The sequence below is a fragment of the Sphingobium sp. LMC3-1-1.1 genome, from assembly GCF_040676285.1.
Lineage (GTDB): Bacteria > Pseudomonadota > Alphaproteobacteria > Sphingomonadales > Sphingomonadaceae > Sphingobium.
In genome coordinates, this window is the sequence record NZ_JBEGHQ010000056.1 from 167338 (window position 1) to 220857 (window position 53520).

The window sequence follows — 53520 nt, forward strand, 5'->3', positions numbered from 1 at the left end:
GCGGCATCGGGGGCGGCGATGTTGCTCTTGACCAGCATCGACTTGCCGATCCAGCTTGCTGCGTCGCCCAGGCGCGATCCGGTGAGCTGAGAGGCGAGGCCCTTCAGCGTCTGGTTCATTTCCGCAATGCCGCTGCTGTTGGTGATGGTCGCCATCTGGGCCACCATCTGCGCATTGTCGACGGGTTCGAACGGGTCCTGCGTCTGCATCTGCGCGGTCAGCAGGCGCAGGAAATCCGCCTGCCCCATTTCCGACTTTCCCGTCCCGACATTGGCATAGGGATTGTAGATCGAAAGACCCGCGCTATCCGTTGCGGTGGTGGTCGTCATTTGCCGATCCTTATGGTTTCGAGCATCAGGGACTTGGCGGTGTTCAGCACCTGCACATTGTTCTGGTACATGCGGGCGGTCTCGATCATGTCGACCAGTTCCGCACTGCTATCCACGGCGGCCTCCCAGACATCGCCATTCTTGTCCGCCAGGGGATGGTTGGGATCGTGGCGCTTGGTGGGCTGGGCATTGGTGGTGACGACATTCTGCACCTTGACGGTGGAGACGCCGGGGCTGTCGGTGACCGACTGGAACACCGGCTTGATCGCGCGATAGGCCTCCGCCGCGCTGCCGGTGACGTTGCCGGCATTGGCCATGTTGGAGGCCGTGGCGTTCAACCGCACGAGCTGCGCGCTCATGGCGCGGCCGGCGATGTCGAAGACGTTGAGGGGACCTGAACCGCTCATGCTCATTCTCCCTTGAGCGCACGGGTGATGGTGTTGATGCGGCCCTCTAGGAAGGAGAGGGTCGTGCGATATTTGACGGCGTTTTCCGCGAACAGCGTCTGTTCGGTGCTGAGTTCGACCGTATTGCCGTCAAGGCTGGGTTGCAGCGGAACGCGATAGCCCATGGTGTCGTCGACCGCGCGCGACACGTCGGCGGCCGACTTGCCCTGTTGCGTGGTGGCTTCCTTGAGGGCGGATTCGAAGTCGATGTCGCGCGCCTTGTATCCCGGCGTCGAAGCATTCGCGATATTGGACGCGAGCAGGGACAGGCGCTGCGAGCGAAGCGCCAGCGCCTTTCCATGGATCCCGAACAAACCGTCTTCCAGCGACATTTTCGTCTTTCCGTTTTTTCGCCCCTCCGGGCCTAAAACATTCGTCTCCCCCGTCGTTCTGAGGCCTGATGGCGTGAACCACGGGTGATCCAGCCTGATATTCGCAAGAGCCGTGCCAATTTGCGTGGGTGACGCATCGGCATGACGGCCAATGGCGGAAATCCGGGGGATTGGGTGGTGATGGCGGCAAGGGCGGCAAAATTTTGCCGACGGGTGGCAGCGCTTTGCCGCCGGTCGGCTGGGCGTGAGCGGGGACGGAAAATGATCGGGATCATGGCGCATTTGTTCGACCCTTTGACCATGCTGGCCATGGTTGCGGGTGTCGGGCTGCTGGCGCTGTTCCAGAATGGCGTGCACGGGCTGGGGCGGGCCTTTGCCGCACTTGTTCCGCTGTTGCGCGCCGATCCGGCACGGGACCGGGATAGCGCGCGGGCGGCCATGCTGAAGATCGATCAGGTCGCGCAACTGCGCGGCCTTGCCTGCACCGACCGGGTGAAGACCGCCAATCCCTATCTGACCGAAGCCGCGCGCCGGCTCGCCAATTGCGAGAAGACCGAGCAATTCGAAATCTGGGCCGCGCAGTCGCTGGCCGACCGGGCGCAGCGCCACGGCGCCGCCTGCAAGGTCTGGCTTTCCATCGCCGATGCCGCGCCCGCGCTGGGCATGGCGGGAACGATCATCGGCCTGGTCGGCATGTTCGCCGCAATGGACGATCCTGCCGCGCTGGGGCCTTCCATGGCGCTGGCGCTCCTCACCACCTTCTATGGCGTGGTCATTGCGAATGTCGTCGCGGCGCCGATCGCGATGCGGCTTGCCGACCTGTCGGAGCGGGAACTCGCCTGGCAAAAGGAGGTCACTGACCGCATGGCCGCCATCGCGCGGCGCGAAAATGTGCCGACGCGCCGCGCTTCGATCCGCGAGGTGGCATGAATATCTCCGCCCTTGCCGGGGCACGGCGCGGCCGGTGGGCGATCAGCTTTGCCGACCTGCTGCTGTTGCTGCTCGGCTTCTTCGTCATGCTTCAGGCGAGCGGCCAGCGGCGCGACGCCATGCTGGCGCAGGTGCGGCAGCAATTTGGCGGCGAGGCGAGCAGCCCCATGGAAATCCACGCGGCCGAACTGTTCCTGCCCGGTGAGGCCTTGCTGACGGAACAGGGGCGGGCGCGGCTGAAGATCGTGGCGGATCGCTATGCCCGTGGCCGTGAGCGGCTGGAGGTGAGCAGCCATGGCACGGATGCGGCGCGTCAGCGGTTCGATGGCTGGGATCTGTCGGCGGCGCGGCTGGGTGCGGTGGCGCGGGCGCTGAAGGCGGCGGGAATAGCGGGCGACCGGCTGGTGCTGCGCGGGCTTGACCAGCTGGATGGCGCGGACGGCAAGGGGCAGATGATCCTTATCGCGCCCGATGTCCGGCACGACCGCTGAGGCCTGCCCCGGGGGCATCGGCGGCCGCCATGTTCCAACATGGCACGAATATTGCGTAGTTCACGGTCAATCCTGTCCGCTTTTCGGAGAGACATCGTGACGAATTTGCCCAAGATCCTCCTTCTGGCGCTGTCGGTTTCAGCGTCCGATCCGGCGCTGGCGCAGCAGAAGTTCGAGAATCTGGATCGTATCGACAGCCTGGTGGCGATGACCGTGGGTGCCAATATGGGCGAACCGGGCGGCCCCATGGCGCCGGTCGACCGGCGCCTGCGGCTGGCCGCTTGCCCCACCACGCCCAGCGTGGACGGGCCGCTGTTCGGCGCGGCGATCGTCAAGTGCGACGCGCTGGGTTGGCGGATTCGCGTACCGCTGGTGGCGGGCGGCGCCGCGGCGGCGTCCGGGCCGGTGGCGCGCTATGCTCCGGCGATGCGGGCCATGCCGAAGGACGCCGTGGTCCGGAAGGGCGATCCGGTGCAATTGATGGCCGGCAATGCCGCGTTCAGCGTATCGCGCATGATGCTGGCGGATGAAGACGGCGCCGTGGGCGAAACGATTCGCGTGCGGGAAGACCGCAAGTCTCCCCCGATTCTGGCCCAGGTAGTGGAAATGGGAATTGTTCGTGTTCCGGGATTTAACAATTTTTGAACCCGGCCGTATATAGACTGTGCGGGACGAGTGAAGGATTGAAACGATGATCAAGTCTGTCGGCCAGAATATCAGCGCCGCCATAGAGGCAGCCCGCCTGAAGGAAGGCGGCAAGACCACGCGCGCTTCGTCGGTCGGCTCGGCCGCGACGTCCGCCTCTTCGGCCGGCTCGGCCAGCCCGGCTGCCCGCATGGCAGCGGAGGGGGCCCCGATCGACATGGATCGCGTCGCCGCGATCAAGGCTGCCATCGCTTCGGGCAATTATCCCGTCGACCCAGCGGCGATCGCGGATCGCATGCTGGCGCTTGACCTGCCGACGGCTGGCTGACCCATGCCGCTCGGCCTTGCAGCGCTGGATGAGTTGAACGCGGCGTTCGAAGAACTGCGCGGGGCGCTCGACGGGGTGGAGCCGGCGGTCATCGAATCGGCAGGCCAGCGAATCGCCAAGGCCGCCGCCGCCGTGCGCGCCATCGGCGTATGGCGGTCTGACGAGGCCGTGAAGGACCGGCTGAAGGCGCTTGTGCCGCTGATGGAATCCGCCCGGATCCGCACAAACCTGCTGGCTGATCATGCCAGCCAACGACTCGCGATCCTCGCGGCGCGGGGCGCGGAGGCGGCACCGCTGGTATATGGGCGCTAAATAGGCGTCATTGCTGTTGTTTGACGAGGCGCCCGCGAGGCGCCTTTTTTCATTTCTGGTCGGCAGCGCGCCCCGACATGACCAGAGCGGCAATCAAATTATGAGCGCGCGTTAACCAAATCTTGGCACGTCACTTGCTCTAATGACCCCCGGTACCAACGGGGATTGATCAAACCAGTGTCGGTTTTTGCAGACATCGCAGGAACAGGGGCGGCTACAACGGGCAATCGCGTCACGAACGCGATCGCCATGGCCAGCCGGCGCACCGGCGTGGACTTCGCCTATCTGCTCGGTCAGGCGAAGATCGAAAGCAGCCTCAATCCCACCGCCCGTGCGACCACCTCTTCCGCGACCGGGCTTTACCAGTTCGTCGATCAGAGCTGGCTGGCGGTCATCGACCAGCATGGCAGCGAATATGGCCTGGGCTGGGCCGCCGACGCGATCAGCCGGGGCAGCAACGGCCGCTATTATGTGGCCGATCCAGACCTTCGCCAGCAGATACTCGACCTGCGCAAGCATCCCGAAACCGCCTCTGTCATGGCCGCCGAACATGCCGCCGACAACAAGGCGACGCTGGAACAGCGCCTGGGCCGCGAGGCGGAGCCGGTCGATCTTTACATGGCCCATTTCCTGGGCGTCGGCGGGGCCAGCAGGTTCCTGTCGATGAACGATCGCGCGCCCAATGCGGCTGCGGCGGCCATGTTCCCGGCGGCCGCCCGCGCGAACCGCTCCATATTCTATGACAAGCAGGGCAATGCCCGCAGCTTCGCGGAAATCCGCGACCGCTTCGCCGCCAAGCTCCAGAAGGGCTTCGATTCGGTGGGCGGTGGCGCGATCCAATATGCCGACGCCTCGCTGCCCGCTGGCGCGAAGGCGGTGCAGCCCGCCGACTATGTGCGGATCGAAACCCAGCGCCTTGCAAGCGCGGCCGATGTGACAGGCATCCGCCCGCAGCCGCAGACGGCGCGCCTCGCCTATCTCATGCTCGCCACCCTCGGAAGGTAACGGCCCTTTATGACTCCCGCCCAAGTCAAAGCGAAGATCTGGATGAGCGCCGCCAAGGGGGCCGTGCTGCCTATCGCGACGCTGATGGTCGTGCTGTTCATGATGGTGCCGGTGCCCGCGATCATGCTGGACATCGGCTTCATCACCAACATCATGATCTCGCTGGCGGTGCTGATGGTTGCGCTGAACGCGGCGAAACCGCTGGATTTCTCCAGCTTCCCCACGGTGCTGCTGTTCGCGACGCTGCTGCGGCTGGCGCTCAATGTTGCGTCGACCCGCGTGGTGCTGGTGAACGGGCATGAAGGCACGGATTCGGCGGGCCATGTCATCGAGGCTTTTGGCCATTTCCTGATCGGCGGCGACTATGTCGTCGGCATCTTCGTCTTCGCGATCCTGATGATCATCAACCTGGTCGTCATCACCAAGGGCGCGGGCCGCGTGTCGGAAGTCAGCGCCCGCTTCACCCTGGATGCCCTGCCGGGCAAGCAGATGGCGATCGACGCCGACCTCAACGCCGGCCTGCTGACCCCGGAAGAGGCCAAGGTCCGCCGCCGCGAAGTGGCGACCGAGGCCGATTTCTACGGTTCGATGGACGGTGCCTCGAAATTCGTGAAGGGCGATGCGGTCGCGGGCATATTGATCCTCGCCATCAACATTGTCGGCGGCATCATCCTGGGCGTGGTCAGCCACAAGCTCAGCATCGGCGAGGCCGCGCAGACCTATATCATCCTGGCCATCGGCGACGCGCTGGTGGCGCAGATTCCGGCGCTGCTGCTGTCCATCGCCGCTGCCGCCATCGTTACCCGCGTCGGCAGCGAGGACGATCTGTCGAACCAGATCACCAGCCAGTTCGGTTCGGGCAAGGCGTGGATGCCGGTCGCGGCGATCCTGACTTTCTTGGGGCTGCTGCCCGGCATGCCGCACATGGTCATCCTGCCCGCCGCTGCGGTCGCCGGATATATTGCCTGGCACCTGCGCAAGCAGGCGAAGGACAAGGCGGCCGAACCGGCGCCGATGCCCGAACCCGCCAATCCGGCGCTCATCGAATGGAACGACGTGTCGGACGGCGCGGTGCTGGGGCTGGAGATCGGCTATGGGCTGATCAGCCTGGTGGACGAGCGCAAGGGCGCGCCGCTGATGGCCCGGATCACCGGCATCCGGCGCCAGCTTTCGAAGGAACTGGGCTTTGTCGTGCCGATGGTCCGCGTGAAGGACAATCTGGCGCTGGAGCCCAATCAATATCGCATCACGATCGCCGGGGTGGTCGTGGGCGAGGACGAGATTTTCCCCGACGATCTGCTCGCGCTCGACAGCGGCGCGCTGGAGGGCACGGTGTCCGGCCGCGAGGCGAAGGACCCGACCTTTGGCCTGGACGCTGTCTGGATTTCGCCCGCCAAGCGCAGCGAAGCGGTGGTCGCCGGCTATACCGTGGTCGACCCGCCGACGGTTGTCGCCACCCATCTCAACCAGCTCATCGCCATGAACGCCAGCGAGATGTTCGGCCTGGACGAAGCGCGCAAGCTGCTCGACAATCTGAAGGACGCCGCGCCGCAACTGGTCGACGGCCTGACGCCTGGCCTGCTGAACCTCACCCAGATCAGCGCGCTTTGCCGCGCCCTGCTGGCGGAGGGCATCCCGCTCAAGGACTTCCGTCGCATCTGCGAGGCGATGGTCGATGCCGCGCGGCCGGACATGACCCTCGACCAGTTGGTCGAAGCAGTGCGCCAGCGGATCGGTTCGCTGATCATCCAGGGGCTGGTGCCCGTGAAGATGCCGCTGCCGGTGATCACGCTGGACGGCGATCTGGAAGCGCTGCTGGCGCAGGCGATGCGGGTCGCGGGCGATGCCCGGCACCCGATCGAGCCCGCGCTGGCCAACCGCATCATAGAGGCGGTGATCGCCGCCGCCCGGCCGCTGCTGGGGCAGGCGCGTACCTTCGCCATCGTCACCTCGCCGGTCGCGCGCCGGGCGCTGGCCCGCCTGTTCAAGCCGCATCTGCCGGAAACGCCGGTGCTGTCCTTCCTGGAAATTCCCGACGGCAAGGGCGTGGAAGTCGTCGCCGTGGTCGGCGGCGAACAGCGGCCCGCGCCGCGCCATGATCCGCTGCCTGCTCGCGAACGCGTTGCATAGGCCGGGGAGATGATGAACGGCCCATGTCTTTATTCTGCCGCGATTTCCGGGCCGGGAAATGTTTCATTTCCCTCGAAATTGTTCCGAGGAGCCTGACCAATGTTCATGAATAGGGTCGTCGCCGGTTCCGATGCCAACACCTATGGCCGGTCCGCCCATGCCAATTCGCCCGAAAGGTTGGCGCGCCAATATATGCCGCTGGTGCGCAAGATCGCCTGGCATGTCCATGGCCGGGTATCCAGCGCCATCGAGATCGAGGACCTGCTCCAGATCGGCATGGTCGCGCTGGTCGAGGCTGCGAACGGCTTCGAGGATCGGGGCCTGGGCTTTGCCTCCTATGCGCAGATGCGCGTGCGTGGGGCGATGATCGACCATCTGCGCCGTCAGGCGACGATGACGCGTTCCGCCATGGCCCAGCGCAAGCAGCTGACAGCCATCCGCAACCGGCTGGAGCAGAAGCTGGGCCGGGCACCGCTGGAGGCGGAAATGTCGGCCGAGATGGGGCTGGACGCCTCCGCTTACCGCGAAGTGGCCGATAGCTGCGAGATGGTGCAGCATAGCAGCATGGACGAGGTCTATTCCGACCAGTCCATGTGGTTTGCCGATGTCGAGGACCGCGCCGACGATGTGATGGAGCGCGAGTCGCTTAAAGGCGCGCTGGCGAAATATATCGGCGAACTGCCGCAGCGGGAGGCTCTGGTGCTTCAGCTTTATTTCGTCGAGGAACTGAACCTGGACGAGATCGGCGCGACGCTGGACATCGGCGCCGCGCGCGTCTGTCAGATCAAGAAGGCCGCGCTCGACAAGCTGCGCGATAAATTGCGGGATTGGGACTGAGGCCTGTCCGACGCCTCCATGCCTGCCTTCGCAGGAACAAGGTGTTCTGACCGCTAGCTGTCGTTGGCCACGTTGGACAATCCGTCGAAGGGCGGCCTTGCATTGTCCAACTGCAACTGCCGGTAGCGCGTCTTCTGGTAATTCTGCGTGCGCCACCACGGTTCGGCCACCTGGAACAGCCCGCTTTTCGCGACATGCGTGCCCAGATCCTTGCGCGCGGTGAAGGCCGCGAAGAAGGGCGCCAGCACAAGGCCCGCCACCACGGGCATGATCCAGCCGAGCGAGGTGTCGGACTTCACCGCCAGCAGCGTCAGTCCCGCGCCCAGCAGCATATGCCATTTGAACAGCCAGATCGCGGGCAGCATCCGCATGCCGTCCCGGTCGCGGGTCTGGCCGTTCCAACTGCTCTTGCGGCCCATCAATATGCCGAACAGGTTGATGGTCTGCGTCAGCATACTGATCGGCGCCATCAGGATCGACAGCGCAATGTCCGCTATAACGCCGCGCATCATGCGCACTCCGCCGCCAAAGCCGATGCGCCGCGCCGGATCGGCCAGCGCCCAGAGCAAAGCCAGCAGCTTTGGCCCGAACAGCAGGACCGCTGTCAGCGCGAGCAGTCCGCCCGAAGGCAATATCGCGCTGGGTGGCCACACGCCCGCCGCCGCGCCGCCCAGCACCACCAGCATCAGGGCCAGCCACAGCGGCGACGTGCAATAGGCCGACGCTCCGACGAAAAGCTGGAATTTGCTGACAGGGTGCATGCCCCGGATCTTCGAAAGCAGCGGCACATGCTGGATATTGCCCTGGCACCAGCGGCGGTCACGGGTGGCGAGGTCGGGCAGGGACGGGGGAAATTCCTCGAAGCTGTCGTCGGCCATGACGATATGCACGTCCCAGCCGCGGCGGCGCAGCAGCGCGGCCTCGACCATGTCGTGGCTCATGATATGCCCGCCAAAGGGCGCGCGTCCGGGCAGTTCGGGCAGGCCGCAGCTCTGCGCGAAGGCCCTGGTCCGCAGGATCGCATTATGGCCCCAGAACATGCCTTCCGATCCCGCCCACCAGATCATGCCGGCGGCGGAAATCGGGCCGAACAGGCGGCTGGCGAATTGCTGCCACCGGGCGAACAGCGTCGATGCGCCAACGATCGACGGCACGGTCTGGATCAGGCCGACATGGGGATGCCGTTCCATGTCGGCGGCAAGGCGCGCCATGGTCTGGCCGCTCATCACGCTGTCCGCGTCCAGCACGATCATATGGTCATAGGCGCCGCCGAAGCGTTCGACCCATTCGGCGATGTTACCTGGCTTTCGTCCTATGTTGAGCGCCCGCCGCCGATAATGAACCGGCCGGGAAAAGCCCCGGCGCATCTTGAGATAGGCGACGCGCTCCTTCTCTCCATTTTCCGGGTTCGAATCGGACAGGATGAAAAATTCGAACCGCTCACCGCCCATCACCTGCGCGAGCGAGCGCTCCATGATCGAGAGGCGGGCGAGCACATCCTGAAAATCCTCGTTGCAGACCGGCAGCAGCACGGCGGTCCGGCCACGCAATGGCACCGTGGAGCGGGCGCGATAGGGTCGCACGCCCTGGCCGCGCCCCACGGTCAGCAGCAGGAAACCAATGAGGCTGGTGGCGAAGCCAAAGGCAATCCACGCAAAAAGCGGGATGAACAGGGCCAGATACACGCCTTCCCATGGCGCAATGCCGTCAAGGCCGATGGAGCGCCGCATCTCATGCGCCGCCATGGAGGCGGGCAGCAGCGCCAGCAACACGACCAGCGTGCGACGCGCCCACAGGTCGATGTTGAACGGACGATGCGGCAGGTCGCGCGGCGCCGCCGCGAAATCCTGCGCGGGCATGGCCAATGGCCGCTCCGGAGGGAGATGTTCGAAGGCCCTTGCAGGCGTCGATCCGCTGGCCCTGTTGCTGTGCACGCCGCCCGTTGCCTTCATACCGACCCGTTTCGCCAAAGGTTCCGGGCCGAAACCCGCCATTCAGAACCAACCTGGCTTTGGCTGGTTCCCTGGAGCATTTTCAGGTTGACCGTTTGTGGTTGACGGCTCGGAAAATGCTGTATCAAAAGACCAGAGCGTTTCCGCTCATAGTGAAAACGCTCTAGCATGCCCGTCATTCAGGCGCCCAGCGGGTAATGCACATATTCGCTGAACGGGCGATTGCCGGTTCTGAGCAGGGCGCGGATATCGGTCGCCTTGCCGCGATCGCGACGGATATCCAGGACCATCCGGAACATGTCCTTCTGGTGCAGGACCGGATAGCCGGCCTTCTTGACCAGGGTTCCACCGGCCAGATCGACCCAGATGTCGGGCTGCGTTCCTGCCGGCACCCCGGCGAAATCGACGAGAAAGCGGTCGACTCCTGCCTCGCCCGATTGGCCGGTCCAGATATTTTCGACCGTGGCAAGGCCTGCGGAGGCCGGGGCGCGCGCCGCCGACCAGTCAAGCCGGTAGCTCGCCTCTATCCGGCTGCCGGCGCGGGTGGGCGCGGCGGGGGTCCAGTAGGCCGCGACATTGTCGGTATATTCGCTGTCGGTCGGGAAGGCGTATAGCCGCACCTCTCCGGCGCCCAGCGGTTTGCGGCTGGTCGTCCACAGGGAAGGGCGCCGTTCGTAGAAGACCCCGTCATCCTGATAATGATCGAAATTCCGGTCGCGCTGGAGCAGGCCGAAGCCCTTGGGATTGCGTTCCGCAAAGACATCGACCCGAGGGGCGGAGGGGTTGACCAGCGGGCGGCAATGGACGGTGCCGTCGGCGCTGGCGATGGACAACATGTCTGAATCATGGATTTCCGGCCGCCAGTCGGTGCGGGTGCGCCGATCGGCCTGATCGTACCAGAACATGCTGGTCATCGGCATCAGTCCCAGTTCCGCGACCGCCTTGCGCGTGAACAGCACGGCATCGACATCCTGCCGCACGCCCTGCGGCGTGAGCGTACTGGCGAAGCGGAAGGCGCCGGTCAGCGAGGCGCTGTCCATCAGCGCATAGACAGTGACGCTGCTGCGCCCCGTGCGCTCCAGCCAGAAATGCGTGAAACGGGGAAATTCCTCCTTGCCCGCGATGCTGGTGTTGATCGCGACGGCGCGGGCGGACAGGCCGAACTGCCTTTCGGCGGGCGCCCGGAAATAGGTGGCGCCCAGAAAGGACAGCCAGTCGCCGTCCTGTGCCGCGTTCATGATGCGAAAGCCGGCAAAGCCCGCATCGGGGCCGAGATTGCGCACCGCATTGCCGGCTGGCGCTTCGAACATGTCGGGGTCGTAGCGCAGCGGCGTGGCGCGGCCCTGTTCCACCAATGCGATCTCGACCGGCTGCTGCACCGTGCTGCTGAGGGGGAACAGGCGGATGCCGGTGTCGTCGCCCCGGTCGTTCCAGATCGTCCGTTCGTCCCGGAATCGCGCCTGGTTGAAGGCGTCGTAGCCGATCTTGTCGGCTCCGGGGAAAAAGGGCGTCACCTTGAACGCAGTTCGGGCCAGGCGTTGCGCCCGGGCGACCAGCATGTTCCAGGAAAAGGCCTCTGCCCCGTCCCGCGCCAGCAGGGAGCCGGGAAACAGCAGCGCTGCACCGGAGGCAGCGATCATCGCGCGCCGCCCGATAGCTGTCGAAATATTCTTGTTCATCGCCCTCATCATGGGTGCGACAACCACCAATGCAAGTGTTTCGATCCCGCATCGATTGGAAAATGGTCGAACCGCAAATGCGATGAAGCCTCCGCCCGGGGGGACGGAGGCTTCGTTTGAGCTGGTCGTTTCATCGAAGTTTCTACCCCCGGCACGGTGGGGACTGTTGATGTGCCGGGGGTGGCATGAACGGCCGGGGTGACCAAAACCCCGGCCGGTCAATCTCAGTATCGCAGCTTAGCTGATCAGCTTCAGCACGCCCTGCTGGCTCTGGTTCGCCTGGGCCAGCATCGCGGTCGAGGCCTGGCTCAGGATCTGCTGCTTGGCGAGGGCAGTCGTTTCGGCCGAGAAGTCGGCGTCCTCGATGCGGCTGCGGGCGTCGGTCAGGTTGGTGACGTTGGCCGTCAGCGTGTTGACCGTCGATTCCAGGCGGCTCTGCGTCGCACCCAGCGTGGCGCGGGCGGTCGAGACCGACTGCAGCGCCGTGTCATAGAGCGCCAGGGTCGCGGTGGTCGCTGCCGAGCCGCTGACGGTGGCGGCGCTGGCGCCGACGACCGCCGAGAGGTCGATGCCGCCGACGGAGAGCGAAACCGAGTCGGCTGCGGTCGAACCGGCCTGGATGGTGATCGTCGCCGCCGTGGTAGGGAACAGCGAGATGCCGTTGAACTTGCTGTTGGTCATCACGCTGTTGATCTGGGTCGACAGCTGGTCGAGTTCCGAGGTGATGTTCGCCTTCGAATTGGTGTCGTTGGTGCCGTTCAGCGCCTGGACCGTCAATTCACGCATACGCTGCAGCATGTTGTTGACTTCGCCCAGCGAACCTTCCGCCGTCTGGGCGAGGGAGATGCCGTCATTGGCGTTGCGGATGCCCTGGGTCATGCCGCGGATCTGCGAGGTCATGGTCGAGGCGATGGCGAGGCCGGCGGCGTCGTCCTTGGCCGAGTTGATGCGCTTGCCGGTCGACAGGCGTTCCATCGCGGTGCTGAGGGCCTTGCTGGCCATGGCCGAGGCATTAGATGCACGCAGCGCCGAGGAGTTGGTTCCGATAACAGTCATTTTGATACCCTTTCGTTCGTTCAGGTCGCTGCCATCAGGCTGCTTGCGGCCTCGAAAGGGGATAACGGCGCCGCGAAAAGAGGTTTTAGGCGGATCGCGATTTTTTTGATATTTGATTGAAAATAAAGGGTAATATGTCGATCTGGTGGCTGGGGAGTCGCCCATGCATATGCAAAAGCCGAAGAAAAGTTCCGGCCGCGCGGAAAAAAATTGCCGTTATGCGGCAAGGGCTTTGCCGCATTAACCATATGATAACCACAGTCGGGCAGTTTCAACCCATCGAAGAGGTTCGGGGCGTGCGGGGGCACAAGCCAGCCACAACATGGGGACAAGTTCATGTCATCGTTGGACGTGAGCCAAGGAGTCTGCGCGCTCGTTCCGGGCCTGCAGCACTGGCTGGAGAATGCGTTCTTTACCGTACGGATCGTGGATGCGCAGAGCCCGCGCGAGCGGGAAGACCGGCGCGTGTTGCTGGCGACGGAAATCGGCCATGCGACCCATCGCGACATATTGATCAATCTGGTCGACGGCGCGCCGTCGCTGGTGCCCGCCGCAAACGGCCTGCCCGCGCGTGTCGCCTTCGGCCTGGAGGACATGGGTTTTGCCTTCGCCCTGATCGCGGAGCTGGCGCGGCCCGCCGCCGTTCCCGCCGTGGGCGACGCCGGCAGCGCCCGCCTCATGACGCTGGCCGGGCGGGTCGCCCGCAGCGATGCCACCGTGCTGATCCAGGGCGATACCGGCACTGGCAAGGAAGGCATGGCCCGCTTCCTCCACGTCCAGTCCGGTCGCGTGACCCGCGACTTCATCGCCGTCAACTGCGCGGCGTTGCCCGAAACCATGATGGAAGCCATGCTCTTCGGCCACAAGAAGGGCAGCTTCACCGGCGCGGCCCAGGCTTCGGAAGGCCTGTTCCTGGCGGCCGACGGCGGCACGCTGTTCCTTGACGAGATCGCCGAACTGCCGCTCAGCCTTCAGGCCAAGCTGTTGCGCGCGCTGCAGGAAGGCGAAGTCCTTCCGGTCGGCGCCACGCATTCGGTGCCAGTCAATGTCCGAATCATCGCGGCCTGCAACCGCAACCTTGCCGCCGAGGTCGCCGCCGGCCGCTTCCGCGAGGATCTCTACTGGCGCCTCAATGTCATGCCGCTGGAACTGCGCCCGCTGGCCGAGCGTCCGGGCGACGTCACCGCCATCGCCGCCGCCATGCTGCTGCGCCAGCAGGACAGCGCCAAGGATGCCTTTGTCTGGCCGACCGCCGCGGCACTGGAAAAGCTGGCCGCCCATGTCTGGCCCGGCAATGCCCGCGAACTGGGCAATGTGCTTCAGCGTGCCCTGGTGCTGCGCGACGGGGACAGGATCGAGCCCGTCGACCTGCACATCAGCGGCGCGCCGCAACTGCGCATAGTGGAGCAGGTCCTGGCGCCCGCCGAGCCGATCCGGCTGCGCGATGTCGCCCACAACAGCAAGCTGGAGGCTGTCCGCGCCGCATTGCGCGAAACCGATGGGCACCGTGCCGCCGCCGCGCGCAAGCTGGGCATTTCCGAACGCACCTTGCGCTACCGGCTCGCCGAAATGCGCGATCTGGCCGCGGCCTGAGGAGGAATAGGGCATGACCGGAATTTCTCCGACCGACAGCGTGATGGCGATCCGCAACGCCATCCTCCAGAAGAACGCCGCGCTGCGCGATGTTGCCCAGACCGGCAATGTCGGCACGGGCGCGGCAGTCGGCACCAACGGCGCCACGGCGCCGGGCGGCTTCACCGACGCGCTGAAATCGGCGCTGGAGCAGGTCAATGGCCTGCAGAACCAGGCGGGTGAAGCGGCCGCCTCGTTCGAACGGGGGGAAACCACCGATATCGCCGGGGTCATGCTGGCCAAGCAGCAGGCGTCGGTCAGCTTCGAAGCCACCCTTCAGGTCCGCAACAAATTGCTGTCCGCCTACAAGGACATCATGAGCATGCCGGTGTAATATGAGCGAGAACGCACTCACCCCCTCCGTTGGCGGCGCTGCCGCTCTTCCCGCCGCCAGCCCCGCTTCCTTTGGCGGCGCCAAGGGCGTCGACGCGCTGAAGGCGCGCTTCACCGGCTTCATGAAGCAGCCGGCGGTGGCGAAAAGCCTGCCGCTGCTGGGCCTGCTGGGCGTCGTCGCCACGGCGGGCGCGGCCTGGCTGGCGTTGCGCGAGCCGCCGCAGCGCGACCTGTTCCGTGCCTTGCCCGATGCCGACAAGTCGGCCGTGGCGCAGGTGCTGGACCAGAACGGCATTCGCTATGACTTCGACAATTCGGGCAGCATGACCGTTGGCGAGGACGATTATTTCAAGGCGAAGATGATGCTCGCCGCGCAGGGCCTGCCCAAGAGCGCGCCCGACGGCAACAGCATGATCGACAGCCTGCCCATGGGCGCCAGCCGCGCCGTGGAAGGCGAAAAGCTGCGTTCCGCCAGGGAAATGGACCTGGCCCGCACCATCGAGGCGATCGACAGCGTCGAGAGCGCCAAGGTCCACCTTGCGGTGGAGCCGCCCAGCGTGTTCCTGCGCGAACGGTCCAAGCCGTCCGCCTCGGTCATGCTGCGTCTGGCCTCCGGCCGCCAACTGACCGATGCCCAGGTCAGCGCTATCGTGCATCTGGTCGCTTCATCCATCCCGGAACTCAATCCGGAGGACATCTCGGTCGTCGACCAGAATGGCCGGCTGCTCAGCAACAATGACAGCAACGCCGCCGACGATCGCCAACTGGCCGTCCAGACCAGGATGGAGGACCGCTATCGCCAGTCGGTGATCGCGCTGCTGACGCCGATCCTGGGCGCGGGCAAATTCTCTACCGAGGTTCATACCGAACTGAACTTCGCGGAGCGTCAGGCGACCCGCGAAACCTATCCGCAGGACGAGGCGCGCCTGCGCACGGAGCAGGGCACCTGGGCCTCCGACCCGCGCGGACAAGGCGCCGGCAGCGAAGCAAGCGGCATCCCCGGCGCGCTCAGCAATCAGGCGCCGGTCAACCCGACCGTGACCCAGACCAACCCCAACGGTCAGGCCGTGGCCCAGGGTACCGCCAGCGCGCAGACCGCCGCCCAGCCCGGCACGCCGCCCAATCCGCTGATGAAGACCGAAGAAACCTTCAACCGCAGCTTCGAACTGGGTCGCGAAGTCTCCGTGACCAAGGACGCCATCGGCACGGTCAAGCGCCTGTCGGTCGCCGTCGCGCTCGACAACGGCCCCGACGGCAAGCCGCGTAGCGCGCAGGAAATCGCCGCGCTGGAGGCCCTGGTGAAGGGCGCGGTCGGCTTCGACCAGGCGCGGGGCGACGTGGTGGCCCTGTCCTCGCGCAGCTTCGCCAAGGAAGAAGTGGTCCAGGCGCCCTGGTATGAGGCCGGATGGGTATCGCCGCTGGTGCGCAACGTCTCGGCCCTGCTGGTCGCCTTGCTGGTGATCTTCGGCATCGGCCGCCCGCTGCTGAAGCGCCGGGCCGCCGCTCAGGCCGCCGCCGCCGAGCAGGTCGCCGCGGAGGGCCAGAAGATCGGCCGCGAAATCTCGACCGAACTCAGCCGTCAGGCGACGGTCAATCCCGACGGGTCGATGCCGGTCACGCTCGACATGATCTCCTCCACCTATGACTACGCCCAGCGCGCCGACCTGATCCGCAATTTCGTGAAGCAGGATCCGGATCGCGCCGCCCTGGTCGTCCGCGACCTTCTGAAGGAAGGGAAGAAGGAAAATGCCTGAGGTCGCAACCGCTGCCGCGCTGAAGGGCAGCGCCGCCGCCGCCGTCCTGCTCATGCTGTTCGACGAGGATGAGGCCGCGCAGATCCTTTCGCGCCTGGAGCCGGACGAAGTGCGCCAGCTTGGCTATGCCATGTATGACGTGGCTGACGTGCAAGTCGAGGAAGTCAACGAGGCGCTCGATCATTTCGTCACCAAGGCGAAGAAGCGCACCACCATCGGCTATGGCGCGACCCGCCATATCCGCGGTGCGATGACCAAGGCGCTGGGCGAGGAGCGGGCCGAAAACATGCTCGCCCGCATCACCCCGCCGACCCGTTCCACCCAGCTTGAAATGCTGAAATGGATGGATGCGAAGGAAATCGCCGTGCTGATCGAGGCGGAGCATCCGCAGATCATGGCGATCGTGCTTGCCCATCTGGAGGCGCCGATCGCGGCCGACGTGCTGCAATTGCTGCCGACCGAACATCAGGAAGAAATCGTCTATCGCATCGCGACGCTGGGCCCCGTTTCCAACGAGGCGCTCGACGACCTGGAACAGCTTCTGCTGCGCGGCAACATGGCCAAGAAGCAGGGCGGCGCTTCCCAGCGCGGCGGCACGATCGAGGCGGCGGCGATCATGAACAATGTCCGCAAGGACAATGAGCAGCGCATCATCAAGGCGCTGGCCAAGCGGGACAAGATGGTCGCCCAGACGATCGAGGAGGAGATGTTCGTCTTCGACAACCTGATCGACATGGACGACAAGAATATGGGCACGCTGATGCGCACCGTCGACAGTTCGATCCTGGTGGTCGCGCTGAAGGGCGCGAACGAGATGCTGAAGGCCAAGATATTCGGTTCAATGTCGGCCCGCGCCGCGCAGGCCATTGCCGACGAGATCGAGGAACGCGGGCCGATCCGCCTTGCCGAGGTCATCGACGCGCAGAAGCTGATCATCGCCACCGCCCGCCGCATGGCGGATGCGGGCACCATCATGCTGGGCGGCAAGGGGAATGATTTTGTCTAAGCTCTGGGGCAGCGCAGAGGTCGCGAGCATTCCGCTTGGCGGCATGGGAAAGGTGACGACCGGGGGCTTTCGCAGCCTGTTCACCGAGGCTGCAAGGACGCCCGGTCGCGCCGTCAATGACGTGGTGCCGCAGAGCGAGGAGGATGTCCTGGAACAGGCCCGCGCCGAGGCCTTTGCCATGGGCTTCGACGAGGGTTGCCGGATCGCCGCCGAAGCGAGCGGTGCCGAGGCGGAGGCGCGCGAGCGGCTGACCCAGGCGCTCGAACTGCTGGCTCCCGCACCGAGCGGCATGCTTTCCACCATGTTGTCCGCGACCGTCGTGCGGCTGGTCGAACAGATTGTGGGCGAGGTCGAGATCGACATTGAGCGGCTGGTCGAGCGCTGCGACAGCGTCGCCGCCTTCATCGAAGGTCATGACGACAGGGGTGCGTTGCACATGCATCCCGATGACGTCTCGCTGCTCGAGGGCGAGGTGCTGGGCGTCAAGCTGGTCGCCGATCAGGACATGCATCGCGGCTGCGTGCGGCTGGAAACCGCCGACGGTTGGGTCGAGGACGGGCCGGATGTTCGCCTGTCGCGCCTGCGCGCGCTGCTCGACGATATGGAGGGCAAGGCCTGATGATTCGCGCCGCGCTGGCTCAGGCTGAAACGCTGTTCGATCATATGCAGGTGCAGAACCGCGCACCGCGCCATGTCGGCCGCCTGGTCAGCCATGATGCGGGCATGCTGGAAGTCACCGGCTTTCGCCGTCCCATCGGCGCCGGCGCGCGGCTGATCGCGGCGGACGGGACGATCTGCCGTGCCGAAGTGGTTGGCTTTCGCGGCGACAGGACGCTGCTGGTGCCGCTCGATGCCGACGCGCCGCTGGAAAATGGCGCGCGGGTGGAGCCGGACAGCCAGGCGACCATGGTGCAGGTGGGCGAGGGGCTGATCGGCCGCGTCATCGACGCCATGGGTCAACCGCTGGACCGCAAGGGGCCGATCATAGCGGGCGGTTCCTGGCCGCTCAACGGAGTGAAGGGCAATGTGCTCGACCGGGGCCGCGTGACGGAGCCGTTCGATCTGGGCGTGCGCGCCGTCAATGCGCTGCTGACCGCCGGCCGGGGCCAGCGCATCGCGATCATTGCGGGTTCCGGCGTCGGCAAGTCGGTGCTGATGGGCCAGATGATCCAGGGTGCCGAAGCGGACATCGTCGTTGCAGGCCTGATCGGCGAACGCGGCCGCGAGGTCAGCGACTTCCTGGAAACCAAGCTGAAGGGCGCGATGCACAAGAGCATCGTCGTCGCCGTGCCCGCCGACCATCCGCCGGTGCTGCGCCTGCGCGCCGCTGCCCGCGCCACCGCCATCGCCGAATATTTCCGGGCACGCGGCAAGAAGGTGCTGCTGCTGATCGACAGCCTGACCCGCTGCGCCCATGCCCAGCGGGAAATCGGGCTGGCGCTGGGCGAGCCGCCCGCGATGAAGGGCTATCCGCCATCGGCGCTGGCGATGATTCCGCGCCTGGTCGAGCGCGCGGGCGTCGACAGCCGCAGCGGCGGCTCGATCACGGCGCTTTACACCGTGCTGGCCGATGGCGACGATACGGACGATCCGATCGTCGATGCCGCCCGCGCCATTGTCGACGGGCATTTCGTGCTGTCCCGCCATCTGTCGGAACAGGCGATCTTTCCCGCCATCGACATCGGCAAGTCGCTCTCCCGCGTCATGGCGGACGTGGTGCCCGACGAGCATCGCCTTGCCGCCGCCAGCTATCGCCGCCTCTGGGCCGCCTATGAGGAAAATCGCGATCTCATCCTGATGGGCGCCTATCGGCCCGGTAATGATCCGGTGATCGACGAAGCGGTGCAGCGCCGGCAGGAAATACTGGATTTCATCCGGCAGGATCAGAAGAGCTTCATCGATCTTGACAGCAGCGCCGTCGCCCTGATCGCCGAGTTCGGCGCATGAAGGGAGAGGTCGCCCGCCGCCAGCGCGTGCTGCGCGTACGCCATGTCCAGCATGCCATGGCCGCCGTCGAAACCGCCCGCGCCCGCGACGAGGCGGAGGGCATCGCCCGCAATGTCGAGCGGCTGCGCAATGTGCGAAATGATCTTTTTACCGGGCAGGGCGTCGCAACTGGCGCGAATTTTGCAGCGATGCAGGAACTGGCGGGCCGGCTGGAACAGGCGGGGCGCCAGCTGGATGGTGCGCTCTATGATGCGCGTCGCAAGGTGGAGGTCAAGGAAGGCCTTTCCCTCGCGGCCAATCGGGATCGCGAAATCGCCATGAAGCTCAAGGATCGCGCCCGCGCGGACCTGGAGGAATGGCGGGAGAACAAGCTCGCGGCCTTGCCGCGCTATCGCCGGATGCAGAGGACAGGAGATGTCTGACGTGAACATGCTGACCAGCCTCAAGGCGCTGCTCTTTTCCTCGGCGGCGGCGCCCATGCCCGCCGATGGCGCGGCCGCATCGGCCACGCCCGTGGAAGGGGCGGCGGATTTTGCCAGCTTGCTGAACGGCACGATGGACGCTTCGCAGGAAGCGCAGGAAAATGCCGGGGTCGGGGGTTCGCCGCAGATCGATCCGACCACAACTCCGGTCAAGGCGGGCAAGGCCGACGAGACGCTCTCGTCCTTGCCCTTCGGCCTGGCCAATGCGCTGAGGGCCGTGCAGAGCCATCGCAAGGATTCGCTGCCGTTGCCGCCCGGCCTTGCCGCGAAGATCGACCCGCCGGCCCAGCCTGGCGTTGATCAGGCCAGCGTTGATCAGGCCAGCGTCGGGGGTACGGTGCCCGCGCACATTGAGGGCAGCGTGGAAGAGGTCGCGGCGCAGGAGCCCGAGCCGGTGCCGGTCGCGAGCGAAGAGGTCGAAACTGACGCGCCGGAACTGCCCGTCGTAACGCCCGACAAGCATGCCAAGGCCACGCGTCCCGGCAAGGAAAACAAGCCGGGGACGGTAGAGGCCCAGCCGGAAACCGCAACGGCGGAGCATTCTGGCGATTTGGCGGCTGCCGAACAGGGCGACGCGGACAAGCCGAAGGAACAGGCCGATGCGGCGCCGGCTTCGGCAACGGTCGTCGCCACTGTCCAGACATTCGGGCCGCAAGGCGTGCCGGTGCAGGTGCTGCCGACGTCCGCACCCGTGGTCACGGAAACGGTGCCCGTCCGCCCGGATGGCGGCAAAAATCTGCCGGCAGCGACTCCATTGCCGCCCTCATTTGCCGGACATCCGGTTGAAGCGACGCATGTGGCGAACGGCTCCGTGCAGCCCGCCATGGCTGCGCCTGCGGCATCAGACGAACAGCTTGAAGACCCCGTACCCGCCGCGCACCCTCCCATTCGCCCGGACAGCGCCCCGGCGAAGTCGGAGGCGCTTGCCTTGCTCCAGATGGTGCGCGATCAGGTTGCCGCCCGCCAGCCGGGCACGCCCGTCCGCGCTGGAGAAGCGTTGGCCGCCCGTGCCAGGACTGGACGGGCTGCTGCACCGGTAGAGGCTAGCCCGGCCAATGCCGTACAGCCAAGTCCGCTCGATGCCGTCCCCCAGATGCCGGTCGTCCAACCCGCCGCTGCGCCCTCGATCCAGCCGCCGGTCGCGGCTGCGCCGGCCGATTTGTCCGCCAGCCTTGGCGCGCAGGTCGTCGACATGGGCGTTTCCGGTCAGTGGATCGATGGCCTCGCCCGCGAGATTGCCGGCTTGTCCGCAAATGGCGCGCAGGGCCGGTTCCAGATCAACGCCGACCAGCTTGGGCCCGTGCAGGTCGATATCCGGCAGGGCAGCGATGGCGCGGCGGTCAGCCTGACCGTCGCGAGCGAAGCCGCCGAAATGGCGCTGCGCCAGGACAGCGACCGGCTGCGCCTCGACGCGGGGCTTTCGGCCGTGCGCATCGCCGAGGTGAAGATCGATCGCATGCCGCATGTGGCGGAAGCCGCCAGGTCGGACGGCGCCAGCCAACAGCAATCGTCCCAGCAGCAGGGATCCCAGGGCGCCAGTGGCTGGGCGAACAACAGCCAGAATATGGCGCAATCGCAGGGCCAGGCGCAGGGTCAGGGCCGCTGGCGTGCCCAGGAAAATAACGCGTTCGCCCCTAAAAATTCCGGCGATCCGGCCGTTCTTAACCATGACGAGCTGCGCCGCGCCGGCAATTCTGCCGCCCGCGCGCGCTATGCCTGACGACAGGGTTACGGGGATTTTGACCGATGAGTGACGAGGCCAAGCCGAAGAAGAAAAAGGGCGGGCGGATGAAGATGATCCTGCTCATCGCCATCGCCATGGTGGTTGGCGGCGCGGGGGCGGCCGGCGGTCTTTATGCCGCCGGTTTCTTCAGCCCGAAGAAAGAAGGTCCGAAGGAGGACCCGAACAAGCCCGTGCTCGTGCTGGCGGGCGAAAGCGCCGAGGACGTGGCGAAGGCCCATGGCTATGCCGGCGGCGGCGGTGGTGAAGGCGGCGGGCATGAGGGTGGCGGTGGCGGCGGACATGCCGTGCCGGGCGCCCATATTCCCGCCAAGGGCATCGACCTGCCCAGCCCGGCCAATCCTGCTGCCTATCAGGCGACCTATTTCCAGCTTCAGACGCCCTTCACCTCCAACATGTCGGATACGGACGCCTTCGCCCAGATTTCCATCGCGGTATCGACCTATTACGACATTCGCGTCGTCGACGCGATCAAGGCCCATGAGATGGCGATTCGCAGCCAGGTTCTGATGATGCTGGCCGAGCAGCCGGTGGAGGCGCTGTCGACCCCGGAGGGCAAAAGGGCGCTCCAGGCAAAGATCAAGACCGTCATTAACGACATTCTGAAGCAAAAGACGGGCTATGGCGGCGTCGATAACGTTTATTTTACCAATTTCGTTATTCAATAGGGCTGCCTGAACGTGCGGGAAGTCCCCCGCCCGGAACGGCTGGGGACTGAAATGACCGATGTTCAAGCCTATGCCTTCGGGCAGGCGGAATCTCAGGCGCCGCTGATGCTGTCAGGGCTGGACCGGCTGGGCGAAAAGCTCGGCCGGCGTTTGCGCGCCCTCATGGAGCCGATCGCCGGGGTTCGCCCGCATGTCGCCGCGCATGATGCGCGCGCGCTGGAATTCGGCGCCTGGGCGCATGAAGTGCCCGGTTCCTCCAGCATCGGCGTCTATCGCCTGTCGCCGCTCAAGGGGCAGGTGCTGCTGCGGCTTGATGCGGCGATGATCTCGACGCTGGTCGACTGTTTCTATGGCGGGATCGGCAATCGGGCATTGCCGCCGCGCGGGGAGTTCACGCCGACCGAAGATCGCCTGATCACGCGCATTTCCGATGCGTTCATGGCCCGGTTGGTCGAATGCTGGAGCGACATGCTGACAATAGAGGCGGGCCTGATCGTCCGGGAAACCGGCATCGGCTTTGCCGCCGCCGCCCAGCCGGGCGAGCAGATGGTGCTGCAGCGCTTCCTCATCAGCGTCAGCCGCGACGCCGAATGGCCGATCGACCTGCTGTTCCCGCTGTCCGCGCTGCGCGCCGTTGAACCGTTGATGGGCAACCGCGTCCCGGTCGATGATGAACGCGCCGACCCGGTGTGGCAGGCCCGCATCGTCCAGCGCATGCGCGACATCCGCCTGCCCGCGCGCACGGTGCTTGCGCGCCCTGATCTGTCCCTGGCCGATTTGATGCAGCTCAAGGCCGGCGACATCATTCCCGTCACCATCAACCGCAGCCTGCCGCTGATCGTCGGCGACCGCATCGTCGCCCATGGCTCGATCGGCGAACAGGATGGCCGCGCCGCATTCCAGATCGAAAAGCTTGCACAGGAAACCGGACAATGAGCGATATGAGTGAAGCCCCCCGCCTGGACAATGTGGGCGAGGACAGCATTTCCCGCATGGTGAACAACCGCCAGTTCCGGTTGCTGGCCGATATTCCCGTCCGCATGTCGGTGGAGGTCGGATCGACCTCGCTCCGGCTGGCGGAGGTCATGGACCTCAGCGAAGGCAGCGTCGTGGAACTCGACCGCCAGGCCGACGATCTGCTCGACATCATGGTCAACGGCGCGCTGATCGCCAAGGGGGAGGTGGTGACGGTGAACGGCCGCTACGGCATCCGCGTCGTCGAAATCGCGGCCGCCGAAAGCCGGCTGGCGGGCGTCGAACGGCGCGGCTGAAACGCGGGCGGCTGATTTACCGCTTGCCTTGCGCGCCAATCTTTCGGAACGGATGGCGAATTAACCATCTTCGCGGAAAGCCCTCATGATCTGGTATTTCGTCAAGCTGCTGATCTTATTGCCTCTGGTCGGGGGCATGGCCTTCGGCGCGCTCTGGCTGTGGCGCAAATATCAGCCCGGCATGATGGTCGGGCAGAATGATCGATCGCTCAAGCTGCTGGAAGCGTTGCCGATGGGCACGTTCGGCAAGCTCGCCGTGGTGGAGTTCGAGGGGAAGAAGATCCTGCTGTCCGTCACGCGCGGGCGGATCGAGAAGATCGCGGAAGGCGACCCCTATCGTGCCGGGCGCTGACAGCCTGTCCACCGTCATTCCCGCGACCCGAAGGGCGGCGACGGCCCATGCGGGAATGATGAAATGGGCGTTGGCCGCGCTGCTGCTTGCTGCCCTGTTCATCGCCATTCCCGCTTTCGCGCAGGCCGCGCCTGCCGCCCCGGCCCCGGTGAACAATGGCGGCGCGCTGAGCCGCGCCATGGGGCAGATCAGCGGCGACGGGCGTTCGCTCTCGCTGTCGCTGCAGATCCTGATCCTGATGAGCCTGCTGACGGTGCTGCCGTCGCTGATCCTCATGATGACCAGCTTCACCCGCATCATCATCGTCCTGTCGCTGCTGCGCCAGGCGCTGGGATTGCAGCAGACGCCGCCCAATCAGGTGCTGGTGGGCCTGTCGCTGTTCCTTTCCCTCTTCGTGATGCGGCCTGCCATCGACCAGATCAACGCCCAGGCCTTCGACCCCTATGGCAAGGGCCAGATTTCGATCGAGGAGGCCGTGGGCCGTTCGGGCAAGGTGCTGCATGGCTTCATGACCAAGCAGACGCGCGAGACCGACCTCAAGCTCTTTTCCAACCTGGCGGAGGCGCCCGCCTTCCGCTCGGCCGCCGACATTCCCTTCTCCATCCTGCTGCCCGCCTTCGTGACGTCGGAACTGAAGACCGCGTTCCAGATCGGCTTCATGATCTTCCTGCCCTTCCTGATCATCGACCTTGTGGTCGCGTCGACGCTGATGGCGCTTGGCATGATGATGTTGTCCCCGACGATCATCTCCATGCCCTTCAAGCTGCTGCTGTTCGTGCTGGTCGACGGCTGGGCGCTGACGATGGGGTCGCTGGCCGGCTCCTTCGCGACATAGGGCGAAAGGGATGGAAAACGCCGATTTCTTCATGGGGCTGGCGCAGCAGGCGCTGTGGATCACGGCGCTGGCGGCGGCGCCGATCCTGATCCCGGCCCTTATCGCGGGCGTCGTCATCGGCATGGTGCAGGCGGCGACCTCCATCAACGAACAGACGCTGGCCTTCATCCCCAAGATCATCGTCGTCGGCGCCATGCTGGTGCTGTTCGGCGGTTCCATCATGGTGCTGATCGCCGATTTCACGCGCGAGATTTTCGAGCGCATACCGGACCTGCTCCAATGATCGCGCCGGGTTTCGCCAATGTCGAAGTCCAGCTGTGGATCTGGCTCATCGCCATGATCCGCCCCGGCGCCGCGTTCATCGCCGCCCCGGTATTCGGCGCGCCCGCCGTGCCGTTGCAACTGCGCCTGATCCTGTCGCTGGCACTGGGCATGGCCGCGCTCAACAGCGTGCATATCCAGCTTCCCGCCGACGGCGTCGCCAGCTTCCAGGGTGTCATGCTGGTCGCGGGCGAGGTGCTTGCCGGCCTGGCCATCGGCTTTGCGGTGCAGATCGGCTATGCCGCCGCGCTGGTCGCGGGCGAAGCCATCGGCAACACCATGGGCCTTAATTTCGCGGCGATGGTCGATCCGTCCTCCGGCCAGGCGACCCAGGCGGTGGGCCAGTTCCTCTCCATCCTCTCGACCTTCCTGCTGCTCGCCATGGACGGGCATCTGATGCTGGTGAGCTTTGTCGTGCAAAGCTATCAGGCGCTGCCGCCGGGCGGCGCGATGCTCAGCAATGATGCGGTCTGGCACCTGATCGAATTCGGCGGCGCGTTGCTCGGCGCGGGCGTCACCATCGCCTTGCCGGTCGGGTTCGCGCTGGTGCTGGTGCAGATCGTCATGGGTATGCTGGCCCGCACCGCGCCTGCGCTCAACCTGTTCGCGGTCGGCATGCCGGTGGCGCTGATGACGGGGCTCATCCTGCTTGCCGTCACCGCGCCGATCATGGGCGAGGGGATCACCGCCGCGCTCAAGGCCGGACTGGAGCAGGCCCAGATGATCGCGGAAGGGCGCTGACCATGGCCGGGAGCAATGGCGGCGGCGAAAAGACCGAAAAACCGACAGCCAAGAAGCTGAAGGACGCGGCGAAGAATGGCGACATTCTCCAGTCCCGCGATCTCGCCACCGCTTTGGTGGTGATGGCGGGCATCGGCTGGATGGCGGTCACCGGGCCTTCGATGGTCGAATCCCTGTCCGATATGCTGATAGAGGCGCTGCGTTTCCGGCGCGAGGACATCATCAATTTCGCCCCGGCCGACCGGGGTTTCGCCTTGCTGTCCGGCATTGCCCTGCCGGTCGCGGGGATATTGCTGGCGACCTTGCTCGCGGCCGTTGCGGGGCCGGCCCTGCTCGGCTCGCTCGGTTTTCGTCCCGGCGCCTTCGCGCCCAAGGCGTCGAAGCTCAATCCCGCCGCCGGCCTCAAGCGGATGTTCGGGGTTCAGGGGCTGGTCGAACTCGTCAAGTCCGTTGCCAAGGTCGCGTTGCTGGGCGCGATCGGCGTCTGGATGATCTGGGACCGGCTGACGGAGATCGTCGGGCTGGGCAGGGCGGGGCTGGCGCCCGCCATGGCGGATCTTGGCAACATGTTCATCCTCACCTGCCTGGTCATGGCGGGCGGCCTGTTCCTGATCGCGGGCATCGACGTCCCCGCCCAGTTGATGCAGCGGTCCAGGCGGCTGTCGATGACCAAGCAGGAAATCAAGGACGAGCACAAGGAGAGCGAAGGTTCGCCCGAACTGAAGGGGCATATCCGCCGCAAGCAATATGAGGTGCTGAGCGGTTCGACCCGCAAGGCCGTGGCGGAGGCGAGCGTCATCGTCACGAACCCGACCCATTTCGCCGTTGCCCTGCGCTACAAGCCCGGACAGGACGCCGCGCCGGTCGTGGTGGCACGCGGTTGCGACGCGGTGGCCGCGGCGATCCGCGAGCTGGCGGATCAGAATGGCGTCACGGTGCTGCAATATCCCGAACTGGCGCGCGCCATCTACTTCACCTCGCGCGCGGGGCAGATCGTCAATGAGGGGCTGTACATGGCGGTCGCGACCGTGCTCGCCTTCGTCTTCCGGGTCGAGAATCGGATGGCGAGCGAGATGGATCGTCCCTTCATCACCGTGCCGGACGATCTGCGCTTCGATGCGGACGGCAAAAAATCTTCTTGATAATCATATGCTTGACGAAAATCTGGCGTCCTTAACTTAGGTTTAGGACTTAATATCCGTATAATCTTCACGGGGACGCATTAAGATGGTGCGTCATGAACGACTATATTTCGCGGACAGAATTGTCGGTAGATCGCGGCGCGACCCGCGCACCCTCCGCCATGTCCGCGATCCAGCCGGTTTCGTCCTCCGCTGCCACGCAGCAGGGCGGACAATCCCCCAGGCGGGCCATGTCCGAGGATCAGCCGGCCGCCGAGGAAAGCATCGCCAGCAGCGCCGAATATGCCAAGGTGCATGCCCGCATAGCCGACATATTGGGTGATCTGCGCAGCCAGGGTGGCACCGCGACGGTCCAGGGCGCGGCCGATGAGATACAGTCGATGTTGCCGGCGCCGCAGGTGCTGGTTCCCCTGCCTCCCGCTTCGAAGGAAGCGGTGGAGAGCACGATCCGGATCGCCAAGCGCATCGCGGAGCAGGCCGCCCATGCCCATGCGGCGCAGGCCAATGTCCGCCGGGGCGCGGTAGACCAGATCCTTTCGCCGGGCATCTGATCGCCGCGCATTGAACAGGGCGCCTGCGAGAGCGCGAAAATCATTCCTAAAGGTCTTCGCGCTACGGCCGTTCTCTCTTCTGAAAGGACGGCCCAATGACTTCGGTGAGCAGCAGCATCTTGACGGCGCTAGGCGCGGGATCGGGCATCGACACCGCGTCGCTCGTCTCCAGCCTGGTAAGCGCCACCAAGGAACCGCGCCAGCAGGCCATCACCAGCCGCCAGACGCTGAATACCGCGCGGATTTCCGCCCTGGCATCGGCCTCCAGCTCGCTCGATACCTTTGCCGACGCGATGAACAGCCTGCTGTCGGGCACCAGCTATTCGGGGACGCCCGCTTCCAACGACCCCAGCATCGCCGCGGTCAGCGCGCTGCCCGGCGGTACGCCGAGCGGCCTTCCCGCCCAGCTTGAAGTGCGCAACCTGGCGACCAGCCGGACCCTGGTGTCTGCCGTCAACGCCAACAGCGATGCGGCGAGCGGCGCTGCGGCGACCGTCGGTACCGGCACGCTGATGCTGCAAGTGGGTTCCGGTGCTGCCGTTCCCATCACCATCACCTCGGCCAACAACAGCTATGCCGGCCTGGCCGCCGCCATCAACGCGTCGGGCACCGGGGTCACCGCCTCCGTCATCACTGATTCGCAGGGAACCCGCCTGATGATGAAGGGGCCGACCGGCGCGGCCAATGAAATCTCGCTGACGGTTTCCTCCTCCACGCCCGACGCCAGTGGTGCGTCGCTGGACCAGTTCGCCTGGACCAAGACCAGCCTGCCCGCCGGCAGCACCATGGCCAGCGCCGCCGATCCGGGCGACGCCGTGATCCTGCTCGACGGCGTGGAGCAGCATTATGCCAGCAACACCATCGACAGCGCGATCCCCTATCTGCGCATCGACGTCAACAAGGCGGCGCCGGGAACCAGCGTCACGCTCGCCACGACCGAGCCGACCACGTCGATGCGCGACCTGATGGTCGAATTCGTCGATGCCTACAACACGTTGATGAAGGCGCTGAACACGGCGACATCCACCGGCACCGACTCGTCCAATGCGGGCGTGCTGAACGGGGATTCATCGATCCGCGACATGAAGCGGCAGCTGTCGCAGATGGTGTCGACCGCGCTCAGCAGCACGGGCACCTACAGGACGCTGAACGACCTGGGCGTCAGCACCAACCGCGACGGTACGCTGTCGCTCGACACCAAGGCGCTGGACCAGGCGATCGCCGCGGATCCGAAGGCGATCACGCAATTGTTGAACCCGTCGGTCAAGACAGCCACGAATATCGGCATTGCCGGGCTGATGGACAGCGTGCGCGACAACATCAAGAAGGATGGCGGGCCGCTCGCCACCACGCAGGACAAATATGAGAAGCTGGCGAAGGAACTGACGGATCAGCTCGACAAGCTCGATACCCAGATGACCAACTATCAGGACCAGCTCACCAAGGTCTATTCGGCCATGGAGACGCGTCTGTCGGCAATGAAGGCGACGCAAAGCTATCTCCAGCAGCAGGTCGCCCTCTGGACCAAGAACGACAACTGATTTCCAGGCGGTCGGATCGATCGCTGACTGAGAAATCGCGGAAGATGAATATCAAAGGGGTCGGAATATCATGTTCTACAATCATGGCGGGTTCGGCGGCACGGCAGCGGCGCGGCGCTATGCGGCGGTCCATTCGGGCAGCCGGATCGAGGGAGCGACGCCGCACGCGCTGGTCAAGGTGCTGTTCGACGAGCTGCTGCTGGCGCTGGACGCCGCCGCGCTGGCGGAACGCAATGGCGACCGGCTCAAGGTTTCCGACAAGCAGGCCCGCGCCATGTCGATCCTGTTCGCGCTGGAATCGAGCCTTGATTTCGACAGGGGCGGAGACATCGCCACCGGCCTTGCCCAGATCTACCGCGAGGCCCGGCGCCTGCTGCTGGTCGGCGCCAAGGAACATGATGCCGCGCCGGTCGAGCAGGCCCGCCTGATGGTCGGCGAGATCGCGGAGGCGTGGGACCAGATCGGCTGAAGACAAGGCATGCCGCGCGGGGTTGCGCCATCAAAGGTGCGCCTGTATAGGCAGCGCTCGCAAAGGGCGGCCCGGCGGGGGCCGCCTTTTTGCGTTTCGGACTTTGTTTGCATCAGCCCAGAAAGGGAAGGACCATGTCGATTACGCCGCTCATGCCCGTTTACCCCCGGTGCGATGTACGCCCGGTCCGAGGCGAGGGCTGCTATCTGATCGGGGAGCGCGGCGAGCGTTATCTGGATTTCGCCAGCGGCATCGCGGTCAACCTGCTGGGTCATGGCCATCCCAGGCTGGTCAAGGCGATCGCGGATCAGGCCGCGACGCTGATGCATACGTCGAACCTCTACGGCATGCCGCTGGGCGAGAAGTTCGCGCAGCGTCTGGTCGACACGACCTTTGCCGACACGGTGTTCTTCACCAATTCGGGTGCGGAAGCGGTGGAGTGCGCGATCAAGACCGCGCGCCGCTATCATTATGCCAATGGCCAGGCGCACCGGCACAAGATCATCAGCTTCGACAACGCCTTCCACGGGCGGACGCTCGGGACGATTTCCGCCACCAGCCAGCCCAAGATGCGTGACGGCTTCGAACCGCTGCTGCCCGGCTTCACCGTGGTGCCCTTCAACGATCTGGCGGCTGCGACGGCGGCCGTCGACGACGACACCGCCGGTTTCCTGGTGGAAACGGTGCAGGGCGAAGGCGGCGTGACCCCGGCGACGCAGGAATTCCTCTCCGGCTTGCGCAAGCTGTGCGACGAGCAGGGGCTGCTGCTGATCCTGGATGAAGTGCAGTGCGGCTATGCCCGCACCGGCACGTTCTTTGCCCATGAACAATATGGCGTGGTCCCCGACATCATGGCGGTGGCCAAGGGCATTGGCGCGGGCTTCCCGCTGGGCGCCTGCCTCGCGACGGAGGAAGCGGCCAAGGGCATGGTGTTCGGCACCCATGGCTCCACCTATGGCGGCAATCCGCTGGCCATGGCGGTGGGCATGGCCGTGCTGGACGAGGTGCTGGGCGAGGGTTTCCTCGACCATGTGCAGGCCATGGGCGCGCGCCTGCGTTCCGCGCTGGAGCAGCTCATTCCCAACCATGACATGTTCGAGGATGTGCGCGGCCTGGGCCTGATGCTGGGCGTCAAGCTGAAGGATGATTTCGACGCCCGCGCCTTCGTGGCGCATCTGCGCGACGATCACGGCCTGCTGACCGTTTCGGCGGGGCAGAATGTGGTGCGCATCCTGCCGCCGCTGGTGATCGAGGAAAGCCATGTCGCGGAATGCGTCGAACGGCTTTCGGCCGGTGCGCGGAGCTTTGCGGAGGCTGCGGCCTGACATTCCTGCCGTTCGTGCCGCGCAGCTAGTGGGCGACGTCGAAGACATGTATCGAAACATCCACCGTTCGATACGTGAACGCGACATGCTCGACGGGCTGCCCGGGACGAACGGCGATTTGAAGGAAGACCTTCAATGACCAGACATTTCCTGAATTTGAGTGACGCGGGCGGCGATGCGATCGCCGCGATGATCGCCGACGCCATCGATCGGAAGGCGGCGCGCGCGAGCTGGCCCAAGGGCAGGGCTGATGCGGACGCGCCGCTCGCCGGCCATACGCTGGCGATGATCTTCGAGAAGAATTCCACCCGGACCCGCGTGTCGTTCGACATGGCGATCCGCCAACTCGGCGGCACGTCGCTGATCCTCGACGGCGCGACCAGCCAGCTAGGCCGTGGGGAGACCATCGCCGACACCGCCCGCGTGCTGAGCCGCATGTGCGACGCCATCATGATTCGTACCGACGATCATGCCAAGATCGAGGAAATGGCCCATCATGCCAGCGTTCCCGTGATCAACGGCCTCACCGACCTGTCGCACCCCTGCCAGATCGTCGCTGACCTGCTGACCGTGGTGGAGCATGGCGTGGCGTTGCCCGGCAGCCAGTGGGCATGGCTGGGCGACGGCAACAATGTGCTCCATTCCATCGTCGAGGCGGCGGGCCTCATGAAGTTCGGCGTGCGTATCGCCGTGCCGGAGGGCTATGATCCCGACCCATCCTTCGAAGCCGAGGCGCAGGCCCGTGGCGCCGACATCCTGCGCACCCGCGATCCGCAGGCGGCGGTCGCGGGCGCGGACATCGTCGTCACGGACACCTGGATTTCCATGGGGCAGGCCCATGCCGAGGAGAAGCTGAGGGCGATGATGCCCTATCAGGTGACGCCCGAACTGATGGCGCTGGCCCGGCCGACGGCGAAATTCCTCCACTGCCTGCCCGCCCATCGCGGCGAGGAAGTGGTGGAAGCGGTGATCGACGGCCCGCAGTCGGTGATCTGGGACGAGGCGGAAAACCGCATCCATGCGCAGAAGTCGGTGCTGCTCTGGGCGCTGGGGCGGCTTGGATGAGCTGTTGTTTGGCCATTGGCCGCCGCTAAGCGGGCCGTGCTCCTGTCCGCGCAGGAGCAGTTGTGCTTCAAGGAGGGGGGCTGCCCGACCCAATCCAAGCCCATTTGCAAGCTCGACGATCGCCCCCTATCTAATCGCCTTTGCATGATCGGCGTGTCCTGGCGCGCTGTACGGAGCCTGACTTGACCTCTTCCGCCACACTCGACCAGGCCCTTGGCTTCACCATCCCTTCGCGCCATGCGCGCGGGCGGATCGTGCGGCTGGGGCCGGTCCTCGACGATGTCCTTGCCGCCCATGCCTATCCGCCGCAGATCGAGCGGCTGCTTGCCTCCGCGCTGGTGCTGGCGGTGCTGCTGGGTTCGACGCTCAAGGATGCGGGTGGGCAGCTCACGCTTCAGGCGCAGACCGAAAATGGCGTCGTCAGCCTGCTTGTGGCCGACTACAAGGCGGGCGAGGTGCGCGGCTATGCCAAGTTCGACGCCGACCGGCTTGCCGAACTGGGGCCTGATCCAACGCTGTTCGGGCTGTTCGGCAAGGGCTATCTGGCCATCACCTTCGACCAGGCGGTGACCGGCGAGCGCTATCAGGGGATCGTCCCCCTGGACGGCGAATCGCTGGCCGACGCGGCGGAACATTATTTCTTCCAGTCCGAACAGATCCCCAGCATCGTCCAGATCGCCACCCGCCACGATGCGGGGGAGGGGTGTCTGGCCGCGGGCCTGCTGCTCCAGCACTTGCCCGAGGGGGAGGTTGGGCGGGAACGGCTGCATGTCCGCCATGACCATCCCGAATGGGAACATGTCCAAGCGCTGGCCCATACCCTCAAGGATGCGGAGCTGACCGACGCCGCGTTGCCGCTGTCCGACATCGTCTGGCGGCTGTTCCATGAAGAGGAGGAGGTGCGCGTCACCGATCCCACGGCGCTCAGCAAGGGGTGCCGTTGCGACCTGGAGCATATCCGCAGCGTCATCGGCCGCTTTCCCGCGGCGGAGCGGGCGGACATGGCGGATGACCAGGGCATTATCGGCGTCGACTGCGCCTTTTGCTCGCGTCTCTTTCCGGTCGCGCTTTCGAGCTTCCCGGAGGCCGGCTTTCCAGACCAGCTTCCCGGATGAATGAGCGGCCCTTCCGGATCTTGCTATGAAATTGCCGCAATTGACGGGCAAGGCTGATCCAGTTCAGCAACGGTCGACAGGGGGATCGGAATGACGGCGAAGCTGCGCGCCCTTGGCGCGGCGATGGTGATGATCATGACGGTCTCCGGCGTCCAGTCGGCGGCGCCCGTGTCGCGCCTGCCAAAGGGGCTGGAGACGGGCGAATGGGAATTGCGCGAGCGGGGCGAGGACGGCCCGGCGCGCAGGCTCTGCATATCCAGCCTCAACCAGCTTCTGCAAAGCCGCCATGCGGGCCATGCCTGCAAGAGCTTCACCGTCAGCGATGCCGCCAGGCGAATGGTCGTCACCTATGAATGCGGCGCGGCGGGCAATGGGCGAACGGACCTGCGCATCGAAACCTCCCGGCTGGTGCAGATCCAGTCGCAGGGCATCGCCGACGGTGCACCCTTTGCCTTTGCGCTGGAGGGCCGCTGGCTTGGGGCCTGCCATTAGCGAAAAGCGCTCCGGACGTGACCGGCTTGCGCTGATGCGTCGGGAGGCGTAGCGCGGCGCTCATGGTTGCCCATAACGGAAAATTCGCTGTCGTCCTGCTGTCGGGCGGGCTCGACTCCATGGTGGCGGGCGGGTTGGCGCGCGAGGCGGGCTATCGCCTGTTCGCCCTTTCGATCGACTATAATCAGCGTCATCGGCTGGAATTGCAGGCGGCCGCGCGCGTGGCGTCAGCGCTGAACGCTATTTCGCATATCGTGCTGCCGCTGGACCTGACCGCCTTTGGCGGGTCCGCGCTGACCGCCGACATCGCCGTGCCGAAGGGTGGCGTCGGCGAGGGAATCCCGGTGACCTATGTGCCGGCGCGCAACACCATCTTCCTCTCGCTGACCCTGGGGCTGGCCGAGGTGGTGGGCGCGAACGACGTGTTCATCGGCGTCAATGCGCTCGACTATTCGGGCTATCCCGATTGCCGGCCGGAGTTCATCGACGCCTTCCAGAAGATGGCCGCGCTGGCCACCAAGGCGGGGGTGGAGGGGCATCCGATCCGGATCAATGCCCCGCTTCAGCATATGAGCAAGGCCGACATCGTGCGCGAAGCCGACCGGCTCGGGCTGGATGCAGGGTTGAGCTGGTCCTGCTACGATCCGACGCCGGACGGCAGCCATTGCGGCCTGTGCGACAGCTGCCGCCTGCGGTCCAAGGGTTTCGTGGAGGCTGGCCTGCCCGATCCCACCGTCTATGCGAAGAAGCCCTGAAGCCATGAGCTATGCCGTCAAGGAGATGTTCCTGACCCTTCAGGGGGAAGGCGTCCATGCCGGGCGCCGGGCCGTTTTCCTGCGTTTTGCCGGTTGCAACCTCTGGACCGGGCGGGAGCAGGACAGGGAAACCGCGATCTGCCGCTTTTGCGACACGGATTTCGTCGGGACAGACGGCGATGGCGGCGGCAAGTTCACCGATGCGGACGGCCTGGCCGACGCCGCACTGGCCTTCTGGGGCGAGGGCCGGGAGGGGCGCTACATCGTTCTTACCGGCGGGGAGCCGATGCTCCAGATCGATGACGCGCTGGTCGATGCGCTCCATGCCCGCGGCTTTGCCATCGCGATCGAGAGCAACGGCACCTTGCCTGCGCATCCGGGGCTTGACTGGGTCTGCATCAGCCCCAAGGCAGGCAGCGAAGTGGTGCAGCGCAGCGGCAATGAGCTGAAGCTGGTCTGGCCGCAGCCGGGGCAGGGGCACAGCCTGACCGATGTCGAGGATATGGAGCGATGGGCCTTCGATCATTGGCTCGTCCAGCCGCTCGACGATCCGAAGGCAGCGGAAAACGCGCAGGCGGCGGTGGACCTGGTGATGGGACGGCCGCGCTGGCGGCTCAGCCTCCAGTCGCATAAATATCTGGGATTGCGCTGACGGCTGACGGTCGTGGGGCGGGGTGGTGGCCCCGCGCTCGGCCCTCTCCCCCGAAGGGGAGAAGATCACGGGTCCGCTATCGGGCGCCCATCCTTATGGCTGGACCCCGATCTTCTGGTTCCATGCAAGCTGGCAGGCCGGCAGCATCTTGCCCTTCTTCCAGCATTTGGGGTCGAAGGACGGCAGGGTCAGCGAATAGCTGCGGCCCGGATCGCCGTAAAATTGCTCGCCTGCCAGGACCAGCGACTTCTTGATCGACCCCAGTCCGTTGCGCGCCACCTCGTTCAGCGTACCGCGCTGGGCGAAGATCGCCTGTCGTCCGACCAGCCCCGCCGCCTGGCAAAAGCCGCGCTGCGCCTGCACCGTGGAATAGCCCGAATAGATGCGCGTGCCATATTGGTCCGACGCCATCTGGCCGGCTTTGCCCTTGCCGACCGTGCGCTGGAAATAGCCCAGCAGAGTCGCCTGCGCTGAGTCCAGCTCGGCGTCATGATGGGCGATCATGGCATTATAGTTGCTGATCGACAGCAGCGTCGGTTCGAACTGGCATTGCAGCGCCGCGACGTTCAGTGCCGCGCGCAGGTTCCATACCAGGCCCGCCTTGACCTCCGCAGGCGTCGCACCCGGCAGGCCGAGGGCGGTCGTGGCTTCGGCATCGGTAAGGGGCGGGCTCGAGAAATCGGGCGGCGACCAGAAGAATTGCGCGCTCGCCGGCTGCGTCGCCAGCACTGCTCCGGTCATGGCCAACAGCAGGGCGGCCGTGCGCCCAAAGGATCGGTGCCCCATGGAACGACCCACATCACGCAATGTCATCGAAATCCCTCTTTGAAACGAGCGCTGCAAACTATCCCCCGCCCGTCTGTATCATGCCTGAACGCGTGCGCCAGCCTATTGATCCGACAGCACTTCGGTATCGGCCGCCGGCTTGGCCTCGCTTTCATTCGCCGCTGCCGCCGGAGCGGCCGCATTGTCGCTGCGGTTGGCGGGAAGCGCCATGGCCGCGCCCTCGCTCTGCACGCCGTCCAGATCCGTCATGGCGTCGGTCGTGGTGCCGTCCACCACTTCCAGATTGTTCATGGGGACGGCGGTGCTGCTTTCCTTCTTGCTGCCGCATCCGGCCAGCATCATGCATCCGGCCGAAATCAATATTGCCATTGTCGTCTTGACGTCAGGACGCATCCGGGTCTCCTAAAGCGTGCGGCATGCCCGGCAGCCCCCCACCTGGCGAAGGCCGCGACCCTAGCGGCCCGTTCCGCATTGCTCAACCCCTGCTTCGTCGGCGGCGGGACACCGGCGCAGGCGGCTGATAAAGGCTGGAAAATGCCGGGCGAGCGCCGAGTCCAGCTCTGCCATCGGAACTTGGACGCCCAGCGCGGCCATGCTGGTCACGGGATATTCGGCCAGGCCGCACGGCACGATGCCTCCGAAATGGGACAGGTCGGGGTCGACATTGATCGAAAAGCCATGAAGCGTGATCCAGCGCCGCACCCGGATGCCCAGCGCGCCGATCTTCGCCTCCCGCCCCTGGGCGTCGTCGGTCCAGATCCCGATCCGCCCCTCCGCCCGCCGCGCCGCAATGCCGAAATCGCCCAGCGCGTCGATCATCCATCCTTCCAGATGATGGACGAAATTCCGGACGTCCCTGCCTCTTTCCCGCAGGTCGATGTTGAGATAGCCGATCCGCTGGCCCGGCCCATGATAGGTATAGCGTCCGCCGCGCCCCGCATCGTGCACCGGAAAGCGCGGGTCGAGCAGTTCGGCGGGATCGGCGCTGGTCCCTGCCGTATAAAGCGGCGGATGTTCGAGCAGCCAGACCCGCTCGGCGGCCCGCCCCTCGAAGATCGCGGCTGCCCGCGCCTCCATCTCCGCGAGAGCCTGGGGGTAATCGACCGGCGCATGTTCGACGCGCCATTCCACGTTCTGGATGGCGGAAGCCTGTTCGGCCGGGGATTGCGGGGAAGGGGATTGCCGGGACATGGCGTTTCCTTGACTTGGGCAGAGCGAGCGATCAAGTCTCCTGCGCGATTTTCAGAGTATCGGACAGGGAACAGGGCTTAAGAGATATGGCGACAATGTCCATCGGCAAGGCGTGGGAGGAGGCGGTGGCCTTTGTCGCGCGCGAAAGCAGCCTGCTGTTTCCCGTCGCCCTGCTGTTCGTCGCCCTGCCGGGCCTCATCCTGCAGGAGATGACGCCGCCCGAACTCGCCAAATGGAACCTGGCGGAAAGCACCATGCCGCAGGTTCCGGGCAGCTTCTGGCTGGCGATGCTGCTGGCGGTGATCATCATCTGGTTCGGATCGCTGACCCTGTTCGCGCTTGCGCTGCGGCCCGGCATCAGCGTGGGAGAGGCACTGCGGCTGAGCTTTGCGCGCCTTCCGGTTTTGCTGGGCGTGGCACTGGTGGTTGCCGGCTTCCTCGCGGGCGCGGTGATCGCCGCCACATTGGTGGTGACGATCCTGTCGCTCATCGCCAAGCCTCTCGGCGCGGCGCTGGGGCTGCTGCTGGGCGCGGGCGTCGTGGCCGTGACCATCTTCGCGAGCGTGCGGCTGCTGTTGCTCAATCCCGTGGTGATCGACGGGACCGAAGGCGTCATGGCTTCGCTGCGCCATGGCTGGGCGCTGACCAAGGGGCATTTCTGGCGGCTGTTCGGCTTCATCGTGGCGCTGACGCTGCTGTCGGCCATCGTCGGCGGCGCGGCGCAGGCGGTGTTCGGTCTGGTCGGGACGCTGATCGGCGGTCCGACCGGCGGCCGGCTGATCGGCAGCGTGGCTGCCGCCGCCGTATCGACGGTGGTGCAGGTCTATATGCTGGTGATGCTGGCGCGGCTTTATCGTCAGGCGGTGGGCAACTGACCCAGCACCGGCACATGCGGTGCGGCGTCGAGGGACAAAAGCCCCGCCAGCCGCGGATCGGCGAAGGTCTCAACCTCACGCCGGTAGGGCACGAAACCGGCCTTGCGATAAAATCCCAGCGCCGCCGGGCTGTCGAGCGTGCAGCTGTGCACCCAGAAGCGCGTGACCTCCCTGCGCCAGGCCAGCGCCTTGGCCTGCGCCATCAGCCACCGGCCCAGCCCCTTGCCGGTGAGTTCGGGGATCAGCCCGAAAAAGGCCAGTTCGCAGTCGGGCAGTGAACGAAAGTCCAGTTCCAGCAGCCCCACCTCCACGCCCCGCGGATCAGTGACGGCATAGACCTCGACCGCGGGATCTTGGATGATCGTGCTCAGAGCCTCATCGTCCATCACCAGGCGGGAGAACCAGAGCCACGGTTCGCCCACCCGCCGGAACAACGCGCGATAGGCTGCGGGCGCGGGCGCCTTCCACGGCACCAGCCATAATGGGGCGGGCGGGATGGGGGCGGGTTTCGGCCGTTCCCGCATTTCCAGATGGGTGACGATCGTCGCGATCTGGTCGTCGGGAACCGGCGCCAGGCCCATGTTCAGCTCCAGCTTGCCATGGGTGGCAGGCTCATCAGGATCGCGTCGACATTGCCGCCGGTCTTGAGCCCGAACAGCGTGCCGCGGTCGTGCACCAGGTTGAATTCGGCATAGCGGCCGCGCCATTCGAGCATGCGGGCATAATCCTCCTGCGACCAGCTTTCATGCATGCGGCGGCGGACGATGGGGGGAAAGGCCTTCAGAAATGCCTCGCCGACGTCGCGCGTGAAGGCGAAGTTGGCGTCGAAATCGCCCTCAAGATGGTCGTAGAAAATCCCGCCGACGCCGCGATGCACGCCGCGATGGGGGATGAAGAAATAATCGTCCGCCCACGCCTTGAACCGGGGATAATAGTCCGCGTCATGCGCGTCGCAGGTGGCCTTCAGCACTTCATGGAAAAATGCCGTGTCCTGCTCCCGCGGCAGGGGAGGGTTGAGGTCCGCGCCGCCGCCGAACCAGCTTTTGGATGTTCTCAGATAGCGCGTGTTCATGTGCACGGCCGGGACATGGGGGTTGGCCATGTGCGCCACCAGGCTGATGCCGGTGGCGAAAAAGTGCGGGTCTTCGCTCGCCCCATGAATCGTCTTCGCGAATTCGGGCGAGAAGGCGCCCCCTACGGTCGAGACGTTGACGCCCACCTTCTCGAACACCTTGCCCTTCATGACGCCGCGCACGCCGCCGCCGCCTGCTCCCGGGGCCAGGTCCGGCGCCTCGCGATCCCAGGAGACATAGTCGAAGCGGGCGTCGGATCCCGCCTCCCGCTCGATCGCCTCGAATTCGGCGCAGATGCGGTTCCTCAGTGATTCGAACCAGTCGCGCGCGGATTGCTGTTGCGGGTCGAGCGCCAAGGTCATTTTCGGTAACTCTGTCATTGCGGGAAACTTCCAGTCTGGCGAAGGGCCTCGGCTACCGCGATGCCCGTGGAAACGGCGATGTTCAAGGACCGAAAGCCCGGCGCCATGGGGATGCGCACGCGCACATCGGCCAGATCGCGGACGCTGTCGGGTACGCCCGCGCTCTCCGATCCCATCAGCAGAACGTCGTCGGCGCGAAATTCCACCTCCGGCAAGCGTTGCGAGGCGTGGCTGCTCATCAGCATCAGCCGGCGTCCTTCGGCCCTGCGCCGGGCATCGAAGGCATCGAAATTGGCATGCCTGGTGATATCGGCGGCCGCGCCATAGTCCATCGCCGCGCGCTTCAGCTTCGCATCGGAAAAAGCGAAACCCATCGGCATGATGATGTCCACCGGCACGGAAAAGCAGGCGGCAAGGCGCAGAATCGCGCCGACATTGCCAGCGATTTCGGGTTGATAAAGGGCGATACGCATGCGCCGCGCCATAGAACAGTGCGGTTAATTCTCCTAGCCTGTCTAAAAGGCTTGGCAAATGGCGCATCCTACGGTTATCAGGCCTGCAAACCGCGCCAGGGGGAAAGGCGCGCCCATCCCTATGGGCGCTGCGGCTCTCCCGATAACATAGCCATAATGGGCAATGCGGCGGGGTCAGGGACGTTCTTGCAAGGGTTGAGGTGCATGGCGATCGTTGAACATTTGGAGAGTGAGGGGGCATCCGTCTCCGATGGAGGCGGCAGCGACGGTGTTCGTCGTCGCGATTTCATCAACATCGCCGCGGTGAGCTTTGCCGGGGTGGGTGCGGTCGCGGTTGTCATACCGCTGGTCGATCAGATGAACCCCAGCGCCGACGTGCTGGCGCTTGCTTCGACGGAGGTGGATCTTTCGGCGATCCAGCCCGGCCAGGCGATCAAGACCACCTTCCGGTCGCAGCCGCTGTTTGTCCGGCATCTGACCGAAAAGGAAATCGCGGAGGCCGACAAGGTCGATCCGTCCACCCTTCGCGATCCGCAGACGCTGGAGCAGCGCACGGTCGACGGCAAGAAGCAGTGGCTGATCACCATGGGCGTCTGCACCCATCTGGGCTGCGTGCCGCTGGGCGCGGGCGAGGGTGAGAATCGCGGCGAATTCGGCGGCTATTTCTGCCCCTGCCACGGCTCGTCCTACGACACAGCGGCCCGCATCCGTAAGGGACCCGCGCCTAAGAACCTGGAAGTGCCGAAGTACAGCTTCACTTCCGACACCGCCATTCTCGTGGGCTGAGGGGGACTGTCATGAGCTTTCCATGGGCTGAACATTATACTCCCAAGCATCCCGCGATGCAGTGGATCGACGAGAAGCTGCCTTTGCCGCGCCTCGTCTACAACGCGGTGGGTGCCGGTTATCCGGTGCCGCGCAATCTCAACTATTTCTGGAATTTTGGCGTATTGGCCGGCCTCGCGCTGATGATCCAGATCGTCACCGGCGTGATCATGGCGATGCACTATGGCGCCAACACGCTGGTCGCCTTCGGCACGGTCGAGCAGACGATGCGCGACGTGAATGCCGGCTGGCTGATGCGCTATGCGCACGCCAACGGCGCCAGCTTCTTCTTCATCGTGGTCTACCTGCATATCTTCCGCGGCCTCTTCTTCGGTTCCTACAAGGCGCCGCGCGAAATGGTGTGGCTGCTTGGCCTTGTCATCTTCCTCCTCATGATGGCGACCGCCTTCATGGGCTATGTGCTTCCCTGGGGGCAGATGAGCTATTGGGGCGCGAAGGTGATCACCGGCCTGTTCGGCGCGATCCCTGTGGTGGGCGAACCGATCCAGACCTGGCTGTTGGGTGGCTTTGCCCCCGGCAATGCCTCGCTCAATCGCTTCTTCTCGCTGCACTTCCTGCTGCCCTTCGTGATCGCCGCCGTGGTGATCCTGCACATCTGGGCGCTGCACATTCCAGGTTCCTCGAACCCGACCGGCGTGGAAGTGAAGGGGCCGCAGGACACCGTGCCTTTCCACCCCTATTATACGGCAAAGGACGGTTTCGGAGCGGGCGTGTTCCTGATCCTCTTCGCGATCCTGCTGTTCTATGCGCCCAATTATCTGGGCCACCCCGATAACTATATCGAGGCGAACCCGCTTTCGACGCCCGCGCATATCGTGCCGGAATGGTATTTCTGGCCCTTCTACGCGATCCTGCGCGCCTTCACCGTGGACTTCTTCTTCGTGCCCGCAAAGCTGCTGGGCGTGCTGGCGATGTTCTCGTCGATCCTGCTGCTCTTCTTCCTGCCCTGGCTGGATACCTCGCCGGTGCGGTCGGGCAATTATCGCCCGACCTTCAGGAAGTTCTTCTGGATCCTGATCGTCGACGTGCTGATCCTGGGCTATTGCGGCGGCGCGCCCGCGGCGGAACCCTATGTGATGATCTCCCAGGTCGCGGCGGCTTATTATTTCGCCCATTTCCTGATCATCCTGCCGCTGATCTCGCGCTTCGAAAAGCCGCTGCCGCTGCCGAACTCGATCACCGAGGCGGTGCTCGGCCGCGATGCGATCGAAGGTGAGCGGGAAGCGCTTCCCGGCATGGGCAGCGATCCGCAGCCGTCACACGCCGGTTAAGGGGGGACAAGACTAATGATACGCATCGGCGCATTTCTCGTCGGCCTCTTTTTCGCGGGCTGGCTGCTGGTTTCCTTCCTGGTGGGCGCGGTGGCCTATGTCACCGATCCGCCGGCGGTCACGGTGGAACATGAATTCCATCGCGATCCCAAGCATGTCGCCTTCTCGTTCGACGGGCCTTTCGGCAAGTTCGACCAGGCGCAGCTCCAGCGCGGGTTCCAGGTGTTCAAGGAGGTCTGCTCGGCCTGTCACAGCCTGAAATTCGTGGCTTTCCGTGATCTGGCGGGTATCGGTTACAACGAAGCGGAGATAAAGGCGATTGCCAAGCAGTGGGCGATCAAGACCCCTGACGTGGATCCCAAGACGGGCGAGATGTCGACCCGCGATCCCATTCCGGCGGATTATTTCCCCAAGCCCTTCGCGAACAATGTCGCGGCGGCGGCAGCGAACAACAATGCGATCCCGCCGGATCTGTCGCTGATGACCAAGGCCCGCCATCATGGCAGCGCCTATGTCTATTCGCTGCTGACGGGTTTCCAGGCGCAGCCGGCCGAGCTGCTGAAGGAGTTCCCTGACGCCAAGACGCCGGAGGGACTGCACTACAACCCCTATTTCGCCAACCTGAACCTTGCCATGGCGCCGCCGCTGACAGCCGATGGTCAGGTGACCTATGGCGACGGCACCAAGGCGACTGTCGACCAGATGGCGCAGGACGTTGCGGCTTTCCTGACCTGGACGGCCGAGCCCAAGCTGGAAAACCGCCGCCGCGCGGGGCTGGCGACGATCTTCTTCCTGCTGATCGCGACGGGCTTGGCTTATATGGCCTACCAGAATATCTGGGCGGACAAGAAAAAGGCCGCCTGATCGGGGCCTGAAGCTGAACATCGGAGGGGGCGCGGGAAACCGGGCCCCCTTTTTCCATGAGGGTGAAGATGAGCGCTGACAGCCTGGCGGCCCTGGTCCGCACGATCCCCGATTTTCCCAAGCCGGGGATCCAGTTCCGGGACATCACGACATTGCTGGCGGACGCCGCCGGCCTTGCCGAACTGGTCGGGCGCATGGAGGCGCATGCGGGGCCACTTGATCCGGCCTTTATCGTGGGGATCGAGGCGCGCGGCTTCATCCTGGGGGCGGCGCTGGCCCATGCGCTCGGCGTGGGCTTCGTGCCGGTGCGCAAGAAGGGCAAGCTGCCCGGCAGGACGGTCGGCATCGATTATGTGCTGGAATATGGCACCGACCGGCTGGAACTGCATGAAGGACAGCTTCCGGAAGGAGCCCGCGTGGTGCTGGTGGACGATCTGATCGCAACGGGTGGAACGGCGCTGGCGGCTGCGCAATTGATCAGGGAACAGGGTGCGACCGTGCTGATGGCGTTGTTCGCGATCGATCTGCCCGACCTGGGTGGCATGGCTGCGCTGGAGGCCGATGGCGTCGCGTCGGCGGCGATCATCGCCTTTGGAGGGCATTGACCGGCTTCGGGCCGGTCATTATTCCAGATGGGGTGCGGGCTTTTTCGCCTGTTCAAGCGCGCTGGCCAGCATGTCCACCGCCTCGGCCAATCGTTCGTCCAGCAGCGCCAGCAATTGCGTCCATCCGAGCATGTCGGCCAGCTCGCCCGGACCATCGGAAATACCGCGAAGCCCCATGACCGGCACGCCAAAACGCTGGCAGGCGCGCACCACAGCAAAGCTTTCCATGTCGACCATGTCGGCGTCGATCGCCGCATAATCATCCCCGCCGACGATATTCCCCCCCGTGGACAGCCGGGCGGCGCGAATGTCGAGCGGCATGTGCAGCGCGATTTCGGCCGGGTGGTCGGAAAAGGGCGTCACGCCTTTGGCGAATCCCAGCCGGGAAGCGTCCATGTCTCGCCAGGAGACGCTGGCGACCTGATAGACCTCGCCCAACGTACAGATGCGCGATCCGGCCGATCCCAATGAAACAACAAGGTCGGGCAGAGCGCCTTCCATGTCCAGCCGCTGGAGCGCAAGGCCGGTGTTGAGCGCGGCTTCCACCGGACCCACTCCCGTCATCAGCGGATCGAAGCGGGCCTTGAGCTGAGGACCATATTCCGCCTCGACCGCCATCACGAACAGGACCCGCTTGTCCGCGATCTTTTCTCCGCCTGGCATGAGCTTCCCCCGATTCGTCGATGTCAGTTCAAGGCAGCCGGGCAAGCAGTGCGCTCATCCTGCTTTCGATGGTCAAGGCCGCCGTTCCCTGGATCAACCAGCATTCGCCCTGCCGCCATGGCTCGCCGTCAATCATGCCGGTCCCGGCCAGCGGAATGAACCATGCCATTTCCCCCTCTATCCGTTGCGCGGTTTTCGCTTCACCCTGCATCAGGTCCAGGATGAATGGCGCTCCATCGCCCGACACCAGCCGTTCTTCAGCCGTGATCGGAACAATCCTGTCCGGCAGGTCATAGAGCGCGGTCGCGCTGACAGCTATGGCTTCCTCCAGATGAAGCGCGCGTGGCCGGCCATAGTCGTAAAGGCGGTAGGTCACGTCATTGTTCTGCTGCACTTCCACAAGCGTCACGCCGCCGCCAATGGCATGGACCGTGCCGGCTGGAATATAGTAGAAGCTGCCCGCTCGGACTGGCTTCCAGTCCATCAGTGCTTCGATGCTGCCGTCGAGGGCCGCTGCACGCAACGCCTCGGGCGTCAATTCGCGGGTCAGGCCGATACCCAGTCGCGCGTCGGGTTCGGCATCCAATATGTACCAGCATTCGGACTTGCCGCCCTGCAGTCCGCGGTCCCGCGCCTGCACGTCATTGGGATGGACCTGCACCGACAGCTTCTCGCTGGTGAAGATATATTTGACCAGCAGCGGCAAAGCCGCCCCTTCGCTTGGCGTCGGTGCCGAGAACCAGACTTCTCCGACGCGGCGGCCCTGTGTGGGCGCGATAGCTGAAGGAATATCGGTGCGGCCCCAAGGCTTTTCGACATCATGGGCGAACAGGCGGGTCGTGGTCATGCGGTTCCTTATGGAGAGTCGCTGCCGACAGGCAAGAGCCTTGAACGAGGAAGAGAGGGGGACGGAATGATCGACTCATGGCGCAGGGGGAGCAGCAAGCGGGGCGGTTAGTCCGATCTTGTCGATCTTGGAACGGGGGTTAGGGAAGTTTCGGCGCTGAACGGCTCCAACGGAAAATCCTGGATCTCAGGAAGGATATTGGCGCCCAAGTGGTGCAATCGGCGGCGAATACAACCGCAAGCAGAAGCAGGCTGGCCATGCTGACAAGCAGCCCAACCCATTCCTGCCATATAGTGACCCGCTCTATGCGATAGTGGCCCGGTTGTGCCTGAAAGTGGATGACAGGCCCTTGGTAAGGTACAACTTCATCGCCCCGCATGACGCGCCAGATCGGGAAAACGGCACGGCGCATCGTCACCTCGCCTGACCTGTCAGCCACCACTTCGTCGCTTGCTCTGATGTCGCGCCACTCGGAGAGGTCGGGCTTTCGCTCGAAGTCGGTGATGCGGCTTGTGTCGAAACCGGCAGGCAGATATTCGGGGGCATCGGGCAGATCGCGCTTGATCAAGGCGTATGGCACTGGTTGGGTGAGATATTCCGCTGCTTCAGCAGTCCAGCGGACATAGGAGAAAGCTGCAAGCGCCAAGCCCAACCCCAACAGAATCGGTTTGGGACGGCAACTCAGAACGGCCGTTATTGCAGCAAATTCGATCAGGCCCAGCAGCCGCCAGGGAAATTGCGCCTGGACGAAGGGCGGAATGTCCCAAAGGAAAGGGATGAGGCCGAGAGCCGCCAAGGTCGTCAAAAGACTGATGACGGTCCAGATGGAACGTGCCGACAGCGCCAACAGCGCAAGGCCGGCGATGAGTAGCGGAATGGGCAGTGCCTGGAGGAGGGGACCGTTGGCCAGCAGCCCCCAGGAGGATGGCCGATACCAGGCGCCCCATAGAAGCTGTGAGGAAAATGGAAAGCCGATTTCGGGAGACCATGGAAGCGGCCTTCGTAGATGTTCCGCTGAGATGGATGTCTCCCCCATGTCCCCCGCCCTTGAAGCTTGCCCGCCAAGATCGATAGAGGAGCGGGGCGAGGGCAGTTATGGAAAAATGGGCACCTGTGGCCCTTGGAAGGTCAGCATGATAATGATCGGTTGGACATGCCGCTTACAGGCCGATCAGTCGATCATCATTGCACCTGGAATGACGAACCAATCGACATCGCCCTGCCACCAATCCCAACGCCAAACATCTATGCCGCCTTGGCGGCCTTTCTGCTCTCCCGATCGATATGGCGCTTGATGTCCTGCACGAAACGGGAATGACGCACGCCCCAGAGGAAGATGTCCTGGATCAGGTTGCCCAAAAAGCGGCATGGACGTTTGATCTGGATCAGCAGGATATAGCGATCCTCATCCGTTTCGTTCCACACCTCATGGTTGAACATGTCGTCGAAGATGAAGGAATGCCCCTCTTCCCAGGGCATGACATGCACCGTCTCGCCCTCTTCTATATGCATGCGGCATTTTTCCCGCTCTTGCGGCACCTTGAGGGCAAGGTGATAGGTGAGCATGCCCTTTGTCATGCCCCAGTGGCGCGGTATATGCCCGCCCGCTTCCATCACGGAGAAATTGGCGGTGACAAGTCCTGGCACCTTCTCGATCAGTGCGGCGGTAATGGGTGCAAGGGCGCAATTGCCTTCCATTTGATAGCCATAGCCCTTGAGGAACAGGGTGCGCCATCGCCGATCCGCGGCGATACGGCCATGATCGAAGGAAATATCGCCCAGGGAGGGAATATCAACCGTCCGGATACGGACTGCCTCGTCGCGAATATCTTGCCATTGCCGTTCGAGAGCCGAAACCCATGGGAAATGACTTTTGTCGATCAGCGCCCGATCCGGAACCAGCGAGTTGCGCATGATCACCGCATCGATCCTGGGGCGCAATTCCTTGCCGATCTGGAACAGGGATTTGCCGATGAAGGGCACCTTCCAGCCGCGGGCATTGACTTTGTCGTTCCATTTCAAACCGATATTTCCTTCGGAACAACGGGGTAGGGAGTGAACCCCGCTATGAAGTCGGCTCGTCCCTTCGTCAATATCCGGTTCTACCCTGCCGTCGGCCGAGCCTTCATTTACGACAGGAGAGGATTTCGGGCCGGTGGATGAAATGATCAGCGGAGGGCTCCATATTGGCTGCGATATCGAAATGACCGGTGTTTCGTGGGGTGAGCCGATTCCATCCATCCCCTTGCTACAGGCGAGGTTCCCGGTAAGTGAGCTCTGATGGTTTCTTCTCTTTCCCCTGCTGTGTCGCGATCGGGTGAAGTCATCCTCGATATTTCGCGCCTGATTTCCCGAGTGCACTATTCCACCCCCTCCGGAGTCGACCGGGTGGAAATGGCCTATGCGCGGGGTCTCCTGGACCATTATGGAGACCGCCTGGCCTTTGCAGCCGTTCATCCTTGCGGGCTTTACGGGCGGCTCTCGCGCCGGGCGGTTCTGGCCTATCTTGATGAACTGGAAAGTCGCTGGTCCCGTCAGGAAGGCAATCCGCACCGGCGTTCCCTGGCTTCTTCCCTGCCATGGCTTGTCTCCCTGCTGCCGTCGCGGACTGAGCGCAGCAGCATGAGCGCCGTCTATGTTCAGGCCTCGCCACATCATCTGACCCGCACGGAACAGGTGCGTCGGATCCTGGCCCGCGAGAAGGCGCGCTTTCTGTGCCTCGTCCATGACCTCATTCCAATCGAATTTCCCGAATATGCGCGCATATCCGGCGACAGCCAGCACCGGCAACGTATCGCGACTATCGCCGCGCTGGCCGACGGGGTGATCGTCAATTCCGCTGCGACGGGACGGTCATTGCAGCCGTGGCTGGAAAGCAGCGGCCGAAGGGTGGATGTGCATGTCGCACTGCTGGGAACGGAGACGCTGCCTGCGGCCGAACCCTTCCAGCTGGGTGGCGGACGGCCCTATTTCGTCTGCCTCGGCACCATCGAACCCCGCAAGAATCATCTGCTTCTGCTCAACCTGTGGCGTCATCTGGCCCAGACCCTCGAACCGCAAAGCGTGCCCCGCCTTATCGTCATCGGACGTCGCGGATGGGAAAATGAGCAGGTCGTCGACATGCTGGAGCGTTGTCCGGCCCTGAAGGGCCATGTCGAGGAACTGAACGGCTGTTCCGATGCTCGTATGGCCAGTCTGCTGCGGGGAGCGCGGGCGTTGCTGATGCCCTCCTTCGCGGAGGGCTATGGAATGCCCGTGGCCGAAGCGCTGTCCGTCGGCACGCCGGTGATATGCAGCGATCTTCCCGCTCTGCGCGAGGCAGGTGGAGATGCGCCCGACTATCTCAGCCCGCTCGACGGGCCGGGCTGGCAGGCCCTCATCCTCGACCATGCTGGTCGAGGGCCGCTTCACATGGCACAGATGCTTCGCCTGCCACATTGGCATATGCCGAGGTGGAACGAGCATGTCGAGATCGTGGCTGAAGCCATTGCGGCCTTGCAGGCGCGCTCCTGAACGGCGCTTGTCTATGGCTTCTCTATGACTGTCTGGAATTCCGGGCCGTACTGCCGAACACGCGATCCCAGAAAATGGCCGAAATCGCAAAATTGCTGTTCTCGTTCACATAATGGTGGCGCATGTGGTGGCGCTTCAGCGCTGAAGCCAGCTTTCCGCGCATCGGCCATTGGTGGCTGGCATAATGAATGGTGTCATAGACGACATAGCCCAGGATGAACCCCAGAAAGAGCCAGGTTCCAGGACCGCCGAGCAGCATCAGGCAAGCACCCCAGACCAGGGCGGCAACCGGCAGGCTCACCGAGAGCGGCATCATGTCGCGCATGGGATCATTGGGGTTATCGTGATGATTGCCGTGAATCAGGAAGACAAACCATCTTGCCGCGGGCCACTCTACCTTCAGATGAAAGAGGTATCGGTGCATCGCATATTCGAAAAGCGTCCAGACGAGGAGGCCCGCCGCAAACAGGCTGAACCCTGTCCAGAATCCGGTTTTCCCCCATCCTATCCAGGCGATCAGCGGGAGCAATATGCCCCAGACGAGCGCGAAAATTCGTGGCGAAATCAGCGTAAGCTGTTCCAGATGCTCATTTTTGAACAGTCGGATTCGTCGGGATTGGTGATCGGAAGAGCGCATTACGCGGAACTCGAACAGGAGGCGCCGTTGTCTGTCAAGGAATTATGTCGTTGAAGCAAGGTTAGAGGGGGATCTGTTACATGCGTGCATCGGTATGACCATGGGTTTCCACCCGAAGCGGATTTTCATTACCGGCGCCTCTGGTGGACTGGGCAGCGCATTGGCACGGCATTATGCTGGTCCTGGCATATGCTTGTCTCTCTGGGGGCGAGACCTGGCGCGCCTGTCATCCCTCGCCAAGGCATGCGAGGCGGCCGGAGCATCGGTAGAGATGCGTTCGCTGGACCTTGGCAATGTTGAACATGCCTTGGACGCCATGCTGACCGAAGACGACGCCGATCCTGTCGACCTGGCCATATTCGCCGCCGGCCTGGGGGATATTCGCGCGGCTGGCGCTGTGGTGGAGGATGCGGGCGTCGTCGCCCGGCTGGGAATGATCAATTTCGTCGCACCTGCCGCAATGGCCGCGGCGCTGGCCGAGCGGATGGCGGGGCGGGGCCACGGGCGCATCGTGATGATCGGATCTGCCGCCGCCTTCCATGCCTTGCCCTTTGCCGCTGCCTATTCGGGGACGAAGGCAGGTCTTGCGCGCTTTGCCGAGGCGCTGCGAATCGGCGTGCGGCGGCATGGGGTCAAGGTGACGCTGGTATCGCCCGGCTTTATCGACACGGCGGCTGCCCGGCGGACTGGAGAGGCCAGGCCGTTGTCGACGCAGCCGGATGTGGTCGCGGCCAGGATCGCGCGCGCGGCAGCCCTGGGGCAAGCGCATGCGATCATGCCCTGGCCCTTCAACCTGCTCCGCTGGTTTGACCGCGTGCTGCCGCGACCCTTGCGCGAACGCCTGTTGCTGGCGCTGTCTCCGCCAGGCCATTAGCCGCGCCAGGGTTCACGCTTGCCAGGGGTTCGCCAAGGACAAGATCAAGCATCGCATGGTGCAGTTCGGCCGGAGTGAGGTCTACGCGCCTGTTGTCGCCGCGGACAATGTCACCTGCCTCATTGAAGCGGATCATCACATAAGGCGTATGTCGTCCTCCGTCCGGAGAGGTCGCGCCCGGAATGCTGGGGCGATGGTCGCCAAAGAAAACCAGGAGAGCCGGGCGCTTCAGCAATGCAAGCTGCTCCCGCAATGTGCTCAGCATGGCGTCGCTGTTGCGCGCCAGGCGAAGATAGCTTTGAACCAGATCGCCGCCCGTGCGCATGTCCGGCGCCCAGGGCCCATGATTTTCAATCGTGACGGCATAGATCAGGCCAGGCCCGATAGCTTCGCGGGCCAGCCGGACGATCTGCCCGGCAATCGCTGCATCGGTGACATAGCGTCCTGCACCGGCGGCAACGGGGGCGAAATGCTCCTCTCCGATCAGTTCGGCAAAGCCGCCTGCCGGCATGATCCGGTCGCGGCTGTAGAAGCGCATGTCATGCGGATGGACGAAGAGGCTGCGCCATCCTGCCTCCTTCAGCCGCGCAGGCAAAGCATAGGAGGCTTCGCCCAGCGCGGTGAGAAAGGGATCGTAGCGCCGGAAGCCGAGGACATCCTCGCTGCGCCCGAAAAGCACGCCATATTCCGTGCGCATCGTATAGGCGCCGAAGCCGCTGACCTTGAGCTGGCCCCATTGCAAGGCACTCTCGCGGGCGTTGGCAAGGCCCGGCAGCGATATGGTGGAGCCTTCAAACAGTTCGACCGGATCAGCAAAGGATTCACACTGGATGACCACCAGCAGTTCCGGGGGTGGATGAGGGGCAGAAGGAGGATGTCTCTCGGCTTCGGCGCAAGGTGGCGGATCGTTGCTGTGGCGCCAGCGTAGCCAGTAAAGCAACAATGTGGGCAGGAGGCCATGACGCCTGACATCGGCATAGGCGTCTGGCGTATCGGCCAGGCCCTGGCGCAGGGCACCGCGCACGGTCGTCGCCAGTATCGCGAGGCTGCCGGCAAGGATCAGCATCCCCGCCAGATGCATCTGCCACGCCGGAACGAACAGCCAGGCCAGCATGGCGAGGAGGAGGATGGCCACGGCCCCTGCCGTCGTGCGTTGCCCGACGCTGATGGCTGAAAGATAGAATTGGGGATGACGGAAGATCGCGCCGATCAGCGCCAGATCGGAAAAGAGCAGGGGTTCGCCGAGCATGGCATGCTTGGCATTGGAGACAAGAACAAGCAGGGCCAGCAATGCGAGCGCCAATCCTGCGGAGAGCGGGAAGTTGCCGCAGCAGGTGAGGAACAGGCCGAACAGCGCCGTCGTCATCCATGCCAGCAGCCAAAGGCCGGCCATGCTGCGCCGGGACAGGTAAAGGCCCGCCTCGGGTCGGGGGTATACCAACCGGTCGAGAACGGCTGCACCGACCAGCAATGCCGCGAATGTCAGTCCATCAGGCATCACTGCTTTGCTGTGCCGTCCAAATCGTCATGCCCCAGGGGTTTCAGGCCCTTTATGTCGGGCATATGATCTCTTAGCGAACAGGATGCCGGCTGTCATCAGGCCACCTCCGCGCTCTTTTCCAGCCACGGATATCGTGGAGGCTTGCCGTCTGACGCACGGCAGACTAACCGCTTGGGCAATAACCACGACATGCCGGAATGGCTCTGGGACCCAGCCAACATGTCCGCCTCCGACGTCATCATGGAGCCTGCTTCCTGAATGCCAGAACTATCCTTCAATGCGACCGACGGTGCACACGGGACTACAAGCGCTCCTCCGAAGTCAGGCAAGCGGACCGTCCTGTTGCTGCAAGGTCTCATGGGACCATTGTTCCGCCGCCTCGGCCAGGAACTGATCCGATCGGGGCACAGCGTCTACAAGATCAATTTCAACGGTGGGGACCGCCTGTTCTGGCGCCTGCCGAACGGCATCGATTATTGCGGTTCGCTGGAAGACTGGCCATCGATGCTCGAACGAACCATCAAGGAGTGCGGCATTACGGATGTGGCGTTGTTCGGAGACTGCCGCGAACATCATATGCCAGCCACGCGGGTTTGCCGCGAGCTTGGAGTGCCCGTTCACGTGTTCGAGGAGGGCTATGTTCGACCCGATTGGGTGACGCTGGAACTGGGCGGCGTCAATGGCCATTCCTCTCTCCCGCGCGATCCGGTGTGGTATCGGGAGACGGCTGCGGCATTGCCCCCCGTTCCTGCGCACAGTCAGGTCAATTCTTCTTTCCGCCGCCGAGCGACGGAGGGGCTGATTTACAATGCCGCCGATGTCCTGACCCGTTGGCGCTATCCGCACTGGACCAACCACCGGCCCTGGCATCCTTTGGTGGAAGGGATGGGATGGTGGCGCAAATTGCGCCGGCGCAAGGAACGCGAACAGCGCAGCGCGGAATTGATTGCCCGCCTTGCAGCTTCGGCCGAGCCCTATTTCCTTTTCCCGCTCCAACTTGATTCGGATGCGCAGATTCGCCTGCATTCGCCCTTTGCCGGCGTTGCCGATGCGCTCAGGTTGGTGATCGAATCCTTCGCCAAACATGCTCCGGCCGATGTGCGTTTGGTGGTCAAGGAACACCCGCTCGACAATGGCGTGCGCGACTGGCAACAGGAAACGGCCGATATGGCCTCGCTTTTCGGTGTCGCGGACCGGGTCGATTATCTGGCTTGGGGCGATATCGTTCCTGTTGCACAACAATCACGCGGCGTCGTCACGATCAACAGCACCAGCGGCACCCTGGCCCTGGCCATGGGCGTGCCGGTGGTGGCTCTGGGGCAAGCGATCTACGACATGCCTGATATCACCTTCCAGGATGGACTGGATGCCTTCTGGCGGAATCCGGTCGCGCCAGATGCCGCCACTTTTGCCGCTTTCCAACGCGTGCTGGTCGAGCGTTGCCTGATTCCGGGCGGTTTCTTCTCCGAAGAAGGGCTGAACCGGGTGGTGCGTCATGCTGTCGCCAGGTTCGAGGGCCGACCCTTGCTCCCTGAATAGCAAACTGAAATCGAGGCTGGGCAACTCCGCGACCATGCCGTCGCTTGTATTTCCGGTGTCAGCAACTGCAGGCGCTTTAAATTGCAGCCTTGGTAGCTATTCGCCACAGAGCCTAAAATGGCGGAGGTTCGTTGTCCATCGAGATGGTTCGTTCGCCGCTGCATGATGAGCGGCGAATCGTTCCCGTAAGCGCATCAATTTTACTGGCTAGAACAGAAACCGCAGACCCACCGTCGCACCTTGTCCGCTGCTTTCGGCGCCGAATTCGCTGTTCACGCCAGCATAGAGGGTGGCCGCCGACGAGAGCCGAAGGTTTGCGCCTGCTCCAACTGAGGCCAGCGTCTTGCTGCGCCCGACGCCCGCAACTGTCAGGACATCGGGGACAGCCACATAGGCGGCGCTCGCAAAGCTTTGGGTGCCACTGAGTTGATGCAGGACACCGGCGGAGAGCCACGGGCTGAGGCGCGCTTCCGCAGCGCCGTTCAGTTCGAGCGCGCCCCGCAGGAAGCTGGCCCTGATGCGCCGTCCCTCGACATCCAGAGCCCAGACCGCGTCGCCCGTCTCGCTCGCACTGCCGCGGCGTGAAGAGATGTGGGTGAAGCCGATTTCGGGTTCGAGGTTCCATCCATTGCCTAAACCGAAAGCATGACCCAGCGATATGTCCGCCGTCCAGCTGCGCAGGCGGTAATGGCTGTTGAGCTTGCTGCCGCTCAGCAGGCTACGATCCGTATCCGCCCTGCTGCCGTCATAGCTGAGCGAGGCGGCGATGTGGAAACCGTCCAGTGCCGCCCGCGCGACCGCGCCCGCCATTATGCCGTCGGCCTCGGTCCTGGCGGCAAGTGCGCCGATCTGCTGACGGGCGTCGATATAGCCGACGAACGCGCCGAGCGAAGCCTTTTGTGAGCCGAAGCCGATGCCGGCAAGCGCGCCATAAGTGG

At 64.5% G+C, this 53520-nt stretch carries 61 protein-coding genes (2 of these 61 cut by a window edge); 42 read left to right on the top strand and 19 right to left on the bottom strand.

From position 1 onward, the window contains the following. The 3 genes in view from MRBLMC3_RS19580 to flgB are tightly spaced (at most 2 nt apart) and all read right to left on the bottom strand, a layout consistent with a single transcriptional unit that may run on beyond the window. Nucleotides 1-329: the 5' portion of a flagellar hook assembly protein FlgD gene (locus MRBLMC3_RS19580; RefSeq protein ID WP_363831548.1), read on the bottom strand. Its footprint begins 328 nt before the window's first position; only the first 329 of its 657 coding nucleotides appear in the window; its start codon is at nucleotides 327-329; its stop codon lies off the left edge, out of view. Continuing rightward, nucleotides 326-736, bottom strand: coding sequence for a flagellar basal body rod protein FlgC (gene flgC, locus MRBLMC3_RS19585; RefSeq protein ID WP_133653836.1), 411 nt, complete (start codon nucleotides 734-736; stop codon nucleotides 326-328). Before flgC ends, MRBLMC3_RS19580 begins: the two co-directional genes overlap by 4 nt. Nucleotides 737-738: 2 nt before the next feature. After that, nucleotides 739-1107: a flagellar basal body rod protein FlgB gene (flgB, locus tag MRBLMC3_RS19590; protein ID WP_133653835.1), complete on the bottom strand. Its 369-nt coding sequence runs from the start codon at nucleotides 1105-1107 to the stop codon at nucleotides 739-741. Nucleotides 1108-1368: 261 nt separating this feature from the next. Here flgB and MRBLMC3_RS19595 point away from each other — a divergent pair, with 261 nt between their 5' ends. The 8 genes from MRBLMC3_RS19595 (at nucleotide 1369) to MRBLMC3_RS19630 (ending at nucleotide 7785) form a co-directional block, all read left to right on the top strand. Further along, nucleotides 1369-2037, top strand: coding sequence for a MotA/TolQ/ExbB proton channel family protein (locus MRBLMC3_RS19595; protein WP_133653834.1), 669 nt, complete (start codon nucleotides 1369-1371; stop codon nucleotides 2035-2037). Continuing rightward, nucleotides 2034-2528, top strand: coding sequence for an OmpA/MotB family protein (locus MRBLMC3_RS19600; protein ID WP_363831551.1), 495 nt, complete (start codon nucleotides 2034-2036; stop codon nucleotides 2526-2528). The genes MRBLMC3_RS19595 and MRBLMC3_RS19600 overlap by 4 nt, the downstream gene beginning before the upstream one ends. 96 nt (nucleotides 2529-2624) lie before the next feature. Then, nucleotides 2625-3173 carry a flagella basal body P-ring formation protein FlgA gene (locus MRBLMC3_RS19605; RefSeq protein WP_363831554.1) on the top strand — a complete coding sequence of 183 codons (549 nt, stop codon included), beginning with the start codon at nucleotides 2625-2627 and terminating at the stop codon, nucleotides 3171-3173. 46 nt (nucleotides 3174-3219) lie between these two features. Next, a complete protein-coding gene (gene flgM / locus MRBLMC3_RS19610) occupies nucleotides 3220-3501 on the top strand; it encodes a flagellar biosynthesis anti-sigma factor FlgM (protein ID WP_363831557.1) in 282 nt (93 codons plus the stop codon). Nucleotides 3502-3504: 3 nt separating this feature from the next. Beyond that, nucleotides 3505-3813 (top strand): hypothetical protein, encoded by a 309-nt coding sequence (locus MRBLMC3_RS19615; RefSeq protein WP_133653830.1) that lies wholly within the window; start codon nucleotides 3505-3507, stop codon nucleotides 3811-3813. A 177-nt stretch (nucleotides 3814-3990) separates the two neighbouring features. Continuing rightward, nucleotides 3991-4818 (top strand): lytic transglycosylase domain-containing protein, encoded by an 828-nt coding sequence (locus MRBLMC3_RS19620; RefSeq protein WP_363831560.1) that lies wholly within the window; start codon nucleotides 3991-3993, stop codon nucleotides 4816-4818. Nucleotides 4819-4827: 9 nt separating this feature from the next. Further along, nucleotides 4828-6948 carry a flagellar biosynthesis protein FlhA gene (flhA, locus tag MRBLMC3_RS19625; RefSeq protein WP_133653828.1) on the top strand — a complete coding sequence of 707 codons (2121 nt, stop codon included), beginning with the start codon at nucleotides 4828-4830 and terminating at the stop codon, nucleotides 6946-6948. A 99-nt stretch (nucleotides 6949-7047) separates the two neighbouring features. Further along, entirely contained in the window at nucleotides 7048-7785 is a 738-nt protein-coding gene (locus MRBLMC3_RS19630) for a sigma-70 family RNA polymerase sigma factor (protein WP_363831563.1), read from the top strand. Nucleotides 7786-7838: 53 nt separating this feature from the next. Here the strand turns inward: MRBLMC3_RS19630 and mdoH are convergent, their stop codons facing one another. The 3 genes from mdoH to MRBLMC3_RS19645 form a co-directional block, all read right to left on the bottom strand. Beyond that, the gene (mdoH, locus tag MRBLMC3_RS19635; RefSeq protein WP_363831693.1) at nucleotides 7839-9737 is read right to left on the bottom strand and encodes a glucans biosynthesis glucosyltransferase MdoH; all 1899 of its coding nucleotides are present in this window, start codon (nucleotides 9735-9737) and stop codon (nucleotides 7839-7841) included. Between the two features lie 179 nt (nucleotides 9738-9916). Next, the gene (locus MRBLMC3_RS19640) at nucleotides 9917-11416 is read right to left on the bottom strand and encodes a glucan biosynthesis protein (RefSeq protein ID WP_414714671.1); all 1500 of its coding nucleotides are present in this window, start codon (nucleotides 11414-11416) and stop codon (nucleotides 9917-9919) included. A 237-nt stretch (nucleotides 11417-11653) separates the two neighbouring features. Beyond that, on the bottom strand, nucleotides 11654-12472 hold the full coding sequence (locus MRBLMC3_RS19645; protein ID WP_363831566.1) for a flagellin: 819 nt from the start codon (nucleotides 12470-12472) through the stop codon (nucleotides 11654-11656). A gap of 336 nt (nucleotides 12473-12808) precedes the next feature. Here MRBLMC3_RS19645 and MRBLMC3_RS19650 point away from each other — a divergent pair, with 336 nt between their 5' ends. The 25 genes from MRBLMC3_RS19650 (at nucleotide 12809) to queE (ending at nucleotide 34662) form a co-directional block, all read left to right on the top strand. After that, nucleotides 12809-14065 (top strand): sigma 54-interacting transcriptional regulator, encoded by a 1257-nt coding sequence (locus tag MRBLMC3_RS19650; RefSeq protein ID WP_133653825.1) that lies wholly within the window; start codon nucleotides 12809-12811, stop codon nucleotides 14063-14065. A gap of 13 nt (nucleotides 14066-14078) precedes the next feature. Beyond that, entirely contained in the window at nucleotides 14079-14438 is a 360-nt protein-coding gene (gene fliE, locus MRBLMC3_RS19655; protein ID WP_133653824.1) for a flagellar hook-basal body complex protein FliE, read from the top strand. 1 nt (nucleotide 14439) lies between these two features. Further along, the gene (gene fliF, locus MRBLMC3_RS19660; protein WP_363831570.1) at nucleotides 14440-16191 is read left to right on the top strand and encodes a flagellar basal-body MS-ring/collar protein FliF; all 1752 of its coding nucleotides are present in this window, start codon (nucleotides 14440-14442) and stop codon (nucleotides 16189-16191) included. Beyond that, entirely contained in the window at nucleotides 16184-17197 is a 1014-nt protein-coding gene (gene fliG / locus MRBLMC3_RS19665; protein ID WP_363831573.1) for a flagellar motor switch protein FliG, read from the top strand. The genes fliF and fliG overlap by 8 nt, the downstream gene beginning before the upstream one ends. Beyond that, complete coding sequence (locus MRBLMC3_RS19670; protein WP_363831575.1) at nucleotides 17184-17816, top strand: flagellar biosynthesis protein; 633 nt, start codon at nucleotides 17184-17186, stop codon at nucleotides 17814-17816. The genes fliG and MRBLMC3_RS19670 overlap by 14 nt, the downstream gene beginning before the upstream one ends. After that, nucleotides 17816-19144: a FliI/YscN family ATPase gene (locus tag MRBLMC3_RS19675; protein WP_363831578.1), complete on the top strand. Its 1329-nt coding sequence runs from the start codon at nucleotides 17816-17818 to the stop codon at nucleotides 19142-19144. The genes MRBLMC3_RS19670 and MRBLMC3_RS19675 overlap by 1 nt, the downstream gene beginning before the upstream one ends. Continuing rightward, complete coding sequence (locus MRBLMC3_RS19680) at nucleotides 19141-19566, top strand: hypothetical protein (RefSeq protein ID WP_363831581.1); 426 nt, start codon at nucleotides 19141-19143, stop codon at nucleotides 19564-19566. Before MRBLMC3_RS19675 ends, MRBLMC3_RS19680 begins: the two co-directional genes overlap by 4 nt. Then, entirely contained in the window at nucleotides 19559-21346 is a 1788-nt protein-coding gene (locus tag MRBLMC3_RS19685) for a flagellar hook-length control protein FliK (RefSeq protein WP_363831583.1), read from the top strand. The genes MRBLMC3_RS19680 and MRBLMC3_RS19685 overlap by 8 nt, the downstream gene beginning before the upstream one ends. Nucleotides 21347-21372: 26 nt before the next feature. After that, nucleotides 21373-22035, top strand: coding sequence for a flagellar basal body-associated FliL family protein (locus MRBLMC3_RS19690; protein WP_363831585.1), 663 nt, complete (start codon nucleotides 21373-21375; stop codon nucleotides 22033-22035). A gap of 51 nt (nucleotides 22036-22086) precedes the next feature. Continuing rightward, nucleotides 22087-22971, top strand: a complete 885-nt coding sequence (locus MRBLMC3_RS19695; RefSeq protein WP_363831588.1) for a flagellar motor switch protein FliM — start codon at nucleotides 22087-22089, stop codon at nucleotides 22969-22971. Then, nucleotides 22968-23306 (top strand): flagellar motor switch protein FliN, encoded by a 339-nt coding sequence (gene fliN / locus MRBLMC3_RS19700; RefSeq protein ID WP_133653815.1) that lies wholly within the window; start codon nucleotides 22968-22970, stop codon nucleotides 23304-23306. Before MRBLMC3_RS19695 ends, fliN begins: the two co-directional genes overlap by 4 nt. A gap of 85 nt (nucleotides 23307-23391) precedes the next feature. After that, nucleotides 23392-23658, top strand: a complete 267-nt coding sequence (locus MRBLMC3_RS19705) for a FliO/MopB family protein (protein ID WP_133653814.1) — start codon at nucleotides 23392-23394, stop codon at nucleotides 23656-23658. Nucleotides 23659-23713: 55 nt separating this feature from the next. Then, the gene (gene fliP, locus MRBLMC3_RS19710) at nucleotides 23714-24493 is read left to right on the top strand and encodes a flagellar type III secretion system pore protein FliP (protein WP_363831698.1); all 780 of its coding nucleotides are present in this window, start codon (nucleotides 23714-23716) and stop codon (nucleotides 24491-24493) included. Between the two features lie 10 nt (nucleotides 24494-24503). Then, entirely contained in the window at nucleotides 24504-24776 is a 273-nt protein-coding gene (gene fliQ / locus MRBLMC3_RS19715) for a flagellar biosynthesis protein FliQ (RefSeq protein ID WP_025548552.1), read from the top strand. Beyond that, nucleotides 24773-25555 (top strand): flagellar biosynthetic protein FliR, encoded by a 783-nt coding sequence (gene fliR, locus MRBLMC3_RS19720; RefSeq protein WP_363831591.1) that lies wholly within the window; start codon nucleotides 24773-24775, stop codon nucleotides 25553-25555. Before fliQ ends, fliR begins: the two co-directional genes overlap by 4 nt. A gap of 2 nt (nucleotides 25556-25557) precedes the next feature. After that, a complete protein-coding gene (gene flhB, locus MRBLMC3_RS19725) occupies nucleotides 25558-26697 on the top strand; it encodes a flagellar type III secretion system protein FlhB (protein WP_363831593.1) in 1140 nt (379 codons plus the stop codon). A 95-nt stretch (nucleotides 26698-26792) separates the two neighbouring features. Then, nucleotides 26793-27248: a hypothetical protein gene (locus MRBLMC3_RS19730; protein ID WP_363831596.1), complete on the top strand. Its 456-nt coding sequence runs from the start codon at nucleotides 26793-26795 to the stop codon at nucleotides 27246-27248. A gap of 95 nt (nucleotides 27249-27343) precedes the next feature. Beyond that, nucleotides 27344-28789 carry a flagellar filament capping protein FliD gene (gene fliD / locus MRBLMC3_RS19735; RefSeq protein ID WP_363831599.1) on the top strand — a complete coding sequence of 482 codons (1446 nt, stop codon included), beginning with the start codon at nucleotides 27344-27346 and terminating at the stop codon, nucleotides 28787-28789. A gap of 70 nt (nucleotides 28790-28859) precedes the next feature. Continuing rightward, a complete protein-coding gene (gene fliS, locus MRBLMC3_RS19740; RefSeq protein WP_133653809.1) occupies nucleotides 28860-29258 on the top strand; it encodes a flagellar export chaperone FliS in 399 nt (132 codons plus the stop codon). A gap of 134 nt (nucleotides 29259-29392) precedes the next feature. Further along, nucleotides 29393-30583, top strand: coding sequence for an aspartate aminotransferase family protein (locus MRBLMC3_RS19745; RefSeq protein ID WP_363831601.1), 1191 nt, complete (start codon nucleotides 29393-29395; stop codon nucleotides 30581-30583). A 135-nt stretch (nucleotides 30584-30718) separates the two neighbouring features. Beyond that, nucleotides 30719-31648 carry an ornithine carbamoyltransferase gene (gene argF, locus MRBLMC3_RS19750; protein WP_363831604.1) on the top strand — a complete coding sequence of 310 codons (930 nt, stop codon included), beginning with the start codon at nucleotides 30719-30721 and terminating at the stop codon, nucleotides 31646-31648. A 182-nt stretch (nucleotides 31649-31830) separates the two neighbouring features. Continuing rightward, nucleotides 31831-32763 (top strand): Hsp33 family molecular chaperone HslO, encoded by a 933-nt coding sequence (locus tag MRBLMC3_RS19755; RefSeq protein ID WP_363831607.1) that lies wholly within the window; start codon nucleotides 31831-31833, stop codon nucleotides 32761-32763. A gap of 90 nt (nucleotides 32764-32853) precedes the next feature. Next, on the top strand, nucleotides 32854-33255 hold the full coding sequence (locus MRBLMC3_RS19760) for a DUF3617 domain-containing protein (protein WP_363831610.1): 402 nt from the start codon (nucleotides 32854-32856) through the stop codon (nucleotides 33253-33255). Between the two features lie 62 nt (nucleotides 33256-33317). After that, nucleotides 33318-34010 (top strand): 7-cyano-7-deazaguanine synthase QueC, encoded by a 693-nt coding sequence (gene queC / locus MRBLMC3_RS19765; RefSeq protein ID WP_363831612.1) that lies wholly within the window; start codon nucleotides 33318-33320, stop codon nucleotides 34008-34010. Nucleotides 34011-34014: 4 nt separating this feature from the next. Further along, entirely contained in the window at nucleotides 34015-34662 is a 648-nt protein-coding gene (gene queE, locus MRBLMC3_RS19770) for a 7-carboxy-7-deazaguanine synthase (protein ID WP_363831615.1), read from the top strand. Nucleotides 34663-34755: 93 nt separating this feature from the next. Here queE and MRBLMC3_RS19775 read toward each other — a convergent pair whose 3' ends face one another. From MRBLMC3_RS19775 to lipB, 3 genes are all read right to left on the bottom strand, one after another. Beyond that, on the bottom strand, nucleotides 34756-35475 hold the full coding sequence (locus MRBLMC3_RS19775) for a hypothetical protein (RefSeq protein ID WP_363831618.1): 720 nt from the start codon (nucleotides 35473-35475) through the stop codon (nucleotides 34756-34758). 75 nt (nucleotides 35476-35550) lie between these two features. After that, the gene (locus MRBLMC3_RS19780; RefSeq protein ID WP_133653801.1) at nucleotides 35551-35841 is read right to left on the bottom strand and encodes a hypothetical protein; all 291 of its coding nucleotides are present in this window, start codon (nucleotides 35839-35841) and stop codon (nucleotides 35551-35553) included. A gap of 60 nt (nucleotides 35842-35901) precedes the next feature. After that, on the bottom strand, nucleotides 35902-36639 hold the full coding sequence (lipB, locus tag MRBLMC3_RS19785) for a lipoyl(octanoyl) transferase LipB (protein WP_363831621.1): 738 nt from the start codon (nucleotides 36637-36639) through the stop codon (nucleotides 35902-35904). A gap of 86 nt (nucleotides 36640-36725) precedes the next feature. Here lipB and MRBLMC3_RS19790 point away from each other — a divergent pair, with 86 nt between their 5' ends. Next, entirely contained in the window at nucleotides 36726-37514 is a 789-nt protein-coding gene (locus tag MRBLMC3_RS19790) for a hypothetical protein (RefSeq protein WP_133653799.1), read from the top strand. Here the strand turns inward: MRBLMC3_RS19790 and MRBLMC3_RS19795 are convergent. Genes MRBLMC3_RS19795 through MRBLMC3_RS19805 form a run of 3 tightly spaced genes read right to left on the bottom strand, consistent with a single transcriptional unit; the run spans nucleotide 37496 to nucleotide 39434 of the window. After that, nucleotides 37496-38095 carry a GNAT family N-acetyltransferase gene (locus MRBLMC3_RS19795; protein ID WP_363831623.1) on the bottom strand — a complete coding sequence of 200 codons (600 nt, stop codon included), beginning with the start codon at nucleotides 38093-38095 and terminating at the stop codon, nucleotides 37496-37498. The genes MRBLMC3_RS19790 and MRBLMC3_RS19795 overlap by 19 nt on opposite strands. A 2-nt stretch (nucleotides 38096-38097) precedes the next feature. After that, nucleotides 38098-38949 carry an oxygen-dependent coproporphyrinogen oxidase gene (gene hemF / locus MRBLMC3_RS19800; RefSeq protein WP_363831701.1) on the bottom strand — a complete coding sequence of 284 codons (852 nt, stop codon included), beginning with the start codon at nucleotides 38947-38949 and terminating at the stop codon, nucleotides 38098-38100. A gap of 14 nt (nucleotides 38950-38963) precedes the next feature. Beyond that, the gene (locus tag MRBLMC3_RS19805) at nucleotides 38964-39434 is read right to left on the bottom strand and encodes a tRNA (cytidine(34)-2'-O)-methyltransferase (RefSeq protein WP_363831626.1); all 471 of its coding nucleotides are present in this window, start codon (nucleotides 39432-39434) and stop codon (nucleotides 38964-38966) included. Between the two features lie 192 nt (nucleotides 39435-39626). Between MRBLMC3_RS19805 and petA the strand changes: the two genes are divergently transcribed. The 4 genes from petA (at nucleotide 39627) to MRBLMC3_RS19825 (ending at nucleotide 43008) form a co-directional block, all read left to right on the top strand. Then, nucleotides 39627-40208: a ubiquinol-cytochrome c reductase iron-sulfur subunit gene (gene petA / locus MRBLMC3_RS19810; RefSeq protein WP_363831627.1), complete on the top strand. Its 582-nt coding sequence runs from the start codon at nucleotides 39627-39629 to the stop codon at nucleotides 40206-40208. Nucleotides 40209-40219: 11 nt separating this feature from the next. Next, the gene (locus MRBLMC3_RS19815; RefSeq protein WP_363831630.1) at nucleotides 40220-41539 is read left to right on the top strand and encodes a cytochrome b; all 1320 of its coding nucleotides are present in this window, start codon (nucleotides 40220-40222) and stop codon (nucleotides 41537-41539) included. A gap of 15 nt (nucleotides 41540-41554) precedes the next feature. Continuing rightward, a complete protein-coding gene (locus MRBLMC3_RS19820) occupies nucleotides 41555-42403 on the top strand; it encodes a cytochrome c1 (protein WP_363831632.1) in 849 nt (282 codons plus the stop codon). Nucleotides 42404-42471: 68 nt separating this feature from the next. Then, entirely contained in the window at nucleotides 42472-43008 is a 537-nt protein-coding gene (locus tag MRBLMC3_RS19825) for an adenine phosphoribosyltransferase (RefSeq protein WP_363831635.1), read from the top strand. 18 nt (nucleotides 43009-43026) lie between these two features. Here MRBLMC3_RS19825 and MRBLMC3_RS19830 read toward each other — a convergent pair whose 3' ends face one another. From MRBLMC3_RS19830 to MRBLMC3_RS19845, 4 genes are all read right to left on the bottom strand, one after another. After that, nucleotides 43027-43671: a 5'-methylthioadenosine/S-adenosylhomocysteine nucleosidase gene (locus MRBLMC3_RS19830; RefSeq protein WP_363831638.1), complete on the bottom strand. Its 645-nt coding sequence runs from the start codon at nucleotides 43669-43671 to the stop codon at nucleotides 43027-43029. A 28-nt stretch (nucleotides 43672-43699) separates the two neighbouring features. After that, nucleotides 43700-44518, bottom strand: a complete 819-nt coding sequence (locus MRBLMC3_RS19835) for a class I mannose-6-phosphate isomerase (protein WP_363831641.1) — start codon at nucleotides 44516-44518, stop codon at nucleotides 43700-43702. Nucleotides 44519-44657: 139 nt separating this feature from the next. Then, nucleotides 44658-45365, bottom strand: a complete 708-nt coding sequence (locus tag MRBLMC3_RS19840) for a hypothetical protein (RefSeq protein ID WP_363831644.1) — start codon at nucleotides 45363-45365, stop codon at nucleotides 44658-44660. Nucleotides 45366-45763: 398 nt separating this feature from the next. Next, entirely contained in the window at nucleotides 45764-46540 is a 777-nt protein-coding gene (locus tag MRBLMC3_RS19845) for an aspartyl/asparaginyl beta-hydroxylase domain-containing protein (RefSeq protein ID WP_363831646.1), read from the bottom strand. A 258-nt stretch (nucleotides 46541-46798) separates the two neighbouring features. Here MRBLMC3_RS19845 and MRBLMC3_RS19850 point away from each other — a divergent pair, with 258 nt between their 5' ends. Continuing rightward, nucleotides 46799-48031 carry a glycosyltransferase family 4 protein gene (locus MRBLMC3_RS19850; protein WP_363831649.1) on the top strand — a complete coding sequence of 411 codons (1233 nt, stop codon included), beginning with the start codon at nucleotides 46799-46801 and terminating at the stop codon, nucleotides 48029-48031. Nucleotides 48032-48053: 22 nt separating this feature from the next. Here MRBLMC3_RS19850 and MRBLMC3_RS19855 read toward each other — a convergent pair whose 3' ends face one another. After that, nucleotides 48054-48455: a sterol desaturase family protein gene (locus tag MRBLMC3_RS19855; protein ID WP_363831704.1), complete on the bottom strand. Its 402-nt coding sequence runs from the start codon at nucleotides 48453-48455 to the stop codon at nucleotides 48054-48056. Here MRBLMC3_RS19855 and MRBLMC3_RS19860 point away from each other — a divergent pair. Both MRBLMC3_RS19860 and MRBLMC3_RS19865 read left to right on the top strand, forming a co-directional pair. After that, the gene (locus MRBLMC3_RS19860) at nucleotides 48375-48722 is read left to right on the top strand and encodes a hypothetical protein (protein WP_363831710.1); all 348 of its coding nucleotides are present in this window, start codon (nucleotides 48375-48377) and stop codon (nucleotides 48720-48722) included. The two genes, MRBLMC3_RS19855 and MRBLMC3_RS19860, sit on opposite strands and share 81 nt — an antisense overlap. A gap of 40 nt (nucleotides 48723-48762) precedes the next feature. After that, entirely contained in the window at nucleotides 48763-49542 is a 780-nt protein-coding gene (locus tag MRBLMC3_RS19865) for an SDR family NAD(P)-dependent oxidoreductase (RefSeq protein WP_363831651.1), read from the top strand. Here the strand turns inward: MRBLMC3_RS19865 and MRBLMC3_RS19870 are convergent. Further along, on the bottom strand, nucleotides 49457-51040 hold the full coding sequence (locus tag MRBLMC3_RS19870) for an LTA synthase family protein (RefSeq protein ID WP_363831654.1): 1584 nt from the start codon (nucleotides 51038-51040) through the stop codon (nucleotides 49457-49459). The genes MRBLMC3_RS19865 and MRBLMC3_RS19870 overlap by 86 nt on opposite strands. Nucleotides 51041-51400: 360 nt before the next feature. Between MRBLMC3_RS19870 and MRBLMC3_RS19875 the strand changes: the two genes are divergently transcribed. After that, nucleotides 51401-52582, top strand: a complete 1182-nt coding sequence (locus tag MRBLMC3_RS19875; RefSeq protein ID WP_363831656.1) for a capsule biosynthesis protein — start codon at nucleotides 51401-51403, stop codon at nucleotides 52580-52582. A gap of 207 nt (nucleotides 52583-52789) precedes the next feature. On the opposite strand, the gene MRBLMC3_RS19880 is transcribed toward MRBLMC3_RS19875, so the two are convergent. Further along, on the bottom strand, nucleotides 52790-53520 hold the 3' end of the coding sequence (locus MRBLMC3_RS19880) for an autotransporter domain-containing protein (protein ID WP_363831658.1). Its footprint extends 5941 nt past the window's final position; only the last 731 of its 6672 coding nucleotides appear in the window; the start codon falls outside the window, past its right edge; it ends in the stop codon at nucleotides 52790-52792.

What these genes read in the sequence shown, in the direction of transcription:
- flgC (WP_133653836.1), bottom strand. Translation starts at nt 736, where the DNA reads ATGAGCGGTTCAGGTCCCCTCAACGTCTTCGACATCGCCGGCCGCGCC.
- flgB (WP_133653835.1), bottom strand. Translation starts at nt 1,107, where the DNA reads ATGTCGCTGGAAGACGGTTTGTTCGGGATCCATGGAAAGGCGCTGGCG.
- MRBLMC3_RS19595 (WP_133653834.1), top strand. Translation starts at nt 1,369, where the DNA reads ATGATCGGGATCATGGCGCATTTGTTCGACCCTTTGACCATGCTGGCC.
- MRBLMC3_RS19600 (WP_363831551.1), top strand. Translation starts at nt 2,034, where the DNA reads ATGAATATCTCCGCCCTTGCCGGGGCACGGCGCGGCCGGTGGGCGATC.
- flgM (WP_363831557.1), top strand. Translation starts at nt 3,220, where the DNA reads ATGATCAAGTCTGTCGGCCAGAATATCAGCGCCGCCATAGAGGCAGCC.
- MRBLMC3_RS19615 (WP_133653830.1), top strand. Translation starts at nt 3,505, where the DNA reads ATGCCGCTCGGCCTTGCAGCGCTGGATGAGTTGAACGCGGCGTTCGAA.
- flhA (WP_133653828.1), top strand. Translation starts at nt 4,828, where the DNA reads ATGACTCCCGCCCAAGTCAAAGCGAAGATCTGGATGAGCGCCGCCAAG.
- MRBLMC3_RS19630 (WP_363831563.1), top strand. Translation starts at nt 7,048, where the DNA reads ATGTTCATGAATAGGGTCGTCGCCGGTTCCGATGCCAACACCTATGGC.
- mdoH (WP_363831693.1), bottom strand. Translation starts at nt 9,737, where the DNA reads ATGAAGGCAACGGGCGGCGTGCACAGCAACAGGGCCAGCGGATCGACG.
- MRBLMC3_RS19640 (WP_414714671.1), bottom strand. Translation starts at nt 11,416, where the DNA reads ATGAACAAGAATATTTCGACAGCTATCGGGCGGCGCGCGATGATCGCT.
- MRBLMC3_RS19645 (WP_363831566.1), bottom strand. Translation starts at nt 12,472, where the DNA reads ATGACTGTTATCGGAACCAACTCCTCGGCGCTGCGTGCATCTAATGCC.
- MRBLMC3_RS19650 (WP_133653825.1), top strand. Translation starts at nt 12,809, where the DNA reads ATGTCATCGTTGGACGTGAGCCAAGGAGTCTGCGCGCTCGTTCCGGGC.
- fliE (WP_133653824.1), top strand. Translation starts at nt 14,079, where the DNA reads ATGACCGGAATTTCTCCGACCGACAGCGTGATGGCGATCCGCAACGCC.
- fliF (WP_363831570.1), top strand. Translation starts at nt 14,440, where the DNA reads ATGAGCGAGAACGCACTCACCCCCTCCGTTGGCGGCGCTGCCGCTCTT.
- fliG (WP_363831573.1), top strand. Translation starts at nt 16,184, where the DNA reads ATGCCTGAGGTCGCAACCGCTGCCGCGCTGAAGGGCAGCGCCGCCGCC.
- MRBLMC3_RS19670 (WP_363831575.1), top strand. Translation starts at nt 17,184, where the DNA reads ATGATTTTGTCTAAGCTCTGGGGCAGCGCAGAGGTCGCGAGCATTCCG.
- MRBLMC3_RS19675 (WP_363831578.1), top strand. Translation starts at nt 17,816, where the DNA reads ATGATTCGCGCCGCGCTGGCTCAGGCTGAAACGCTGTTCGATCATATG.
- MRBLMC3_RS19680 (WP_363831581.1), top strand. Translation starts at nt 19,141, where the DNA reads ATGAAGGGAGAGGTCGCCCGCCGCCAGCGCGTGCTGCGCGTACGCCAT.
- MRBLMC3_RS19685 (WP_363831583.1), top strand. Translation starts at nt 19,559, where the DNA reads ATGTCTGACGTGAACATGCTGACCAGCCTCAAGGCGCTGCTCTTTTCC.
- MRBLMC3_RS19690 (WP_363831585.1), top strand. Translation starts at nt 21,373, where the DNA reads ATGAGTGACGAGGCCAAGCCGAAGAAGAAAAAGGGCGGGCGGATGAAG.
- MRBLMC3_RS19695 (WP_363831588.1), top strand. Translation starts at nt 22,087, where the DNA reads ATGACCGATGTTCAAGCCTATGCCTTCGGGCAGGCGGAATCTCAGGCG.
- fliN (WP_133653815.1), top strand. Translation starts at nt 22,968, where the DNA reads ATGAGCGATATGAGTGAAGCCCCCCGCCTGGACAATGTGGGCGAGGAC.
- MRBLMC3_RS19705 (WP_133653814.1), top strand. Translation starts at nt 23,392, where the DNA reads ATGATCTGGTATTTCGTCAAGCTGCTGATCTTATTGCCTCTGGTCGGG.
- fliP (WP_363831698.1), top strand. Translation starts at nt 23,714, where the DNA reads ATGATGAAATGGGCGTTGGCCGCGCTGCTGCTTGCTGCCCTGTTCATC.
- fliQ (WP_025548552.1), top strand. Translation starts at nt 24,504, where the DNA reads ATGGAAAACGCCGATTTCTTCATGGGGCTGGCGCAGCAGGCGCTGTGG.
- fliR (WP_363831591.1), top strand. Translation starts at nt 24,773, where the DNA reads ATGATCGCGCCGGGTTTCGCCAATGTCGAAGTCCAGCTGTGGATCTGG.
- flhB (WP_363831593.1), top strand. Translation starts at nt 25,558, where the DNA reads ATGGCCGGGAGCAATGGCGGCGGCGAAAAGACCGAAAAACCGACAGCC.
- MRBLMC3_RS19730 (WP_363831596.1), top strand. Translation starts at nt 26,793, where the DNA reads ATGAACGACTATATTTCGCGGACAGAATTGTCGGTAGATCGCGGCGCG.
- fliD (WP_363831599.1), top strand. Translation starts at nt 27,344, where the DNA reads ATGACTTCGGTGAGCAGCAGCATCTTGACGGCGCTAGGCGCGGGATCG.
- fliS (WP_133653809.1), top strand. Translation starts at nt 28,860, where the DNA reads ATGTTCTACAATCATGGCGGGTTCGGCGGCACGGCAGCGGCGCGGCGC.
- MRBLMC3_RS19745 (WP_363831601.1), top strand. Translation starts at nt 29,393, where the DNA reads ATGTCGATTACGCCGCTCATGCCCGTTTACCCCCGGTGCGATGTACGC.
- argF (WP_363831604.1), top strand. Translation starts at nt 30,719, where the DNA reads ATGACCAGACATTTCCTGAATTTGAGTGACGCGGGCGGCGATGCGATC.
- MRBLMC3_RS19760 (WP_363831610.1), top strand. Translation starts at nt 32,854, where the DNA reads ATGACGGCGAAGCTGCGCGCCCTTGGCGCGGCGATGGTGATGATCATG.
- queC (WP_363831612.1), top strand. Translation starts at nt 33,318, where the DNA reads ATGGTTGCCCATAACGGAAAATTCGCTGTCGTCCTGCTGTCGGGCGGG.
- queE (WP_363831615.1), top strand. Translation starts at nt 34,015, where the DNA reads ATGAGCTATGCCGTCAAGGAGATGTTCCTGACCCTTCAGGGGGAAGGC.
- MRBLMC3_RS19775 (WP_363831618.1), bottom strand. Translation starts at nt 35,475, where the DNA reads ATGACATTGCGTGATGTGGGTCGTTCCATGGGGCACCGATCCTTTGGG.
- MRBLMC3_RS19780 (WP_133653801.1), bottom strand. Translation starts at nt 35,841, where the DNA reads ATGCGTCCTGACGTCAAGACGACAATGGCAATATTGATTTCGGCCGGA.
- lipB (WP_363831621.1), bottom strand. Translation starts at nt 36,639, where the DNA reads ATGTCCCGGCAATCCCCTTCCCCGCAATCCCCGGCCGAACAGGCTTCC.
- MRBLMC3_RS19790 (WP_133653799.1), top strand. Translation starts at nt 36,726, where the DNA reads ATGGCGACAATGTCCATCGGCAAGGCGTGGGAGGAGGCGGTGGCCTTT.
- MRBLMC3_RS19795 (WP_363831623.1), bottom strand. Translation starts at nt 38,095, where the DNA reads ATGGGCCTGGCGCCGGTTCCCGACGACCAGATCGCGACGATCGTCACC.
- hemF (WP_363831701.1), bottom strand. Translation starts at nt 38,949, where the DNA reads ATGACCTTGGCGCTCGACCCGCAACAGCAATCCGCGCGCGACTGGTTC.
- MRBLMC3_RS19805 (WP_363831626.1), bottom strand. Translation starts at nt 39,434, where the DNA reads ATGGCGCGGCGCATGCGTATCGCCCTTTATCAACCCGAAATCGCTGGC.
- petA (WP_363831627.1), top strand. Translation starts at nt 39,627, where the DNA reads ATGGCGATCGTTGAACATTTGGAGAGTGAGGGGGCATCCGTCTCCGAT.
- MRBLMC3_RS19815 (WP_363831630.1), top strand. Translation starts at nt 40,220, where the DNA reads ATGAGCTTTCCATGGGCTGAACATTATACTCCCAAGCATCCCGCGATG.
- MRBLMC3_RS19820 (WP_363831632.1), top strand. Translation starts at nt 41,555, where the DNA reads ATGATACGCATCGGCGCATTTCTCGTCGGCCTCTTTTTCGCGGGCTGG.
- MRBLMC3_RS19825 (WP_363831635.1), top strand. Translation starts at nt 42,472, where the DNA reads ATGAGCGCTGACAGCCTGGCGGCCCTGGTCCGCACGATCCCCGATTTT.
- MRBLMC3_RS19830 (WP_363831638.1), bottom strand. Translation starts at nt 43,671, where the DNA reads ATGCCAGGCGGAGAAAAGATCGCGGACAAGCGGGTCCTGTTCGTGATG.
- MRBLMC3_RS19835 (WP_363831641.1), bottom strand. Translation starts at nt 44,518, where the DNA reads ATGACCACGACCCGCCTGTTCGCCCATGATGTCGAAAAGCCTTGGGGC.
- MRBLMC3_RS19850 (WP_363831649.1), top strand. Translation starts at nt 46,799, where the DNA reads ATGGTTTCTTCTCTTTCCCCTGCTGTGTCGCGATCGGGTGAAGTCATC.
- MRBLMC3_RS19855 (WP_363831704.1), bottom strand. Translation starts at nt 48,455, where the DNA reads ATGCACCGATACCTCTTTCATCTGAAGGTAGAGTGGCCCGCGGCAAGA.
- MRBLMC3_RS19865 (WP_363831651.1), top strand. Translation starts at nt 48,763, where the DNA reads ATGACCATGGGTTTCCACCCGAAGCGGATTTTCATTACCGGCGCCTCT.
- MRBLMC3_RS19870 (WP_363831654.1), bottom strand. Translation starts at nt 51,040, where the DNA reads ATGCCTGATGGACTGACATTCGCGGCATTGCTGGTCGGTGCAGCCGTT.
- MRBLMC3_RS19875 (WP_363831656.1), top strand. Translation starts at nt 51,401, where the DNA reads ATGGGACCATTGTTCCGCCGCCTCGGCCAGGAACTGATCCGATCGGGG.